Below are 57,671 nucleotides of genomic sequence, written 5' to 3'. Positions count from 1 at the left end.
TGGAGATAGTAAACCTGCAAGAGCCATGGTCGGTGTAAAAGAATTGCCTAAAGGTGCTCTGATTGAAATTGAATCTATTGCAATTCGTTGAGCATATAAAAACAATTACTAGGAGGAAATAATATGACTTATAGCTACGTATCACACTTACACTGTCCGAAATGTGAAAATACTTATGATGTAGATGTAATCGTTCAACTATGCGAATGTGGAGGGCCTTTATTGGTCGCTTACAAGATGGATGAACTGAAGGAAAGCTTCAAGAAAGAAAAACTTGCAGGTCGCAAACCAGATCTATGGCGCTATCATGAGTTGCTTCCAGTCAAAAATGAAGAGAATGTCGTGACGCTCGGAGAAGGTATGACACCTATGCTACATTTGAAGAAAGCAGGAAAAGATATGGGGATTGCAAATCTCTATATGAAAGATGAAGGAATGATTCCTTCTGGTTCATTCAAGTCTAGAGGAGCCGCAGTAGGTGTTTCCAAAGCAAAAGAATTAGGCATCAAAGAATTAGCTATGCCAACAAACGGAAACGCAGGTGCAGCTTGGTCACTGTATAGTGCACAAGCAGATATTACTGCAACCATAGTTATGCCAATAGACGCACCAGAAATTACACGTAAGGAATGTGTAGCAGCAGGAGCTGATTTGTACCTTGTAAACGGCCTGATTGGTGATGCGGGGAAAATCGTAGGACAGGCAGTAAAAGACTATGATCTATTTGACGCTTCCACATTGAAAGAGCCTTACCGTATTGAAGGAAAGAAAACGATGGGACTAGAAATTGCAGAGCAGTTTGGTTGGAAGGTTCCAGACGTTATTCTGTATCCAACGGGTGGAGGCGTGGGTTTAATTGGTATTTATAAAGCACTTCGAGAACTACAGGAACTTGGCTGGATTTCAGAAGATAAAATGCCTCGCCTTGTAGCGGTGCAGTCAACAGGTTGTGCACCGATTGTTAAAGCGTGGGAAGAAGGTAAGACACATGCAGAACCTTGGGAGAATGCTTCCACTGTAGCATTTGGAATCAACGTTGCAAAAGCGTTAGGTGACTTCCTGATCCTTGATGGCATTAAAGAAACAAATGGCTGTGCTATCGCAATCGATGATGAAACGCTGTTGGCAGAATTGAAATTAGTCGCATCTAGTGAAGGTGCTTTCGTTTGTCCAGAAGGGGCAGCGGCATTCGCAGCAGCTAGAAAACTTCGTAAGGACGGTTGGATCAAAGAGAACGACGAGGTAGTAGTTCTTAACACGGGTGCAGGGATTAAATACCCAGACACAATTGAAGTAGATGCTCCAATTTTGCAAAAAGACGAGAAAATCATTAGATGAAATGAAACTATTCGGTACACGATAGGCTTGGATAAGTTATTGTGTACCACTTAGTAAAAACACAAAATGAAAGCGCTGCCAAAATGTACAAAAGTCTAAAGCACGGGAGTGAGATAGATGGAAAAAAGAACTGAGTTATCTAAAGCATTAAAACCACATTGGGTCGTTGCCATTGCATTTGGTTCTGCGATAGGTTGGGGTGCGTTCGTGCTGCCGACAGATTGGATGGGGCAAGCAGGTCCTATAGGCGTTATTTTGGGTATACTAATTGGCGCATTATTGGTAATGGTGATAGCTGTAAGTTATGGATACATGGTAGAGAAGTTCCCTGTTTCAGGAGGAGAATTTGTCTTTACATATCTTGGATTTGGCAGGATTCATGCATATATATGCGGATGGTTTGTAACATTATCGTATGTTACTTCAGTTGCACTGAATGCTTCGGCAATCATAGTATTATTTAAGTTTTTGTATCCGCAAGTTGTTGAGATCGGATATATGTATACGATTGCAGGATGGGATGTATATATCAGCCAAATTGTTATAGCTACAGCTGCTCTTGTTATCTTTGGTATTGCTAATATCAGAGGAATCAGCTTGACGGGAAGAATGCAATTTATATTCAGTGCGGTTCTATTTATCTTAGCTATTACAATTGGTGCAGGAATGACATTTCATCCAGATACTGCATTTGCTAACTTGCGTCCGGCATTTAATATGGAGATTGGTGGTTTATCTTCTATTTTAGTAATTGTTGCTACTGCACCGTTTCTATATTCAGGATTTAACAATATTGCGCAATCCTCAGAGGAGTTCAACTTTTCGTCAAAGCGCGCTTTTAAATTGATGATACTGGCTTTAGGTGCTGGAGGTATTGTCTATTCTGTCATGGTTTATGCAACAGCGATGGCAACTCCTTGGCAAGGACTTGTAGCAGGAACACCTGCATGGGGAACGGGGAACGTAGTAAAAAGCTTATTTGGTAACCTAGGAATGACAATTTTGACAGTTGCTTTATGCATGGGGATCTTTACAGGAATAAATGGTTTCTTAGTTTCTTCCAGCCGAATGCTTCTGGCTATGGGGCGTGCACGTATTTTACCTCAGGCCTTTACAAAGATTCATCCAAAGTATCGTACACCATATGTCGGGATTATTACAGCGGTCGTTGTTTGCTTTATAACTCCTTGGTTCGGTAGACCGGCATTATTATGGATAGTCGACATGACAGCCACAGGCGTCGCTATTGCCTATTTATATACCTGTGCATCAGCGTATAGGTTTTTTGACTGGAAAGTAAGTGCATTCCGAAAGATCATTTCGCTATCTGGTGCAGTAATTAGTTTAATATTCTTGGGATTATTATTTATCCCGGGCTCTCCAGCACTTTTAGCCATGCCTTCTTTGATTGCGATGATCGTATGGATCTTGATTGGTGCCGTGTTCTATATGTTAAACGGTAAGCAGTATAATGCAATTCCAAAAGAAGAGTTGGATGTATTTATATTAGGGGAAGAACTATCAAAAACATTAACTAATGATAATTTTCGACATAGAAATGCAGAAGAAGTGCAAGGACAAACGAGTACACAAGTATAAAATATACATTTTAAAGAAGATTAGGAGTGTGGCGAGATGGCAGAGTATATTAAAAAGAGTTTAAACAAGCTGGAAGAGGATACTGGTGGTATTGCCGAAATCGTAAAAGGCAGCCTAAAAGAAATCCGTACTCGAGGTGAAGTTGCGGTACGTGAATTGTCCCGTAAATTTGATAATTGGGATCCACAAAGTTTCCGCGTTACACAGGAAGAAATCGAAAAAGCCATAAAAATGGTACCTGAAACCGTAAAATATGACACTCAATATTGCCAAACGCAAGTACGTGCATTTGCGGAAGCTCAGCTGGCAACTCTATCTGAGTTTGAAAAGGAGATGCAACCAGGTGTGATTCTTGGGCAAAAACTAATTCCAATTTCCAATGTAGGGGCTTATGTTCCGGGGGGACGCTATCCAATTGTCTCTTCTGTTCAAATGAGTGTGATTCCTCCGAAAGTAGCTGGAGTAGAACGTGTAATAGCTTGTTCACCTACTATGAAAAATGGAGAAGGTATTCATCCAGGTGTCTTGTATGCAATGCATTTAGCGGGAGCAGATGAAATCTATTCGCTTGGTGGTATTCAAGCAATTGGAACAATGGCGTACGGAATTGAAGATGTCAAGCCAGTAGATTTCATTGTAGGACCGGGTAATGCATTTGTAGCGGAAGCTAAGCGTCAAGTATTCGGAAGAGTTGGGATCGATCAGATTGCAGGACCGAGTGAAAACTTGATTATTGCAGACGAAACAGCAGATCCAGTTCTAGTTGCTGCCGATGTATGGGGACAGTGCGAGCATGACTATCGTGCGGTAACAATTTTAATCACGACTTCCCGTAAATTAGCTGAAGACGTACAAGAGGAAATGCGGAAACAAATTGCTGTTCTGGATACAGCAGAAGTAGCATTGGCTTCTTGGGAACAAAATGGTGAAATTATTTTAGTAGCAGATAAGGAAGAGGCAGTTAAGGTAGCAGATGAATATGCAATCGAGCATGTACAAATACAGACTGCAGATTTGGATTTCTATTTGAAGAACTTAAAAAACTACGGCTCTTTGTTCCTGGGTGAAGAGACAACGGTTACTTATGGAGATAAAGGAATTGGAACGAATCATATCCTTCCTACTGAACAGGCAGCGCGTTACACTGGTGGTCTATGGGTAGGGAAGTTCCTCAAGACCGTCACGTATCAAAAGTGTACACCGGAAGCGAGCAAAAAAATTGCTCCCATTATAGCAGGACAATGTCGTTATGAAGGAATGGTCGGACACGCTGTAACAGCAGAAGTACGTTTAAAAAAGTTTTGATAGGTTGAATGAAATTGGGAGGGTACGCGATGAGTGAACAATCAAAAGAAGTACTGATGTTCAAAAAAACATTTACCCGTCAGGAGCCAATCCCCCCTGAGGGGATTAAGCGGGCGACAGAACTTATGCTGACAGGAAAGCTTCATCGCTATAATACAGAGGGAGATGAAGTTGCTGAAACGAGCATATTAGAACAAGAATTTGCGGATTATATCGGTACTTCTTACTGTGCTACATTCAACTCGTGCGGTAGCTCCATCTATGTAGCACTAAAGAGTGTCGGTGTGCAACCTGGAGATAAAGTGCTGTGTAATGCATTTACATTAGCTCCCGTACCTGGGGCTATTAAAAATGCAGAAGCGCAGCCGGTATTTGTAGAAATCACTGAAGACTATTTGATAGATTTAGATGATCTGGAACAAAAAGCAGAAGCGTCAGGAGCATCCTATTTACTGTTATCACATATGAGAGGTCATATTGTCGATATGGATTGTGTTGTGGAGATTTGCGAGCGTTATAATATAACGTTAATTGAGGATTGTGCTCACACGATGGGTGCAAAGTGGAACAGCAAACACACCGGAAGTTTCGGTGCGGCTGGATGTTTCTCCACTCAGACATATAAGCACCTCAATTCGGGCGAAGGTGGTTTGCTCGTTACGGACGATGAGGACGTTGCCGCAAAGGCTATTCTATATTCAGGATCATATATGTTGTATGAAAAACATAAGGCCAGACCATCAATGGAAGTATTTGAACGTTATAAAAAGGTAATACCGAATTTCAGTCTGCGTATGTCCAATTTAGTGGCGGTTTTAATACGTTCACAACTACCTCAACTTGATAAGCAAGGAAAGCGATGGAATGAACGATATCATGCAATAGAAGAGATATTACGTGGGGCGCTACATATATATATCCCGATTCGTGTAGAAAAAGAGCAATATATTGCATCTTCGTTCCAATTTACATTACTCGATGCGACAAAGGAACAGATGGAGCAATTCATTGATACGTGTGCGGAGCGTGGAGTCGAAATTAAGTGGTTCGGTAATTTTGAGCCAAAAGGATTTACAAGTCGACATGAAAGCTGGCAGTACTTATCTGAAGGTGGAGATCTACTAACCACTGCGAAAATTCTGGATTTCCTTTGCGACTTCCGATTGCCACTCACATTTACAGTGGAGGATTGCCAGGTGATTGCGGAAATTATAAAACAAGTTGCTCGGGAAGTTGTGCAATGATCCAAAAAAGACTATCGGATCCGATAGTCTTTTTTGTATGTAAACTTATATTGATGATATAACTAACCAAAAGATATGAACGAAAAGTACTGCTATATAAAGAAATAATGCAGTAGTCATAGTAATCCGTACCCAGAATCCTAATTTACTGATCGTCACGATATATAAAAGTATCAAAGGTAATCCTAGTTTCACTACATAAAACAAAGGAATACTTTGTTCATATAAAAACGACACGAGCAGATTGGCTTCTTCTATAAGACCAAACCGTAAACCATAATCTGTGAAAACGGCATCTAATAAACATAAGCAAACTAATAGAAAGCCCGCATTGATTAATCTATTTTGCTGAATGGGAAAGTCCTTTACTGTATTCATTTCATCCGCTCCTTACATACAGTGTAAATACCTAGGATGTGTAGTAAGTGATCATTTTATTCATCGCTTTACGACATATTTTTTCTGCACTTGCAGTATAATATAAAAACATGTATAGTGCATTACAACAGTAATGCACTGGGTTACATTAAGGTGGTGAAGTTCTTGCTTGAGATGGATGGAGAAAAGCCGATTTATATACAAATTGCAGAGTGGTTAGAGACGGAAATTATTGAAGGTACGTTACAAGCAGACGATAAAGTGTACTCACAGTATCAACTGGCAGATCTTTTCAATATCAATCCTGCAACTGCGGGGAAGGGGCTGACGATTTTGCTGGATGCGGAACTTATTTACAAGAAACGGGGCCTTGGCACGTTTGTATCTGCTGATGCACGTGAGAAACTGCTGACGAAACGTAAAGGCGGTAGGTTAAGTCGTCTGGTGCAGGAGCTGCTTAATGAAGCTGCATTGCTTGGCCTTCAAGAGGAACAGCTCATTGAATTAATTCGAGCAGAGCGAAAGGAGAGGTCATAATGCCAGCAATTACTTTGAAAAACGTGACGAAAAGCTATCGTTCCATTACAGTACTGAATCAGTTAAATTTAGAAATCCGTGAGAATGTCATTACGGGATTGGTAGGACGTAATGGTGTGGGGAAAACAACACTTATGAAGATGGTTGCGGGATTCATAAAAGAGTCGGATGGAGAGCTTCGTGTGTTGGGTGAGCGTCCCTTCAACAGTCTTAAGGTTTCTGCCAACATGATTTTCATAGACGATATGATGGGCTTTCCGGATGCACTCACACTGGGCGATTTATTGACGGAATGTGATCGCTTCTATGAAAATTGGGATCAGGACCTAGCTATGCGTCTGCTCAAGTATTTCAAATTACCGCTGTCGCTGAACCATCGTGTTCTATCAAAAGGCAAACGCAGTACATTCAATGCTGTTGTCGGCATTGCCACACGTTGCCCACTAACCATGTTTGATGAGCCGATTACGGGAATGGATGCTGGAGCGCGTAGGGACTTCTACCGAGCGCTGCTGAAAGATTATCTAGCGCATCCACGAACCATTCTTTTATCAAGTCACCATATGGAGGAAATGGAGGACTTACTGGAGGATATCTTATTGATCGATGGAAAAGATAGTGCATTTCATGGTTCAATAACTGAACTTCAAGAGAAATTTATTTCGTTACAAGGTAAAGAAAATGTATTGAAACAATATGCTAATCGATATGCCGTCATTCATAAGTCTTCTGCTGGTCCATTAACAGAATGGATTGTCGACAATGACCATACAAACTTAGAGCTAACTGAATTAAAGCAAGCAGGAATACGCGTGTCAGCGGTTTCAGCAAGTGAGGCATATCTTGCAATGACAGGTCAGACGAGAGGAGGAGTAGATGATGTATTCGACGCAATGGAGCGTGAATGAACTTGCAAAACGACAGTTTTTTCTTAAATTGAACGCCAATGGGGCGATTTTCACCATGTTGATTGTACTGCAAATTATCGCAACTGTATTTATAAGCGGGGCAGTTACAACTACCTCCATGAATGATTGGGGGGAGCCTATTTCCTTCAATTTCACTTCCATATCGAACGACGCACAGCTAGGGCTGACACTATTCTGGGCATTCATTGTCGGCTTCTTGTTGACATCTGCCGCGCAACGGAATGAATCCTTTTCGTTTGTAACGAATCGTTTGACGTTTCAATTGGCTAATTTCTACTTCTTTTGTACGGCTGCATTGCTCGGTGGGGTGACGACTGTTTTACTTGGTTCAGTGATGAAGATTATCGCGATGTTTAGAGATAATATGATTATTGAAACAGCTGGTTTATTATCTTCACCACTTGATTTCTTGTCACGTATTTTTGTGATGATGGCTTATACGCTGTTGCTCATGCTAATTGGTTATACACTGGGTTCACTTATCCAATGGAGCAAACTGTTCATCGCGCTGTTTGGAGTGATTTGGTATGCATTTACGCAGAGCACATTCGCTGTAGCAGACAATGAGAATAGTGGATTATTGTATTTCTACTATGGAGAAACATCGATTCTACTATTCACGTTGAAGATAGTAGCAACAATTGCTGTTCTGTTTGCTATCAGCTTCTTCGTCACAAATCGCTTGGAGGTGAGGAACCCTTGATGTTTATTACTATTCTGGTTCCAGTCGTTCTGCTTCTTGGGTTGCTGACAATTATTATGGTGACAAAGAATATGGGGCGTGTACGCATAAAAAAATCATTTCATTGGAAGCTGATCACAGGGTACCTTGTGTTACTGTTAATTGGACTTGTCGTAGCGGAAGCGATGGAACAACGAATAGAGGGCGTAAATCCCCCTGAAGTAGGGGCAAATGAAGTCGGATTTGATCTATATAATGCAATTGTAGAAGAGTTACCAATTCCTAAAAACCTAGTATTGGCAAAGCGGTCACATGAGGTAGAAGGGAAATTCACGATCTCTTCTTTCCCAGGTGCATATATTCTGATAAAGCGCACACCTGAAATTAGTGGAACAATAGAAGAAACGGTCTATTCCCCTGAATTGATGACGATGTTTAATGGTGAAGACAGTATGTATTACGATTTATCCGATCAACTCAAAATTAATCTGCCTGTTTGGAATAGCAATTCCATGTCTGTTCCAAAGCAACCAGAAAACCGTCTAGAGTATACGTTTTACCATGATTCAAACATATTGAATCAGTTTACCGGTGAAAAGACGCACGGGAATTCCTCTGGGAGTGTATCAGGAGTCATGACGATTCACTTGTTAATTCCTGATACAATTGAGCTCGATATACCCGATCTGGATCATGAGCAAAATTACTATATAGATATACTCGAATAAAAAAGACCGAAGCGCAATCACCACAACAAAACGTGTGGGATTGGCTTCGGTCTTTCACTTTAACCGCGTTCAACAGGCATCGAACAACATCTGAAAGAACCGCCTGATTTAATGATTTCAGAGAAGTCGACTTCTATGACCTCAAATCCATTTGCGCGTAAGTTTTTATTTACTTGTTTGTTTTGTGGCAAACTGAATACTTTATTGTTACCGATTGAAAGTACATTCGTACCTAGCGAAAACTGTTCATCTTCCGCTACTTCAATCAATTGATACGAGTCAGCAAGTAAGTGGAGTGTTTCCTGATCAAACGCTGCTGGAAAAACTAGCGCTTTTTCGGAAGAAAGGATATTGAACACGCAGTCTAGATGCAAGTATCGTCCGTCAAATGGAATTCGCTTTAGCTGATGGTCGGGAAGCTTTACTTCCAGCTTGTTGACCGCTTCCTCGGACGTACGACTACTGATGCCGATGTAGATAGTATCACGGTCGACAATAATGTCGCCGCCTTCCATTCGATCCGTGGCGGACTGATAAGGAATGTCTTGCGCACTCAGCCATTCTTTTAGCGTGATTTCTTCACCTTTTCGTATATTTGCAGCCAAGTCAGCGATAAATACTTCATTGCCAATCGTAAAGCCGATATCTCGTGTAAAGACTTGTTCAGGATATTTTTCAGAAGTAGGAAGGGTGATCACTTCCACTCCGTTTTCCTTCAATAATTTTTCGAATTCTGCGTGCTGACTCATCGCACGTTGTATATCAATGTTTTCATCTTCATACTTTTTTTGCACTTCGTTAATGACCTCGTCAATTGCCATGAATTCCGGCTGGCATAGGATGACTCGGCGCAGAGTATCATATTCTGTTACACATTTTATCGTATTTGCATTTTGGCTGTTAGCTATCAATGGATAGTACGCCTCCCATTTCATGAAAGTACTTTGTATTATTCCCGTTACCCATTTTTATAAACTTCTTTGATCCTTTGATTCCACTGTTTTAGAATGTTGTTAATCCATTGTGATAGTAAAATTTAAATACGCACAGGAAGATTTTCTCTTAATGGCTGACATCCAAATTGAAAAACAGAAATAGTAAACGCTTTCATATTTTCATTGACAAACAATTTAGAAAACGTTTAAAATAGATTAAACGACTATATAACGACGTGTTTTAATAGGCTGAATTTGAATGGGGGTTGCGTAGTGGATCAGAGGCAAAAAAGAGAAATAGGGTTCTGGTGGTCGATCCTGCCGTTAGTATTAATGATTCTAGTTATGATTATAACTGTAGTAAAGCTTAAAGAGGGACCGCATATGCCACTAATCGTAGGAACTGCCATTGCTTCACTCGTAGCCTGGCGCCATGGATTCTCTTGGAAAGAAATTGAGGAAATGATGTACAAAGGAATTCGTTTAGCTCTTCCAGCAGTCATTATTATTATGCTTGTCGGCTTGGTGATTGGCTCGTGGATGGGTGGGGGAATAGTTGCGACAATGATTTTCTACGGATTGAAGATCATTACACCTTCTTGGTTCCTGGTAGCCATTACACTAATTTGTGCAATTGTTTCATTGGCAATAGGTAGCTCATGGTCGACAATGGCTACGATTGGTGTAGCCGGTATGGGTATTGGACTCAGTATGGGAATCCCTGCTGGTATGGTAGCAGGTGCTGTCATTTCTGGCGCATACTTTGGAGATAAGATGTCACCGTTATCAGATACAACCAATTTAGCTGCAGGACTTACTGGAACAGATTTATTCGATCATATTAAGCATATGCTGTATACGACGATTCCTGGATTACTAATTGCTCTTAGTGTGTTTACATTCCTCGGAAGAAGATTTGGTTCAGGTGAAGCAGAATTAACATCAATTGCAAACACATCTCAGGTCATGCAAGATAGCTTCGTTATATCACCCTGGTTATTGCTTGTTCCTTTGGCTGTCATCGTGATGGTAGCAATGAAGATTCCCGCGGTGCCGGCACTGATTATCGGAATCGTCCTAGGTTTCTTATCTCATGTAACGCTTCAGTCTGGGACGTTTGCGGATGCGCTAGGTGCTCTGCAGAGTGGTTTTGCGATTGAAACAGGTAACCAGCTAGTTGATAAACTTTTTAATGGTGGCGGCCTAGATAGTATGATGTATACCGTCTCTATGACTATTGTGGCCATGACCTTTGGTGGTATTCTTGAGTATTCAGGTATGTTACGGGCAATTATGAAGCAATTGCTGAAAGTTGTGAAGTCCACGTCTACATTAATTATTTCAACGATTGGTGCGTGTGTCATGACCAATGCAACTTGTTCTGAACAATACGTTTCCATTGTTGTACCTTCCAGAATGTTCAGTAAAACTTATAAAGATATGGGATTGAGCTCGAAGAATCTTTCGCGTGCACTAGAAGATGGTGGAACACTTACATCTGTATTTATTCCATGGAATACATGTGGTGTGTTTATATTCGGTACGCTCGGTGTCAGTGTAGTAGAATACGGCCCATACGCTATTCTGAATTTCGCTGTTCCACTCATCTCAATTATCTATGCTCTAACCGGATTTTCTATTGTCAAAATGACGTCTGAAGAAATTGTGGAAATGAATGAGCAGGAAGCGAAGTTGGAACTTGAGGCACAACTCGAATAACTTTAATAGGCAAGGCCGTGATATGTAACGGCCTTGCCTTTTTAGTTGATAGCAATCTTCAATTTGTATAATGCGCGTGGTCTGCCTTGGCTGTAGGTCATTTCTTCGCCAACCGTATCGATATATTGTTGATCCATAAGCTTTTTAATTGTACGTTCAGCAGTTCTTCTGGAAACGGCTAAATATCCTGCTAAATCATTAGCGGTGAACGGCGTAGATTGCCTGAATTGATCAAACTGCTTAAGTTTGGAAATGACCGCCGGGCTCAATGTCGTCCTTTCGCTGATCTTAAGCAAATCAGGGTCGTCCAACCTCATCGCAACTGACGGTTTTGTAGCTGGCAAAGGACCGTGTAGCTTCTTATGTTCATCTAGCATAAAGATTCCTTTGTGGATTTCTTGCTTGCCGAGTTGCAGTGCACTCATCGCATTGTCACTAGCTTCTATCATTGTTTGTCCTAATCCAAAAGATAAAGTGGATACTGGGTGAAGCGATTCACAGAACTGGACGAAGGCCTTTAAGGCTAAAACAAATTCGATGGTGCCTAGAGTAGTGTAGAAAAAGAAGTTGTCCTCTTTTTCTTTCCATTGAGCCTGTAAGTAGTTCGCTAGTGTTTCTATAGTTTCCTGTGGAAGTTCCTCAGGTTGATGAACTTGCAGTACGCCTACAGCAATTTTAGTCGCTTCACTCCTTGCAAAATCTGCTTGTTGAACGGCGTGTTCCATCGCGCGTAAAATATTGCTTGCAGGATCCAGCATCCGGAATGCTGGAATGCCCGCCGCTTGTAATTGATCGTATACGGCATGCACACTGGTCAATGCCATTTTAGACATCCCGTTTCTGAAATGTTCTAAATGAAAGTTTACAACGGCTTGTAAATCACTGTTGGATTGCAGTTCATGTATAGCAGGCTTCTGCATGGAAGAGAGAGGATCAAGATCTTGCAGGATTTGTTCGATATGTGTTCTTTCTTTAATATCTATAGAAATATCATGAATTGCCATATTCTTTTCTGAAGCAAGGTATAATAAAGTGATCGCTATTGTATGTTCATTTTGCTGAATATAAAATGCCGGAATCGAGATCGTTTGAAGAATTTTCTCGGACGCTTCGTAAGGTAAGGACCCAGAGAATAATATGGCGTGACAGGGTTTCAGTACCTCTAGTAGACGAGGGGCTTCGGACGGGCTGTCATATTGATAATAATCAATGCACATATTGTGGGGCAACACTATACTCTCTGCTTGCCGACAAAATTCTTGTGAGCCGACCAATGCAATGGTAACCTTCATAATGGGATCTCCTCTTTTCATTAGCGACTATTTAACGACAATCATACAATACGAATGAAAAGCTGCCAATAGGAAAGGAAGAAAAATAATGAAAATAACTGAAATTGAAATTTTTGCGATTAGATTACCACTTTATGAACCATTTGTAATCAGCTATGCATCCTATGATGATATGCCTTCTATTATTGTAAAACTAACAACGGACACAGGTTATGTGGGTTATGGTGAAGCGGTAGCAGACGACCATGTCACAGGGGAAAGTTGGGAAGGTACATTTGCTGTACTTCGTCATACACTTGCTCCTGCTTTACTTGGAGAAAACCCAAGTCGCTTTGGGAAAATTCATGAAGTGATGGATCAAGCAATTTACGGTGTGCCTACAGCGAAAGCTGCGCTAGACATGGCTTGCTTTGACGCAGTAGGGAAGGCATATGGTATCCCTGCCTATAATTTGCTTGGTGGACGTTATCATGAGAAATTTCCGATTACACATGTGCTAAGTATCGCTTCACCTGAACATATGGCACAAGAGGCTGCTGATCGTGTGGCAGCTGGCTATCGTTCGTTAAAGATGAAAGTCGGTACTAACGTAGCCGTAGACGTCAAGCGAATTCAGGCGGTACGCGAGCGTGTTGGCAAAGATATCGCAATCCGAGTAGATGTTAACCAAGGTTGGATCAACAGTGCGACAACATTGCAGGCAATGAAACAATTGGAGAGTTGTGAACTAGATTGGCTCGAGCAACCAGTTAAAGCGGACGATATCGATGCAATGGTAGAAATCAAATCGAAAATCGCGACGCCTCTAATGGCAGATGAAGGATTGCGTGGAGTACGCGAGATGCGTGAAATTATCGCAAAGCGTGCAGCGGATAAAGTGAACATCAAGCTTATGAAATGCGGTGGTATGTATCCTGCAATGAAGCTTGCACATATGGCGGAGATGGCAGGTATCGAATGTCAGGTTGGATCCATGGTGGAGTCGTCTATTGGATCTGCAGCGGGCTTCCATGTAGCATTCTCACAAAAAGCAATGACAAGTGTAGAATTGACCGGTCCGTTGAAATTCAGTAAAGACGTCGGCAATCTGCACTATGATGTACCGTTTATTGAACTCAATGAAAAGCCTGGACTTGGTATTGACGTAGATGAGCAAGCGCTAGAAGAATTGACGGTGCGTAAAGAAAAGGTGACATTATGACGTTACAAGCATCACTTTCACTTTTAACGGAAGATCAGCTGCCGGAAGTTCTAGCTTTACAACAACGGATCATTGCAGTTCTTGAGCAACCTGATTTTCTTCAACCGTTAACGGAAGAAGAATTTGTGTATATTCTACGCGGCAATGGCATGATGGCAGGGGCTTTTGTCGATAATCATCTTATCGCGTTCCGTGCTATGTTGGATCCTGGTGAAGATGAAGAACATTTAGGAATTGACGCTGGAGTATCACTAAACGAATTATCTAGCGTGCTGTATTCGGAGATTTCGGGTGTGGATCCGGACTATAGAGGACATGGACTGCAAACGATACTCGGGAAGTGGCTAATGGAACATGTTGAGAGAGATCGCTATCGTTATATTTGTACAACCGTTGCGCCCTTTAATATTCCAAGTTTGAAAGATAAGTTTGCACTGGGTTTACGTATTAAAGAACTCAAAATGAAATACGGCAATAAACTGCGCTATATTTTATTCAAGGATCTGCAAGAGCCTTCCCGTGGAACGACGTCAGAACAGCAATTTGTTCTAATGGAGAATACTGAACAGCAGCAAAATTTGCTGAATGAAGGTTGGATTGGGGAATATATCGAGAAAAAGGACGATCGTTGGTATGTACTATACGTAAAATAATACATTTATAACAGCTAAGACTACGCCTTAAAGCGTAGTCTTTTTTTCATTAACCATAAGAATCTCAAGTGCCCAACAGATCTAGAATGCAAACTCTATGGTAAAATTGAGGGACTACAAATTGAAAGGTTGATATCTGTAATGCGAAATTCTTCTGTAAAACTTACTTCATTATCTTCAAAAGGAGGATGCGGTTGTAAAATAGGGCCGGCTGATTTAGCTGAAGTTCTACGAACATTGCCTCCTGGTCTCGCGGATCCTAATTTACTTGTCGGATTGGATACAGGCGACGACGCAGGTGTATATAAGATAAATGATACGACTGCTATCGTGCAGACACTAGATTTCTTCACACCCATTGTCAATGATCCGTATGATTTTGGACAAGTGGCAGCGGCGAATGCGATCAGTGATGTCTATGCAATGGGCGGTAAACCAATTACAGCGTTGAACATCGTCGCATTCCCGATCCATACACTTGACCGCAGTATCTTGACAGAGATCTTGCGCGGGGCTGCTGATAAATTGAAAGAAGCGGGTGCAGTTCTTGTCGGTGGCCACTCCATTGATGATCAGGAACCAAAGTTCGGTATGCAAGTAACTGGAACGGTACATCCTGACAAGATTCGTACAAATGCAGGTGCGAAACCAGGCGATCGCTTGATTCTGACAAAACCGATTGGTGTAGGTATCATGACCACTTCACTGAAAAATGGATTATTGTCTGAAGAAGAAGAAATTCATGTGACAAAGGTGATGACAACACTCAATAAAACAGCGGCTGAAGTGATGGATGATTACAGCATTCATGCATCAACAGACGTAACGGGCTTCGGTTTACTTGGACATGCTTCTGAAATGGCAACAGGTAGTGGCGTATGCTTGCGAATTGATAATGAGAAAGTTCCTGTATTACCACGTACAAGAGAACTAGCAGAAGCTGGTTCGGTTCCAGGCGGTACGAAAAACAATTTTGCACATATAGAAGATATGGTCGAATATCCAGAATCATTGGATCAAATCGGCAGATGGATTTTATGTGACGCAGTTACTTCTGGTGGATTGCTAGTAGCAGTTGCTGGAGATGAAGCAGATCGTTTGCATGCACAGTTACGTGAAGCTGGAGTCGATGCGCATATTATTGGAGAAGTAACCGACGAACATACCGGTCGAATTATCGTGCAGTAAATCAAGGAGATGGAAAATAACATGGTACGAGATATTACATTGACGGACGCACTCGAATTACAGAAAAACCATTCACATACATTAGTCGATGTACGCTCTCCGAAAGAGTTTGAAGAAGCAACTATTCCGGGCAGTATTAACATTCCGATTTTCACGAATGAAGAACGCGCGGAAGTAGGTACGCTTTATAAGCAAGTAGGAAAACAAGCCGCTATGGATCATGGTCTAGCCATTTTCTCTAAAAAACTACCCGATTTCATAGCAGAATTCAGAAAAATTGACACCCAAGTTACTGTGTTTTGCTGGCGTGGCGGTATGCGAAGCAAAACAGCAATGACTGTACTGGAATTGATGGGAATTCGCTCAAGCCGAATCAGTGGCGGTATTCATACATATCGCCAGTGGGTTATTGCGAAACTGCAAGAGCCAATTAAACCTAAATTTCTTGTACTAAACGGCTATACAGGAAGCGGCAAGACGAAGATTCTTCACAAGCTGATGGAAGACGGCTGTCCGGTCATCGATCTAGAAGGTATGGCAGGACATCGAGGTTCCATATTCGGACAAATCGGTGTACAGCCGAACAACCAGAAGAAATTCGAATTGCTAATTGCGGATAAACTGGAAAAGTATGAAAACGAACCATATATCTTCATAGAAGGCGAAAGCAAACGCATAGGGCAAGTACATATGCCGGAACTACTGTTTGAGAAAAAAGGACAGAGTCCGCAGTGGATTGTTAGACTACCGATCAAAGTGCGGGTCGAAGAAATTCTTTCCGAGTACGAACCGGAAAAACAACCAGAACTGTTTCTGGAAGCATTCTCAAGAATTCGCAAACGCATTCACCAACCCATTGCAGCACAAATCCAGGAAGACCTAGAAAATGGACGTTTCGCAGAAGCTGTAGAACAGTTATTGACTCACTACTACGATCCGCAGTACGAACACTCAGTAGCCCGCTTCGCTACAATTAGCCAAGACGTCATCGAGGCTGAAACTGTACAAGAAGCGTATGAAGAATGTTTGAAACGGTATAAAGAGCTAATGAAATAAGCGAAGTTAGACTATCCTATTGGGTAGTCTTTTTTTGTGAACATAAATAAGTCGAATGTAGTCCGCCAGCGTCGATCAAAAATATTCTCACTTCTGGTTATGATTATTCAATTTAGTCCACTAGAAGAGTTTGTAAAACAACTAACGAGGGTATTCTTAAGACTATTAATCAACCAGACATTCAACAAGAAAAACTGACATAGAAAAGAGGAAATGCCATGATCGAACTGAAAACTAATCTACCGGGCAAAAAATCATTATTTGGAGATGCGCGGAACATACTCATAGAACATGATATCCAAATGGGGGGGAATTGGGACTTCGACCGCGGAAATTTCGATACTATCTTGAATCAGGATGGTAGTGATACGATTTACTTACGAATACCTTTTCACGTAGTGGACGGTGAACTCGACGAAGATAGTGCTATGATCGAGTTTGACGTACCATTTATCATCAACCATGTAGTCAATATTGGATTGGATGACGATGACAGCCCCGTATTAGCAGCTGTCGGCCTCGACCAGTTCCAAACGCCTGAAGACAAAGACGGACCTATTGAATACGACGAAAAGTGGGTACATGAAGGGGAAGCGAGAATAGCAAAGTTTTCTGATCATCCTATTTTCATCGCACCGCTAGTATAAAAATCGCGTTATAAGAAGAACAAGCAGGCCTAGTAAAATTAGGCTTGCTAGTTTTTGTGTATGGAAAGGACTTCTCTTTCTAGTTGCTACTGTATGATAAGATGAATAAAGCGTAAAAAATTAATAAATTTATAGATCCATTACATAGTAAGAGAAAAGGTGGGAATTCCATGTCGAGAGGGCAAGATTATTCGTACTACACTAAATCCAAAGAAGCGCAGAAGCAATTGTATAAGCGCTCCTTACTTGTCGTGATCATTTCCCAAATATTTAGTGGTGCCGGACTTGCAGCAGGAATCACAGTAGGGGCGCTATTAATTCAAGACATGACGGGCAATGAAAGCCTGGCGGGCATGCCGATTGCGCTGTCTACTTTTGGTTCCGCATTCTCTGCCTATCTCGTGGGTAGGTTGTCTCAGCGTTACGGTCGTCGTCTCGGTCTCGGTGCAGGATTTATTACAGGTGGTATCGGTGCATTCGGTGTAATCTTTGCAGTGATGACCGGAAGTCTTGCTGTGTTATTCACCTTTCTGTTTATCTATGGTGCAGGCACATCCTCGAATTTACAAGCTCGCTATGCTGGAACAGATCTCGCCAATGAAAAGCAACGGGCTACTGCGGTCAGTGTTGCCCTTGTTTCAACCACAGTGGGTGCGGTAGCGGGACCCAATCTGGTTTTACCGATGGGTTATGTGGCAGATTTCATCGGTATACCTTCATTGACTGGTGTGTTTTTACTGGCAGGTTTCGCCTACGTATTGTCCGGGCTGACATTCTTGCTGTTTTTACGACCAGATCCTTTACTCGTTGCACGTGAGATTGAACTGGCTGAACAAAAAGAACGTGTAGAATCCAACGAAGGGCATGTTGCCCATCAACAAACGGCAAATAGGATGGGGATTTGGGTAGGGGGCATCGTACTCGTACTGTCACATGGTGTCATGGTCGCTATTATGACGATGACCCCTGTCCATATGCAACATCACGGTGCTTCAATATCAGGTATTGGTTTGGTTATCGGCTTACACATCGCAGGTATGTATTTACCTTCCATTTTTACTGGTGTATTAGTAGATCGGATTGGACGGCCAATTATGGTAATTGCTTCGGGTGTGACACTTGCGTTGGCAGGTGTTCTCGCAGCTTACGTAGCAGGGGAATCGATATTCTGGATGTCCGTATCGCTCATATTGCTAGGGATTGGTTGGAACTTTGGATTAATCAGTGGAACGGCTATTATTATCGATTCTACTGATGTGTTGACTCGTGCGAAGATCCAAGGAAGCATCGACGTATTTGTCGCGCTAGCAGGAACAGTAGGTGGACTTGCTTCAGGAATTGTCATGGCGTACTTAGGTTTTTCCATGTTAAGCTTCCTTGGAACCTATATTTCCTTACTACTTATTCCGCTCATTATTTGGATGCGTTATAAACAAAAGAATATTTCATCGCAGGCGGCCTGACAAAAACGGATTATTTCCTCGGAAATAATCCGTTTTTCTTTCGTAAACGACAAACTCAGCTGTGGGGCACTTTTTCATTCTTTCGCATAGAGTAACAACGTAGAATGAAATTGGAGGGATCGTTCATTGAATCAGCAAAGTGAGTATTGGATGAATCACTGGCAACATCCGCAGTATCGTAGGATTACAATGGAACAGGCAAACGAAATTGCCCGACAAAGAGTACCGGGTGAAGTGGTGAAATCAGAATTGGAATTCGATGACGGTATGTTGGTATTTGAAGTAGATATCCGCACAGCAGAAGGGCATAAGTATGAAGTTAAGATAGATGCAGTGACCGGAGAGGTACTGAGAGTGAAATTGGATTGACTTGAAACAACGAATGAAGTTCGATTACTTTTCCAAGTCTGCTATTCTGTGTATGATTACAGTTAGATCTATACACAGAAAGCAGGGAATTAGTATGTACACACCTATTGATTACTCGAATAATCTACAAGAGAAGTACGCGCAACTAGCAATACAGGTGGATGCACTCTTATCAGGAGAGCCAAATGTATACGCAAACTTAAGCAACGCATCCGCATTACTTAATCAATTCTTCGATCGCATCAATTGGGTAGGTTTTTACTTGATGGATGGCGATGAGCTCGTGCTCGGCCCGTTCCAAGGATTACCGGCATGTATTCGTATTCCACTCGGTAGAGGTGTTTGTGGAACAGTTGCGAAGACAAAAGAAGGCTTGGTCGTACCGGACGTCAACGCGTTCCCGGGGCATATAGCATGCGACGCGGCATCCCGTTCCGAAGTGGTTGTACCCCTGATTAAAGATGGAGAAGTCTTTGGCGTACTCGACATCGACAGTCCTGAACTAGATCGCTTTACGGCAGACGACTTGGCGGGATTGACGCATGTAGTGGAAGCGCTTATGAAGCATATCTAGTGGAAAAGAAAGGCTGAAGGTGAGAAAGTCTTTACACTGCGTTCTAGGCGGACGCGTTCTGGAGATAGATAGAGCGGTTGCTAAAGGGGATAGAGCGCTTAAGTGACAGGATAGAGCAATTACCGAGGTTCATAGAGCGATTAAATGAATAGATAGAGCGCTTATGAGGGTTTATTGATCGGATATCGTGGCAGAATGAGCGCCTTCTTTAAAGAAAACTACATTTATTCTCGTAAATGCAAGACGACTTCCAAAGGTTCACTGCTATTTCTCATGAAAATCCGCGATTGTAACGTCGACTAGCACTGATTAGATTATATAAAGCAAAAGCACGCCGGAGTAAAGTTCTCCAGCGTGCTTTTTACATACCTAAAACCCAAGTAAAGAAAATGACGACGATCGCAATAGGTGCGAAATAACGTACAATTACTTTCCATAATGTGTGAAGAGTGGGGCTCATCCCTAACTCTTCTGCTGTATCCTCTTTTGTCAGCACGAAGCCAGCAAATAAAGACACGGCCAATGCCCCGAGCGGCATCGCAATTCTACTCGTCAGCAAATCGGCAAAATCGAAAATGGAATTGCCGAAAATACTCACATCGGACAGCAAACCAAATGATAGTGCACTTGGAATTCCGACTAAAAAGATCAGTCCGCCAAACACCCATGAAGCACGTTTTCTTCTATCATGCTTTTTACGGATGCCTGTAGAAACTACAATTTCAAGCATCGCAATAGCAGAAGTCAGTGTGGCAAACAGCATTAAGAGGAAGAAAATAATTAAAAACACACTGCCAAATGGGATTTCATTGAAAATAGCCGGCAGAATGACGAAAATCAGTCCAGGGCCCGCTTCCGGTGAATGTCCTAATGCGAAAACAGCTGGGAAAATGACAAGTCCTGCTAGAATTGAAATCCCGATGTTTAGGATGGATACATTAAACGCGGACTGTCCAAGCTTCTCCTCTTTCGATAGGTAGGAAGCATAAGTCATCATCGCAGTCACACCGACACTCAGTGAGAAGAATGCCTGACCTAATGCAACAAGGAATGTGGTTCCGTTAAGATAACTCCAATCCGGTACGAATAGGAAACGCACACCTTCCATCGCGCCGTCTAGTGTCAGCGAACGAATTGCCAATACAATGAATGACAAGAATAATAAAGGCATGATCCAGCGGCTAGCTCGTTCAATCCCTCCACGAATACCGCTTTGAACGATGAAGATCGTCAACGCCATAAATAATGCTTGGGCCAATAATACTTCCCATGGATTCGCGATTGTCGTATTAAATAGTTCACTATAATCGAGCCCGCCTAGCGTAAACGTAAAGGCACGCGCTAAATAAGATAAAATCCATCCGCCGACGACGCTATAAAAAGATAAGATGATGAAAGAAGAGGCAAGTCCCATCCATCCAACCCATCCCCAACTGCGTCTGGTTGATAATTTCTTTAATGAAGTGACCGCGTCTGCCTGTCCTCTTCGTCCGATGACAAACTCAGCCAATAAAATCGGTAGACCGATTAATAATGTACAAATGATAAATAACAGCACAAACACGCTGCCGCCGTTCGTTCCGGCCATATAAGGAAACTTCCAGATTGCTCCTAAACCGATGGCACTACCAGCAGCTGCTAAAATAAAACCAATCTTGGATGTCCATTGTTCACGCTGTTTCATAAGAGTCCTCGTTTCTTTTACTAAATTACAAAGTCAATAAATCTTATCATAATTTTAAGAAAGAATCGATAGTTGCAATATTAACTGGGAATTTAAAAAATTCATTTGCTTATACAATTACACAGGTGTAATATTACACCATCGGATATAAATTGTAACTACGGGGTGATCAGGTGAATCAACAACAATTAATAGAATTGATTTCATTAAAGTTGCGGGTGATCCGATTGGAGAAAGAATACTCTCAACAAAAAATGGCGGATGTACTGGGGCTTTCCAAAAAGACGTTGATTCAAATTGAAAAAGCGAGAGCGTTGGCTAGTTGGACAGCTGTTATAGCAGTCTGTGCTTTATTTCGTGAAAGTGAAGTTTTACAAGCTACAGTTGGTGGGGATCCGCTAGAAGTACTGGAGACCATTGCGCATAACGGCATTGACCGCCGAATGGACCAATCGATGGGCGGTAAAGTATGGTGGCGTGAATTGGAAACAAAAGGTCGTTTCCGTTTACAGCAAAACTTGATCAGTCAACACTTTCGTATTTTAGATGAAGAGCATTATCGCTGGTATAGTTCGTTCGATGAAGACGAGGCATGGCACCGACTGGGGGAATTGGGAGGAAAATAAGAGGAGGGACGCATATGGTTGCACCTATAGCATTTGCGGTACTGTTATTCATCGCGTTATTATTTTTCACAGGAATAGGGTTGCTGTATTTATTGTTAATGGGATTGATCCACTATATTCCGTTAGCGCTAAGCGCGGTGATCATTTTATATGTGTGGGTTGTCATGATGATCTTTCATTTCTTTAACACGAAGCAACGAAAGCGATTGTTCGGTATTGTAGCTGGAGTAATTCTACTGGGATCAGCTGTTTGGCCGATGATGCACATTTATAAGGAGAGTATTTCAACAGTGAATGCCGAAGTAGAGGTGCGTTATTATGAACCGTTTACCATTGGACAGGAATCAAAGCTTGCCGTCCTCGATGAAGCGGCTACACTCGAGCTGAAGGATGATTTACCGAGAATAGACGGAGCTACCGCGTTATATCCATTGTATGCAGCGTTTGTTCAAGCAGTTTATCCTAGAAAAGAATATAACCCGTATGATAGTGAGGTAATGGTTAATACAACCCCTGTAGCCTATGAAAATCTATTCGCTGGTAGGGTAGATATGATTTTGGCGGCAGGACCTTCAGACGCCCAAATGAAAGTGGCGAAGAAACTAGGTCTTGAGTTGAAATTAACACCAATTGGTCGAGAAGCATTTGTCTTTTTCGTCAATCAAAAGAATCCTGTTGATCATTTAGAATTAAAACAAATTCAAGATATCTATGCGGGCAAAATCACGAATTGGGAAGAAGTCGGAGGGAAAAGCGAGCCAATCCGTGCATTCCAACGACCGGCAGACAGTGGTAGTCAAACAGGCTTGGAACGACTGATGGGGGATATTCCGATTATGGATGCTCCAAAAGAAAATGTGGCCGAAGGAATGGGGGGTATACTATCAGAGGTCTCAAATTATCGAAATTATAAAAATGCCATCGGCTATACATTTCGCTATTACTCAACGGAAATGGTAGGGAATGATGAGATTAAATTGCTTGCAATCGATGGAGTAGAGCCGACAAAAGAAACCATACGAAGTGATGAATATCCAATTGCATCTGAGTTTTATGTCATTACAGCAGGGACAGATAATCCGAATGTGGAAAAATTCATTGAATGGATAGTTTCACCACAAGGACAGGAGTTAGTAGAGAAGGTCGGCTACGTGCCGGTGAAGAAACCGTGAAAAGGGCAGCCAAGTAGAATGAAAAGAGGATGTACATTATGCAAGGAGAAAAGAAACAACTGGTATTTATCATGCTTGCTTTCATATGTGCGGCAGGTGTATTTTTTCTAAGTGGTTTATTTCAAAGTATGGCCTATTGGGGTAACGGATTGACATGGTATTGGATAGGTGTTGTACTAACTTTCATAACCGGAATGGTAGGAACTGCATTCATTCTTCAGTCGTTAAAAGTTGATGCGCCTGTAGAAAAAAACTGGCTAACCATTTTACTCATATCATTGAGAGCACTCGCAGTTTTAGCTATTGGGCTAGGCTTTTTGTGGACTACTTTTGTAGTCGTTGCAGGTATGTCGGGAATGTGATGGTTCTATAATGGTATTGAACAAAAAGGGCGTTTTTACTGTTAGCTAATTGGAGTGATGAAGTAATGGTGAAACGAAATTGGCACTTAGTGTGGCTCGTAATGAGTTTGATACCAGCACCGTTCCTATTTCACTTCTATGAATATGGTCAGTTTATGAAGCGAGAAGATGCAAAGTATTTAGTAGTAGTATCTGTTTTATATATTGTAATAACAGGCATTTTATCTTGCCCTATCAGGGTCCGTTATATGTTGCTTATTCATGTGATTACAGCCATAGTTTCTCTCGTACTGGCTATGAATTTTATCTCAGATGATGGTGGATGGTTCAAGCCGTTTGGCCGAGACTTTGTCATTTTGTTAACGGCTATCCCATTTTTCATTGGGCAATTATTCATTCGGATGATGGCAAAGCTTATTATAGATCGATAGAAAAAATGGCATGCCGCTAGAATAGAGGCATGCCATTTCTTATTTCTTAAGTGTATGTTTCTTACCTGCTTGATCCGTTACGATTAATTGGGTAGCGGTAACTTCCATATCTTTCGCAAGAACATTGGAGACCTTGTTTGTCTTTTTATCTAATAGATTATACTTATACACACCTGTTTTGTTAAAATAATACATCGTAGAAAGGTCGAACGCTACAGACTTATTGTTTTGACTTACTTGATTGGTTTTCGTAGTAGCTTCCACTCCATCGAAAATAACACGCGCATCAAAGTTCAATAATGTCTTTTTGTTTTTTCCATCCATGGCAACCGAGTATAACGTCAATGGATCATCCAGTGGAGCAGTAGGATCGAATTTGGAATCGAAAACACGGTCTTTGTTCTTTTCGAGTGTATAGTAGATGCGATCGTTCCAAATGAACATATTACGGAACTTTTGATCGATTGGAATACTACCGATCGTGTAACTCCAGTCATTGACATTCAATTTCACTAGATTATAATTTGCAGGCATTTTATTTCCTGGGTTGATCGAGTTCCAATACGGAATGAATATCTCATCATTGTATAGGACCATTTGATAGCCGGACATGAGTAGTACTCGGTTTATTCCGTTATCTGGCATAGTCGCGCTATCTAAGATTGCTGAACGTGTTCCTGCCTTTTTATTCTCTTTAAATAACTTAGTTGATGTTTTATCTTTTGCAATGGTATAAGTAAAGCCATTCTGTTCAACTGTTTTACCTTTAACACTTACATAGGAATGATAATCATTTAGCTTCATAGAGTCGTCTAATGCACGTACTAAAAATGCTGAGAACTGAGAACGTGTAACGGAGTTAGTCGGCATGTATTTCCCTTCTGAACCGCCAGTAATCCCTTTTTTTGCAATCCCATTAATATCAGGGAATGACCATTGGGCCGGTGAAACGTCTACAAATGTCGCTTGATTATCGACAGGTATGTTAAATGAACGACGAATAATCGCAGCCATATGTGCACGTGAAGTATCTTCACCAGGACGCATGAAGCCGTTATCTCCACGCATGATGCCTTTTTCATTCACTGTTGCGAGAATTTGATAATATGGAGACTTTTTCGAGACGTCCTTGAATTGTACTGTAGGATTTTTAACCAATGGAATTTTCAATGCTTTTATAAGCATGGAAGATGCCTGTGCCCGTGTAATGGGATCATTTGGTTTAAAAGTACCGTCCGGAAAACCTCCAATGATATTCCGATCAGCTAAATACATGATTTCCTTCTTTGCCCAATGCGTGTCTACGTCAGAAAATTGTGTGGCCGCCTGCGCTTGAAATGGTGTTGCTGCAAAGACCAATAAAACTGCTAACAACCCGACTAGTTTATTCTTCATATAAGTAGACCTCCTTTAGGTATTCTATTAATTATACAGGATTTCCATTGGAAAAATAAGGTCCTTTAAACATAAAAACCGACAAAAGGAAGAACTCTCTTGTCAGGTTTATGAAACTTACTTTGTACCAAGCTCGTATGTTTTCACAACATCTATACAACCCATCACGGATTGCAACATAGAACAATTTTTTTCCGTCAGCTTCATGACTCTCGGCATTTTTTCGTCTGTAACGTCCGATCCAATAACAGTGAAATGAAGATGAATCTTTAGTAGACGGCTTGCATCATCTTGAGAACGCACAACCTCTTTTACATCAATTGCAATATCTTCTGCTGGCATACGCATTTTATCAAGGACTTTTCGCATGACGCCACCACCACAAACTGCGATCGACGCAACCATTAGCTGATAGGGACGAAACCCTTTTTCTTCATTTGATGAAATGTGTAATGTACCAAATTCTGTTTTGGTTTCAAATCCGTGTTCTGTCATATGAAAATTCATGTGGATCAGCTCCTTTTACAGTTAGTATACGTTGTTTTAGAAAGAAACCCAAAGAACGATAACTGTCTTTCTGTGTTTAATATCAAGAATTTGTGGGAGACTAAAAAATCAGATGGAAAGGAGTGTTGAGACTTGAGTGAAAACAAACCGCCACACAAAACACTGACTGATAAGAATAACGGTCTTTCATCCACACAGGAAGTGTTGTATGCCAAAGAATTCAAACGGGCAGATAAGGCTACAGAGCAAGGCGACAACAAGAAGAAGTAAGATGCGAAAATAGTGAATGAGACGTTCCCTAGTAGTTGCTATCCAACTACTGGGGTTTTTCTCATGAAATAGACCTGCCGTATTCATCGTATTCGCTGTATACTAATAATAAATGCTTAAACTAAGAGAACGAGGATATAGAAATGAAGAGAATTGGATGGAAAAAGGTTATCGTCATACTAGTTGCTTTCTTCATCGTTTTTCAAATAGCGGGAAGTTTTTTCTTTTACAACTTGGCGATTAAACGCGGGCCCAAAGACTTCCTGGCAAGCAATGCAGACTTGAAAGTATCGGCCGAAACCATGGATGTGTTTTTAAATGGAGACTGGCTGGATTGGGTTGACAAACAGAAGTTTGAAGAAATGCATCTGACATCAAGAGATGGTTTAGATTTAATGGGTTATTACCTTCCTGCCAAACAACCTAGCGAAAAATTGGTGATTCTGACACATGGCTACTTAGGACATGCCAAACAAATGGGTTTATACGGCCAATATTATTATGAGGAACTCGGCTATAATATTTTCATGCCAAATGCTAGAGGACATGGAAAAAGTGGCGGTGATTATTATGGATTCGGTTGGCCTGATCGCTTAGATCTGATTGATTGGACGAAGTTGCTAACCGGAAAAACGGGTACTAACACACAAGTAATCTATCACGGTTTGTCTATGGGTGCTGCAACGGTTTTGATGGCAAGCGGTGAAAATCTTCCGAAGCAGGTGAAAGCAATTGTTGCAGATAGTCCGTATCAATCCGTCTATCAGCTTTTTGCCTATCAATTGAATCGAATGTTTCATTTACCAGCCTTCCCTTTACTAGACAATATGAGTTTACTAACAAACACAAAAGCAGGATATTCATTGAAGGAAGCGGATGCGTTGAGCGCAGTACAACGTGCGACTGTACCGATTCTGTATATCCATGGTAATGCAGATACGTTTGTGCCGACAGAAATGACGAAAGAGCTTTATGAGAAGACAAAGAGTGAGGCGGACTTGTTTTTAGTGGATGACGCCAATCACGGCGAAGCATTCGTGATGGATCAGGCAGCATATAAGAGAAAGGTAGATGATTTTCTTAAGACTCATTTACCGACATCGAACCTGTCAATTGACCCCACTCGTTAACCGTCCTATACTATTTTACAAAGTAAGTGAAGCAACATTCCTCATTATAAGGTCGTGACGTATTGGTAAAAGCAACAGTTGAACAACTTTGTAAACAGCATACCGAACTGTCTAGTCGAGATGTGCAGATTCTTCAGGAGATGGCGTTTAGCTTACAGACCTATGCGGACTTGTCAGATTCGTATATGTTCATTGATTGTAAATTAAAACCAAGTAATCAAGCAATTGTCGTTGCAGAAGCTTTTCCAGTTGGTAGTACACCACTTTATAATAACTCAGTTATTGGAAAGATTGTTTTTGAATCTTTTGAGCCAGGTGTATTTTATTCCTATCGCAATGGAAAGAAATCAATCATACGACAGGCTATGACACAAGAAGGCATCTTGGTGGATCAGACCGTAGTGCCCATTAAGAATACAAGCCATCAAGTGATTGGTGTACTGATTTCAGAAAAGCAGGTTACTTCAACGACTTCAACAGACAGTATAAAGAGGTTTTCCGTAATAACAGAAACAGCGGAAGATCAGCTGACAAATTCGGGTTTAGGTGTCGTTTCAGATTTATTAATGGAAATGCTTATTTTGACAGATGAAAGTAATCGGCTAGTATACGCAAATCCTTCAGGCTTAAAACTGATTACTGAAATGAGCGAGCAAGATGATGTCCTAAATCGTGATTTGTTAGAACTTTTACCTTTTTTGCAGACGGTTTATGAGCAGGAAGATGATGTGTTTGTCTTTGAACTAACAATTGAGCGCAAAAATTTAATAGTTAAAAAGATAAGATTGCGTGAGAAAAACAAATCTCAAGAAACTTTATTAATTGTCCAAGACATTACGGAACTTCGGACAAAGGAAAAAGAATTAATGATGAAGTCAGTCGTGATTAAAGAAATTCATCATCGTGTAAAAAATAATTTACAAACGGTGGCAAGCTTGATTAGGCTACAAATGCGCAATGGAATGCCTGCTGAAAGCCGCTCTTCTTTTGAAGAAACACTGAATCGGATATATAGTATTTCGTCTGTGTATGAAATTATTCTTACGAAGGAACATGCGGATGATGATGATGTAAATATTATAAATTTGACAAGGAAAATATGTTCTACTATGGTGCTCAACGAATATAATTTAAAAGTAGACTTGATTATTGAGCCGAATGGCAATAAAATAGTAACAACCTCTAAGAAAGCGGTTTCAATTGCGCTAATCATTAATGAGCTTATTCAAAACTCTTTAAAACATGCATTTACAGGCAAAGAAGAGGGGATTATTGATGTGGAATTTACCGTAGATCATGATTTTGTAGAGCTTCACGTATCCGACAACGGCGTTGGAATGAAGAATCCGCAAACTTCGCTTGGCACGGAAATCATCCACAATTTGGTGGCCAATGATTTGAATGGTGAGTTTCTATATGTGCCTAGGGAAATCGGGACTCATGCAGTAATCAGTTTTCCAGTGGGTGCGGAGGTGGAAACTTTTGATGAGTAAACGAATCTTAATTGCAGAAGATGAATCAATTATTCGCATGGACCTGAAAATGACCTTGCAAGACCATGGCTATGAAGTCGTTGGAGAAGCAGGTGATGGGGACAGGGCGATTGAGCTGGCTTTTTTGCATAAGCCTGATTTAATTCTAATGGATATTAAAATGCCGAAGATGAATGGGCTAAAAGCGAGTCGAATCATTGGAGAGCAACTGGATATACCAATTTTAATCATCACCGCGTACAGTCAAAAGGAATTTGTGGAAAAGGCACAGCAAGACAGTGTGGTCGGCTATTTAGTTAAACCTATTTCTGAAGCTAATTTAATTCCTGCAATTGAAGTCGCGCTTCACCAATCTAGTAAAGCGAAACGGTTGAAGGACACTATTCAGCAAGCGAAGCAGGAAGTGGAAAAGCGGAAAGTCATAGAACGAGCAAAAGGTATTCTAATGAATACAGAGCTCTTAACCGAGCAACAAGCATTTAAAAAAATGCGTGATACAAGTATGTCGCGGCAAATGACAATGGAGTCGCTTGCCTTGGAAATAATAGATTCGCACAAGTAAATAGATCTAAGCAAAGACGCTTAAAGAGCTACATTCTTTAAGCGTCTTTTTGTCTTTTTTTCGCGAGTTATAAACAAGCTAGAGGGTGGTGGCTAGTAAATTATTGCACGACAAAAGAGAACATAAGATGACAATAAGAGGGGGAAACTTATATGGAAATGATTGGAACGGTGATTGTATATATCATCATGGCCTGTGCGGTTGCAGGGGCGTTTGCTTCAATAAAAAATCCAGAAGAGGGATTAGGTAAGGAATTCATGTCTGGATTACACGCAGTTGGACATATCTTCGTTCCAGCGGCAGGAATCATGGCGTCCATACCATATTTGACTTGGTTTATAAGTAAGTTTATTGGGCCAATCTTTAATTCAATCGGAGCAGATCCGGCACTTGCCGCAACTACTATTCTGGCTTCAGATATGGGCGGTTACCAGTTAGCAGAAGCGTTAAAGGTAACAAATGAAGGATGGATCATGGCGCTGATCGTCGGTTTCATGTCCGGAGCAACCATTGTATTCTCTATTCCAATGGGACTTGCAATGCTTGATAAAAGGGACCATAAGTATATGGCGCTTGGTATTATGTCGGGTGTACTAACGATTCCAATCGGTGCTTTTATTGCATCTGTTTTAGTAGTGTTGTTCAATACGGATGTGCGTGATGTAATCAGCACGACTGCTACATCCAATTATGAGTTTGCAATTAGTTATTTACAGATCTTTATAAATTTATTGCCATTATTAATATTTGTTGTTTTGATTGCGGTCGGATTAAAGTTCGTCCCGCGTATTATGATTAACGGGTTTATGATTTTTGGTCGCGTGATGGATGCTGCCATTAAACTAGTTTTAGTGTTCTCTATCGTTGAGGTATTTACAGGTATTTTCACTAAAATCTTTGGTGTTTGGGGCTTCGATCCGATTATGGCAGATAAAGCAGACCAATTCCGTGCACTTGAAACAGCGGGGTACATTGGTATCATGCTAGCGGGTGCATTCCCAATGATTTATTTAATTCGGAAGTATATGGGGAAACCTTTGGAATCTGCAGGGAAGAAAATTGGACTTTCACCTGAAGGGAGCGCAGGACTACTTGCAACGGTTGCAAATATATTGGCGATGTTCTCATTAGTTCGTTACATGAGACCAAAAGATAAAGTTGTCAATATCGCATTCGCGGTCTGTGCTGCATTCTTATTGGGTGATCATTTATCATTCACAGCGAATTTCCAGCCAAATATTATTTTACCGGTTATACTAGGTAAATTAAGCGCAGGTATCATTGCAATTATTATTGCGTACAAGCTTTCTGTACCAACGGCATTAAAGCTAGAGAAGCAAGATCGTGAAGCCGGAATTATTAAAAAAGGTGAGTACGAGAATGAAGACGTTGAACCAGAAGCTCCTGTTGCTAAAGCGTAAAACTATATATAGGGAGTGTGTATAATGAGCGAAGAAAAGAAACGATTTATACAGGAATTTGTTCCGGGAAAACAGCTTACACTCAGTCATTTGATCGCTAACCCCGATCCAGATATGTTTCAGAAGTTAGGTATACAAGAAGCGGGTGCCTTAGGTATCCTTACGTGTACACCGAGTGAAACAGTCATTATCGCGGGAGACTTGGCGACAAAAGCGGCAAATGTTCGAATTGGATTCCTCGATCGATTTACGGGAAGTCTGGTCATTGTGGGCAGTGTCTCAGAAGTCGAGATGGCTATGCTTGAAATCAACCGATTTTTATCGGAGAAGTTAAACTATACGCCAGCTGAAATTACAAAATCATAAGGAGTGAAGACGATGCGAAATAAAGCAATGCTAATCGGTGCGGTACGGGCTGGGAAGTCAACATTGACAAATGCTTTACTAGGCCGAAAAGTAGAAGCTTTCAAAACGCAAACGCTCAGTTATTATGATTGGATTGTTGACACGCCGGGTGAGTATTCGGAAAATCCGATGTTCTATAAAAATATCATGGCCACTGCACTTGAAGTGACGCACGTACTGTATTTACAAGACGCAACGAGTGAAAAGCTTATTTTTCCACCGGGTTTCAGCATGGGGATTCCGAAACTGCCAATTGGTGTCATTACCAAATGTGATCTTCCGGAAGCCGACCTAGAACGTTCACTCGGCATGCTAAAGACCGTCATGAACCAAGGACCAATCGTTATGATTTCATCTGTAACCGGAATGGGAATCGAGCACCTGAGAGAATTAACCAAGCTGAACGACCTTGCCGCCATGCAACAATACGTAGAATCAAAGGCCGATCAACACTTGATCTTTCTCGGCTAATCTTCTTTACAGTTAGTAAGGAATTTGATATAGTAAATTGCATACAAGTGAATAAAAACGGCAAAGGCGCCTTTACATCCCGTGGGAAAATCCATGGGTTTGTAAAGGCGTCTTTTTTATATCAAAAGTGCAGAACGCCGCTTAGCCCCGACAGGCGTTGGAGGTATTGCTGAAAAAGTGTGTACTTTGCACTTTCTCGGCAATACTGAAACGACCCGAGGAGCTGGCGTCCGGAACTAGATACAATCAACAGTGCAGAACGCCGCTTAGCTCCGACAGGCGTTGCAGTAAGTAATCAGAAAGGGGTGTGGGCGTGAGCAATTTCAATAAGCACGAAACAATTATGAGTGCAGGAATTGATATTGGCACAAGCACGACGAAACTGATTATCAGTCGGTTTTCCCTACGTAATGTGGCGGGCGCATCACATGTGCCACGAATAGAAATTACAGACAAAGAAATACTTTATAAAAGTCCAGTATTCCGAACGCCATTGCAAGACGAGGTGACGATTGATGTAGCGGGTGTCCAACAAATCATCCAATCCGAATACGACAAAGCTGGAGTTCAGCCTTCACAAATTGAAACAGGCGCTGTCATTATCACTGGTGAAACCGCTACCAAGCGGAATGCCAGTGAAATGTTACATCAGTTATCTAACGAAGCAGGTGATTTTCTCGTAGCAACCGCAGGACCTGACTTAGAAGGTATTATTGCAGCTAAAGGTTCTGGGAGCTATGAATTATCCGGAAAAAGTGGTCAGGTCATCGCCAATATTGACATCGGCGGAGGAACAGCAAATATCGCTGTGTTCAAGGATAAGCAGCTTCTTGGTACATGTACGATGCATATTGGTGGCCGATTAATCGAGTTTGAAGGCGGTAAAGTTCGTACCATCTCCCCGCCAGTCGAGCGACTATTGCAAGATCAAGGGTACACATTACGGGTAGGTGATCCGCAAAGTTCTTCAACCGTAACGTTCGTAACGACGTATATGGCGGAAGCAATGGGACGAGTTTTAAAAAAAGAAGTCCATGCGCAAGATCAAGTACTACTGCTTGGTCATGAACCGAATTGGTTGCCAACGGTTGATACAATCGTTTTTTCAGGTGGGATTTCGGAGTGCATGTATCATCATGAATCCGGTGAAGTTCAGGAGGCACAATACGATGATATAGGTGTTCAGCTTGCGGAAGCCTTGTTGCGTAACACTTCACTTCAGCATTTCACTTGGCAGGAGCCTATAGAAACTGTACGTGCAACCGTATTAGGTGCAGGAACGCAGACGACTGAAATTAGCGGAGCCACCATTCAAGTTGCACCACATGAGTTGCCATTAAAAAATATCCCTATTTACGAATATGACTTTGAAGCAAATCTCGAAACAGGTTTATCCCATTTTGAAGACGCGGTCGAGCAGGCGGTAACTTTATATGACTCAGCCAAAGAGGGACAAAATTTTGCGCTCTACTTATGCAATCTTCCTTATCTCGGATTTCGCGATGTGCAGAAGCTTGCCAAAGCAGTTGTTCAAGTCATGAACAAGCGACCACGTCCAGAACAACCGATTATTTTGGTCATTCAATCCGATCATGCCAAAGTGATTGGCCAAACACTGGCAGCATTACAAGTGAAACAAAGTATTATTTGCATAGATCAAATCAATGTGGAAACAGGAGATTACATCGATATCGGCAATGCGCTCACTTCGGGTGTAGTACCGGTCGTCGTGAAAACCTTAACTTTCCACACTACGTAAAGGAGGTCTCGTACGTGAATTTATCCACTACATTAGGCGGCGAACGATATGTGTTCCATGATCTGAAAGAAGTACTAGCAAAAGCGAATGAAGAAAAGTCGGGAGATCGCCTCGCGGGAATTGCAGCGGAAACCGTGCAAGAACGAATTGCAGCCAAAACAGTCGTCAGTGAATTGCTTGTAAGCGATATCCGCAACAATCCGCTGATTCCAATTGAAAGCGACGAAGTATCACTCATTATTGAAAACGATATTAACGAGAAGGTCTATGGCGAGATCCAAAACTGGAGTATCGCAGAACTGCGCGAATACATTTTGAGTAATGAAGTAGGCGACCGTGAATTAAAGCGTCTCAGCCGCGGATTGACTTCGGAAGTCATCGCAGCCGTCACAAAGCTGATGTCCAATCTTGACTTGGTACATGCGGCAAATAAAATTGAAATCTTATCAACATGTAATATTACAATCGGCCAAAAAGGCACTTTGTCTTCCCGTTTGCAGCCGAATCATCCGACAGACAATATTGATGGCATCATCACTTCGTTAAAAGAAGGCTTGTCTTACGGTATCGGTGATGCAGTAATTGGGATCAATCCCGTAGACGATTCCGTAGAAAGTGTAAAACGTGTGTTGAACGCAACGAAAGATTTCATCGATGAATGGGAAATCCCGACGCAAAACTGTGTACTCGCACACGTTACGACACAGATGAAAGCAATCGAACAAGGGGCACCTGCCGATATGATTTTCCAAAGTATCGCGGGAACGGAAAAAGCTCACCGTTCATTTGGAATTTCAGCGGAATTAATTGCAGAAGCGAAAGATCTATCACTGAAAATGGGTACGGGTACCGGTCCTCAAACCTTGTATTTTGAAACAGGGCAAGGATCTGAATTATCAGCTGAAGCGCATTACGGCGTGGATCAGGTAACTATGGAAGCGCGTAACTACGGATTTGCTCGGCATTATGACCCGTACATCGTCAATACAGTTGTCGGATTTATTGGGCCGGAATATTTATACAACAGCAAGCAAGTGATTCGTGCAGGCCTTGAAGATCACTTCATGGGCAAGCTACACGGACTGCCGATGGGTGTAGATATTTGTTATACGAACCATATTAAAGCGGATCAAAATGATATTGAAGATTTAAGTATCCTATTATCAGCGGCAGGTGTGAACTTCATCATCGCAGCACCGATGGGCGATGACGTTATGCTGAATTACCAGTCCATGAGCTACCATGACGTGGCGACGGTTCTTCAGACGATGGGCAAAACGCCAGCACCTGAATATTTGAAATGGCTTGAAAAGATGGGGATTTATGAAAACGGCATGCTGAGTAAACATGCCGGAGATCTCACACTCTTCAATCGATAGGAGGTGGATGAACTTGAATGAGGAACTAATTCAGCAGATCACAAAAATGGTGGTAGAGAAGCTAGAAGCTGCAAGCGGCAGTCAAACGGTACAACAGAACTCGAACGAGCAGATAATAGAGTTGTTTTCACAACAGCCTATTGGACATTTGAACGCAGAAACTGTGAAAAAGTCACCTAGTGGATTGGTGACATTCCATAGTACGACGGAAGAGCCAAAGCGGAATATCGCTACGGTGAAACCAAAACCAACGACGGCATACAGTAATCCGAAACCGAAGCTAGCACCTGAAGCAGAGCCTGTAGAAGATAAATGGGCAGAGTATCGCAAAAAGACCCCAGCTAGAGTAGGGGTTGGACGCGCAGGTTCACGTCCTAAAACGAAGACGTGGCTACAGTTTCGACTGGACCACGCGGCGGCTGTTGATGCGGTCTACGGTGAAGTGCCGGATGACTTGCTTGAGCAGCTAGGATTATTCCAAGTGCAATCCAAAGTGGTGGATAAAGAAGAATATATTCGACGTCCGGATCTTGGTAGAAAACTTTCAGATGAAGCGAAGTCTATTATTCAAGAACGCTGTAAAAAATCGCCTGTCGTACAGATCGTCGCGTCAAATGGTCTAAGTGCGAAAGCGATTGAAGAAAATCTGGAAGACGTCTACTTGTCTCTGGAACAATCGTTAAACAACTTGAATATCGAAATGGGAACGACATTTTACGTTGATAAAGGGCGAGTGGCTGTGATGGATGATATCGGTGAGTTATTGCAGCCCGATGTAGTGGTCATGTTGATCGGTGAACGTCCTGGTCTAGTATCTGCAGAGTCACTGAGTGCTTATATGTGCTACAAGCCAAGGCACGGCACGATTGAAGCGGATCGTATGGTGATTTCCAATATCCATAAAGGAGGAATCCCACCTGTTGAAGCCGGGGCATTCCTCGGAACGATCATTCAGAAAATCTTAAAATACGAAGCGAGCGGTGTATCGCTTGTTCAAAAAGAAGGTTGAGGAAGGGGGAGGACGAATGAAAATCCACGCGGACATCTTGTCGATGCAAGTCATTCCAAACGTTAGTCCAGAGCTGGCTGAGAAGTTTGAACTGAAGCCCTATCAACGCAGTCTTGGATTGATGACAACGACAATTGATGACATTGGTTATACAGCAATTGATGCAGCTACGAAGCATAGCGACGTGGAAGTAGTCTACGCGAAAAGTTTTTACGCAGGTGCTGCACATTCTTCCGGACCGCTGTCTGGTGAGTTTATCGGAATCATTGCTGGACCGTCACCGGAAGAAGTGAAAAGTGGTCTTGATTCGATTCGTATCACTATAGAGCACGAAGCGTATTTCGAAGCAATTAATGGAAACCCGGATCATGCGTTATTTGCGCATACCATTTCTAGCTGTGGTAGTTACTTGGCTGACATGGCTAACATACCGGTCGGCCAATCGATTGCATACTTGATTGCACCACCTCTTGAAGCGATTATCGGTTTGGATGCGGCCTTAAAAGCTGCGGATGTCACGTTATGCGAACTCTATGCGCCTCCTTCTGAAACAAACTTCGGTGGCGGTCTGCTCACAGGCAGTCAATCTTCTTGTGAAGCAGCAGCTGACGCGTTTCGTGAAGCCGTACAGAACATGGCGGATCATCCGTTAAGTTATTGATAGAGAAGCATGTAGGAAGGAGTGTTTTGATTTGGTTCAATTAGTGGATAATGATTTATTGGCCTTGCAGCAAATGCGCTTGGCCGTTCAAACTGCAAAAGAAGCACAAGAGAAGTTCATGGGCTATACCCAGCAACAAGTCGATAAGATTGTTAAAGCTGTAGCGGATGCTGCTTTTGAACAATCCGGTCGTCTAGCGCAATTAGCGGTAGATGAAACAGGTATGGGAGTAGCAGCTCATAAGAAAGTAAAGAATGAAGTCGGTTCACGTGATGTGTATGAAAGCATCAAAGATTTGAAAACAGTTGGTGTCATCAAAGAAGATCATTTGAATAAAGTCGTGGAAATCGCTGCCCCATTCGGTGTAGTTGCGGCAATTATTCCAACAACTAACCCGACGTCAACAGCGTTCTTCAAAACATTGATTTCACTGAAGACACGAAATTCCATTGTTGTGAGTCCTCATCCGTATGCAGTGGAATGTACACATGAAGCATTGAAAGTGTGTGATGCAGCGGCTGTTGCAGCAGGTGCACCAGAAGGATTAATCCAGTGCCTAACGTTGGCTTCGATGGAGGCAACACAGCAATTGATGTCGCATAAAGACGTTAATCTCATCATCGCAACAGGTGGTAGTGCACTAGTCAAAGCGGCATATAGCTCTGGGAAACCAGCGTATGGTGTAGGTCCTGGTAATGTTCCGGTCTATATTGAGCGTTCTGCGAAGGTCCAAAAAGCAGTAAAAGATATTGTCGACAGTAAATCATTTGACTATGGTACGATTTGCGCGACGGAGCAAGCGATTGTTGTCGATAAGCATATCGCGGATCTCGTTACGAGCGAATTGAAAAAAAATGGTGCGTATATTTTGTCTGATGAAGAGAAAAAGATCATGGAAGGAGTCATCTCACCGGTACCCGGTAAGGTGAATCCGAAAGTAGTTGGCAAGAGCCCACAGTTCATTGCCAAAATGGCAGGTATTTCATTACCGGAAGGCACGCGCCTGATAGTTGGGATGGAAACAAAAGTCGGCAAAGATGTACCATTTTCATTGGAGAAATTATCACCGATTTTCGCTATGTATATCGTTGATGGTGTGAAGCATTCGAAAGAAGTGTGTCTCGACTTGCTGAACCTAGGTGGACGTGGACACAGTTTGGCACTACACACCGAAATCGATGCAGTTGCACGAGAATTCGCGATGGAAATGCCTGTATCACGTATTTTGGTCAATACAATGGCTTCGATTGGTGCAGTGGGTGGAACTACAGGCTTAATGCCATCGTTCACATTAGGATGCGGAACTTTCGGTGGCAATATTACATCCGACAATGTCACGGCTAAACATTTGCTGAACATTAAGCGGATGGCATACGGTACGAAGGAAGTACAGTTACCGAAGCACTCTGAGCCGGTAGAGAGCTCTAATGATCAACTTGTATCCAGTGTCATGAACAATGTATCAGCCTCAACAAACAGCAACATCGATCCGGTATTAGTACAGAACTTAGTCAGTGAAATTGTTAAGCAACTTTCAAAATAAAACATTATTAGGAGGAAACAATTATGAACAGAGAAGGTACAGCATTAGGAATGGTAGAAACTAAAGGGTTAATCGGTGCAATCGAGGCAGCAGACGCAATGGTGAAAGCGGCAAGTGTAAACTTAGTAGGTAAAGTACATGTTGGCGGCGGAATTGTAACAGTTATGGTACGTGGCGATGTAGGCGCAGTAAAAGCAGCAACAGACGCAGGAGCGGCTTCTGCACAACGTGTGGGCGAATTGCTTTCAGTTCACGTAATCCCAAGACCACATAATGAATTAGAAATGATGTTACCAAAAAGCGAATAATCACTGCTGACACAGTAGAAAGGCGTGAACTAAATGAATCAGCAATTGATTGAGCAGATTGTCGGAGAAATTCTTGGGCAGCTGGGGAAGAGTCCCGTTCAATTGCCGGAACGAGCGGTTCCCATTGCGGTTTCCGCCCGTCACGTACATTTACAGCCTGAACATGTGGAAGTATTGTTTGGTGCAGGGTATGAATTGACACAGCGGTCCGAGCTTTCACAGCCGGGCCAATTCGCCGCCAATGAAACGGTGATGATTGCAGGACCTAAAAGCAGTATTGAACGTGTACGTATTTTAGGACCTGTCCGAAAAGCGACTCAAGTCGAGGTCAGCTTTACGGATGCCATGAAGCTCGGCGTCAAGCCCCCACTTCGGGAATCCGGCAATATTGAAGGATCTGCACCCATTACCTTAATTGGACCAAAAGGTAGTGTGCATATAAACCAAGGTCTGATTATTGCACAAGCGCATATCCATATGGCACCTACAGATGCTACGCGTTTTGGCGTGGAGGACGGGGAATATGTCACGGTGGAAGCGGACGGAGTGCGATCCATTTCATTCCGCAATGTACGTATTCGGGTGAATGAGCGATATCGTCTTGAAATGCATATCGATACTGATGAAGCGAATGCAGGTTTCATTACACAGGGATCGATCGGTCGTCTCGTGAAGTCGAATGATGCGAAAGAAACGAAACCTATGCAAGCAGAGACGGAAACGAAAATAGAAAAAGTGAAGACATCTCACACAGTAAGTGTTCCGAATGCATTAGAATTTACTAAAAAGCTTTTGTCGGCAGAAGACGTAGCAGTGATTTCAGAAAAAGAGATCGTCATCAATAAAGGTACAATTGTTACGGCATTAGCAAGAGATACAGCACGAGAGCTCGGTAAAACGATAACGAGTAGAAAGTAGAAAAAGGTGATTACGCATGCGAATGGGTAGAGTGATTGGTAATGTATGGGCAACCCGTAAAGAGGATGGATTATCAGGACTTAAGTTGTTAATCATCCAGCCGATTGACGCGCACGGCAATAGTATACAGTCGCATATGGTCGCGGCGGATCGTATTGGAGCAGGGGTTGGTGACGAGGTACTCATTACGAGTGGCGGTTCTTCACGCTTTATTTTACCGAAAGAAAACCCGATCCCAATCGACGCGGTCATTATTGGTATTATCGATTCAACAGAAGTAAAGAGAGGTGATATACATGAGTCAAGCGATCGGAATGATTGAGACAAAAGGATTAATCGGGTCGATTGAAGCGGCGGATGCAATGGTGAAGGCATCTAATGTGGAGTTAGTATCACAAGAGATGGTGGATGGCGGAATCGTCACGGTCATCGTCCAAGGCGACGTCGGTGCGGTTCAGGCAGCTGTTGATGCAGGTCGCGACGCAGCAGCGCGTGTAGGTGAATTGCTAGGTGCGCATGTGATACCGCGTCCTGATGATTCAGTATACGGCATGGTGAAACCCCTAGCGCCGACTATTCCAGAAATTCCACAAATAAAGAAATCTACAGAAGCTAAGAAGGCACCGAAGAAAGACTGACGGATGCTTATTAGCATACTTTTCATAATGAAATCTATAGAAAGGAGTGGTTTCCATGGCTTTCAAACGACATAAAATCGCAGTCATCGGAGCTGGTCACACAGGGGCGACTGCCGCATTGATGGCGGCTCAGAAGGAATTAGGCGACATCGTCTTAGTTGATATCCCTGACCTCTCCAATCCGACAAAAGGTAAAGCACTGGATCTTCTTCAGACAAGTCCTGTGCAGCAGTTCAACTCCCGTATTACAGGTACTTCAAATTATGAGGATATTGAAGGTGCTGCAATGGTTATCATTACTGCAGGCATCGCGCGTAAACCAGGCATGAGTCGTGATGATTTAGTTGCGACCAATGCAAAGATTATGCGTTCTGTTTCTGAACAAGTGAAACGCTATGCTCCAGACAGTATCGTGCTAATTTTAAGTAACCCAGTAGATGCGATGACGTATGTTTGCTATAAGACAACTGGCTTTCCTAAAAATCGTGTAATCGGACAATCAGGTGTGCTCGATACTGCACGATTTAATACGTTCATCTCAGAAGAATTGAATATTTCTGTGGAAGATATTTCCGGCTTTGTTCTTGGTGGGCACGGTGATGATATGGTTCCACTTGTGCGTTATTCGTATGCTGGTGGCATTCCGTTGGATAAAATCATTTCGAATGAACGACTAGAAGCAATTGTGGAGCGTACTCGAAAAGGTGGCGGGGAGATCGTCTCTTTGCTAGGTAATGGTAGTGCGTATTATGCACCTGCTGCCGCTTTGGTGGAGATGGCTGAAGCAATTATCAAAGATAAAAAGCGGATTATGCCATCTATCGCTTATTTAGAAGGCGAATATGGATATCAAGATATCTACTTAGGTGTACCTACTGTTCTTGGCGGCAATGGTATTGAGAGTGTGATTGAACTCCCATTAACAGAAGACGAACAAAAAGCGCTTGATCATTCAGCTGACTCTGTCAAAGCAGTCATCGAAATTTGTGAAAAACAAATGTCGTAATAACTACTGATCTCTCTAAGTCGTAAAGTGGACTTAGGGAGATGTTTTTGTATATAAAGAAATTTTTTAGGCGCATTTCAGTCGAAGAATGATAGGGAAGTTATAGGTTGATTTTAAAAACTAACAAAAGTTAATAGGAAATCATCGCTTATTTATTTACAATTATTTATTTACGTGATACAATAAACAGAATTAACTGAATAATAGAGTATGCCTTATTATACTAGCTCGGTAATATATATAGAATTTATTTTTCTTTCGCTCTCTAAATGTAAGCGCTGTCAATCGGCCTTTTATTAATAGAAGCTTAGAAAATGTTCTTTAATTCCCCGACATGGCATATACTATGAAAAATACAAAATCCAGGAGGTAATTATTATGAATAACAACACCTATCAAAGCAATTCATCATTACCAGAGCAAAACGAGACGTTCTATTTGATCACAGGCTACTCGGAGAATGGTTTCATCCACGGGATCACATGGGAAGAAGCATATGTTCAAGGATTGGCGGAGTGTGGCTGTTTATGCGAACAACAACTAATGTAAATAATGACGAAAGCTCGATACAGGGTGCCTAGCAAAAAAACGATTGTGGATGTACGCACAGTAGTTTTCTGCATAGGCACCCTGTTTAGTTATGTCTTCGTTCTCATTGAAAACAAACGCTACCACTCTCTATGTTATCCATGATAAAATGAAGTCAATTAAATAAATGAGTTTGCACGATGCGCTGGTACCTATCAAGGTATAAAAGGGAATCCGTAAACCGGAGCTGTCCCCGCAACTGTACACACGGACGACCGCTAGAATTAGCCACTATGGAGACATGGGAAGGCACTGGCGGAAGGATGAAGTGAAGCCAGGAGACCTGCCACGTATCGTCAAAGCGACACTTTCTTCGGGGGTTGAGGAGTGGAAGCAAAAAAGGTATCTGTATCTATGCATTTTTGTATGGAGTCTATTCAAGTTGCCTGAATTTGTTTCCTCATTCACAACTATTGCAATCATCTTGCCGAAGAGGCGGAATGATTGTTTTTTGTTGTTTACGAAAGGAGACTACGACATGAGAGTATTTGAACAGACAAAGGAACGAATACATGAACATGCGCTACTGCAGGTATTGTATAAACAGGCAGAACAACGGCGTGGTAGACCCGTGTATTCAGGATTTCATCAAGTGGTACGGAAGCTGTTACAAGACGGATTATACGGTCAATGGATCAATAACTATTCGGCAAGTGAAATTAAATGGCTCGGCTTACAGATCGTAGCTGAACGCGACCGATTGATACCTTCTGCACAATTGCAGCAATATATGAATGAATTTGTAACATCCGATCATTATAACCAGCGGATAGGACTGCCGCAGGAACGGCTGATGCTCATTGCAATGGCTGCGATGCAAAATGAAACTGTCCGTCGCTTGCAGAAAGTACAGGAAGCATATTGGATACTGAGCCATGGCTATGTGACTTTACCAGCAGAAATTATGTCGTTCTTTGGTAAGACGTTTTATCAGCGAAAGACGAGAGTACAGCAATATACTATGGATATTGCTGACAATAGAATTGAATCATTTTTATTAAGTAAGGTAAAAGAAAAGCATATACGTATACCTGACTATTTTATGGAACAAGTAAAAGCGTGCGGCTCTTGGCGTTTATTTGATGCTGAACAAGTAGAACGCAGTCTGGGATGTTCCCTTGGAGACTTTAACAGTGAAAGGTATTCTCAAACCATCGGCAGCTCCTCTATTACTCATAAAAAAGTCTCAGCCATTGGTTTGATGAAACGGCTGCTTGGAAGTGAAGGAATTGTAGTACATTTTCCCGATAAAGAGCGACAGGAAAAAGCAGTGTTATACTCGTATATTCAATTACCGTACGTAATGCAGGAAACAGAGTTGGCACGTACTTGTACCATACTTGTACGTTTACTAAACGGCATTGAAAGTATATGGGGGCATACTATAAAAATTGAAGTGGCAGGCTGGGAAGCCGCTATAGCCGACCAGCAAATTGGTTTACATTCAGAGAAGGCCATTCTGTTTATTGAAGAAGTAGCTGCAGAAATTAATCGGTACTTGGAGAACGCATCTAGTCAAAGTGGAATGCAAATACCTTTGCGCAAAGCGGCTTCGGTTATGCATCGTTCGATAAATCAGGCGACAAAACAACAACAAAATGCGATGATTGACCGAATAACTGCAGAACAGCGCCATACCGATCAAGGCGGATCTGTCACGCTAGAGAAGTCTACAACCATTGAAACAGCAGAACTATTGCAGCTGCTCATAAAGGCATGGAGCAGTGGAATTCCGGAAGTCCGACTTAGCTGAATCTCCTCTATTGTAGTGGAAACTGAAGTGGCGTAAACTAAGTATTACTAGCAGTTTCCATCCGAGGTGAGACAGGTGTTTCAATTTGATACATTAGGACATGAAATAGTAACGGAATTATCGAAGCTGATACAGCAACAAGTGATTTTAACGGATCGAAGGGGCTTCATTCAAGCGAGTACAGAACCGGATCGAATCAATCAATTCCATGAAGGTGCACTGTTAAGTACGCGCCAGAAAACGATGCTCCGTATGGGAGACGAAGAAGTAGAGCGTCTGCAAGGTGTCCGTAGGGGAATTGTCTTGCCAATCATTATTGAAGAAGAACCGATTGCCGTACTTGGCGTGACGGGTGATCCAGACGTGATTCATCCGCAGGCTCAACTGATCTTACGCGTAGCGGAACTGTTCATTCAAGATTCACTGAAACGAAAGCAGAAGGATGAAAAAGTACGTGATGTAGAGTTCTTCGTCTTTGACTGGCTAACAGGATCAAAGAAAGATGAACGGTTTATGGAACGAGGGACGCTGCTCGGAATCGACGTGACACTTTACAGTCAAGTGGTGGTTTTGGAAGTGTTAGATTTATTGGAACAGTTCTCCGTTGAGGAAATAGAGACGTTCGCATCGATTCAAAACATCCATCCTTCCATGAAGATGATCCGCTGGGCGCAAAATAAAATCTTGCTATTATTACCTGAAATGAATCAGGAAACAGTGAAAAACGAGTTAGAGTTTCTATTGCTTCATATAAAACGGCGCAAGAAAGTACAAGTCGTCGCAGGTATAGGTGCATCAGCGCGCTATTTCGACTTAGCTAAATCATTCGCGCAGGCAGAACGTGCGGTCAATGCTGCGAAGGAATCTGGGGATATTGTCTTTGAGCATGAACTGCGTCTTGAAATTATTTTGCAAAGTATTCCGGACACGGTTAAGCAGGAATTCCTTAAGCGCACAGTTGCGCCACTAGAAGATCATAAAGACTTGCTGAATAATTTGACGGTATGGTTCGAAGAGAATCAGTCGATGCAAAATACCGCGCAACGTCTGCATATCCATAAAAATACATTGTCTTACCGCCTGCAAAAGGTCGAGCAGTTAACCGGATTATCTGTTTCCAATACGCATGACGTTTTTTTGCTATACTTGTCATTGCGTTTAATGGAAGAGCCGTCGTTTAGCCAGGAATAAGTGATCAATTGCTTCGTTTCCTAGTGTGGAAACGGAGCTTTTCTCATTGGATGTGGAGACAGGTTTTTTTCAATTCCAGGTCTAATTCGTGGTAGGATTAAGCTGTGTCTTATCCTAAGAGTGTCAGGAGGATTGTTTTGAATAGAATCCGAAAAATCACAACATGGCAATGGATCCTGTTTTTGACCGTAGCAATTTGCTGTATTGGTTCCATTGCATTTGTAAATCAAAATCATTCATTTTATGATCGGCCGATCGCTCAGGTGATCGATACAACAATAGAGGAAGAAACCGACGTAACAGATATGCATGGTAATGAAGATAAGCTATTTGTCCAGAAAATCGTAGCTAAGATCATGAACGGAGAAGAAAAAGGTCGAGAAGTCCAGTTGGTCAATGAGTATTCCTCTTCCGGAGCATACGATCAGCAGTACCGTATAGGAAATGAGGTATTTGTCTCCATTGATTCTAATGCTGGTGAACAATTGATGGGAAGTGTCACTGACGTAAAACGTGATAAGTACGTATTGATCGTTGCGTGGATCTTCGTCTTTACACTATTAATTGTCGGTCATAAGCAAGGGCTATTAGCTATAGTAGGTTTTGTGATTAACGTCATGGTACTATCATTCGCTTTAGATATTTATGTGAAATATTATGGGGTCAGTTTACTTGTAGTTTGCGGAATCTGCATTCTGCTATTCACAACGATTTCGCTTCTGCTAGTTAGCGGCCGCACTGAAAAAACCTATGCCGCCATTGTGGCTACGCTAGTCGCAACAGTCGTATCTCTTTCCATCACATCTCTTGTCATCTGGATTACTTCAGGGAATGGTTTGCGTTATGAGGAAATGCAGTTTTTGACGCGTCCTTATCACACCATCTTCATGGCAGGGTTGTTTATTGGATCGCTCGGGGCCATTATGGATGTGGCTATTACGATGTCGTCTTCGATGTTTGCATTATATGAAAGAGATCACACTATATCCGTTAAAGCGCTAAGAGCATCTGGCATAGACATTGGTAAAGACATTATGGGTACCATTACAAGCATTCTGTTTTTCGCATATATAAGTGGATCTATTCCCATGCTGATCCTCTATTTGAAAAACGCTTCTCCTGTAGGATTTGCACTTTCGATGAATCTATCATTGGAATTAGCGCGCGCTTTAGCTGGTGGGATTGGAATCGTCTTGACTATCCCCATAGGACTCTATACAGCCATCTTCTTCATTGAACGAAAGAGGGCGAGAATATGAATGTACTCGTATGGCTTGCGGTTATTTTACTCGTATTGATGATCTGGGTTGGTGGGAAAAGTGGAGCAAGATCATTCATTTCGCTGTTTTTCAATTTTGGTGTGGTCTTCTTCACGATGTTTTTTATGTTGGATCCAAACGCTAATCCTATCTTAATAACATTTATTGCTTGTATCGTGATTGGTTGCGTCAGCTTGTTTTATATTAATGAAGTGAACAGTAAAACGGTAATAGCATTTATCGCAACGATGATTACCATTAGTATATTATTGTTTTTCATTGTAGTAGTATCCCAAAAGCTTATGATTCAAGGATTTGGCGAAGAAGAAGAAGAGGCAATCGCAGGTATGTCTCTCTATATCGGTGTAGACTTCATAAAAATAGGTGCTTCTGTCATTATAATGAGTACCATTGGCGCGATCATGGACGTCGCTATATCAATCGCTACGACCATGCATGAAGTATTTAAGCATACACCTAGCTTAAGCAAGAAGGAATTGTTCAAGTCAGGCGTCAGCATTGGACGAGATATTTTAGGAACCGATACGAATACCTTATTCTTTGCTTTCTTTGGGGGATATTTGGCATTGCTCATTTGGTTCAAGGATTTGCACTATTCCATTGGGGATATCGTCAATTCAAAGATATTCAGTTCGGAAATGATCTTAATACTTTGCGCGGGACTTGGCATAGCGCTAGTGATACCAATTGCATCTTGGATCAATGCGTATTACTTAGTGAGAGCTAGGGAAAAGTTCAATAAAATACAAAAAGAGGAGCAATAAATTGCTCCTCTTTTTCGCGTTCTAATGATTTTAGTATAATAGAAGGTGACAAAAAGAAGCTTTACTATAGAAACTAGACATTGACACAAAAAATAGAAGTGTTTTCCTATATATCATTGTGCTAAAGTCTATATGAATTAAACTGTCAGACTATTAGAATTATATACACTAACAAAATGTTTTGAATAGATACTCTTTTTTAACAATAAGTATCTAGATGACTTTTGAAAAAAACTGGGGGGAACAACAAATGAAAATGAAGAAAAAGAGTGTGTTAAGCGCAATTGGTTTATCTGCCATGCTGATGTTGGCAGCTTGCTCGTCAGACAAAGAAGAAACAACGGACGGGGCGGGAGAGTCAGAAGGAAAATCCTATGATCTGAAAATGTCTGTCACGGTTAATGATTCGTCTACTTGGTTTCAGGCTGCAGACAAGTTAGCGCAGGACTTGAAAGAACAAACGGATGGTCGTATTAATATTGAAGTGTTTCCGAATGAACAATTATCAAATGGCGATCAAGGAAAAGGTGTAGAGCTTCTGACAAAAGGGCAGACCGACTTGAGCCTTCACTCTACTATTATTTACTCGATTTTAGATGATCGCTTTGGTGTAGCGAGTGCGCCATTCCTATTTAAAGATAAAGACGGAGTAGACAAAGTATTTGATGGAGCAGGTGGAGAAGCACTCGCAGAAATCCTTAATGAAAAGAACGTAGAATTACTTGGATTCGGCGAGAATGGTTTCCGTCAGATCACAAACAGTAAAAAGGAAATCAAGTCACCTGCAGATATGAAAGGCCTGAAAATACGTATTCCTGGAATTACGATGTATACAGACTTGTACCGTGCACTAGGTGCAGATCCAACGACAATGGCGTTCTCTGAAGTCTTTACATCTCTACAACAAGGTACGATTGACGGTCAAGAAAATCCGATCGATGTGATTCATTCATCTAAGTTGAATGAAGTCCAAGACTACTTAACGACGTGGAACTATTCCTATGATCCACTCGTATTGGGCATCAATAAGAAGTTGTTTGATTCGATGAGTGAAGAAGACCAAAAGCTTGTGAAGAAGCTAGGTAAAGAAGCGGCTGAGTATCAAGTAGAAATGGCACGTGAAAAGGAAGAGAAACAAATCGCTGAGTTGAAAGATGCGGGTATGCAGTTCTACGCACCAACAGACGAAGAATTAGCGGAGTTTACAGAAGCGGTACAACCGGTTTATGAAAAGTATGAAGATATCTGGGGCAAGGATCTATTAGACAAGTTCCAAGACCAATAAGAACTGGAGGGTGGATGTATGGGAAAGATATTCAATAGGGTAGAAGAATGGATTGTCGTAATTGTACTGTCCATCATGTCCACCATTGCATTCGTCAACGTGCTATCCAGAGGATTTGCCAATTATTCATTTTCTTTCACAGAAGAAATTACAGTTAATTTATTTGTGATGTTAACATTTGTCGGAACAGCCATTGGTGTGCGTAAGTACGCACACCTTGGCTTTACTCTGATTTATGATAAAGGCAATCTGTTGCTGAAGAATATAATTACGATTTTGGTTGGATTGATGATGATGCTATTATTTTTTATTCTTTTATATTTTGGTTTGAAGATGGTGCAGTATCAGATGGATATGGGACAGAAAACACCTTCGCTTGGTTGGCCACAATGGTGGTTCTCGATGTCGATGCCAATTGGTGCACTGTTTTGTTTAATTCGTTCCATCCAAGTAACAATTGTTGAATTCCGACAGCAAAATGGGAAGGGAGAGCAGCCAATATGACAGCAATCATTTTATTCGGCGTATTTTTTATTTTAGTCATGCTTCGAATGCCAATTGCTGTGGCTTTAGCCGTCTCTTCCATTGTGGTGCTATTTACAGGCAGTGGATTGTTTGGTTTGGAATTGGTTGCAGATATCATGTATACGAGCGTAGCGAAATTTACGTTGCTTGCGATTCCGTTCTTCATATTAGCAGGAGTCATAATGGAGCATGCGGGAATTTCAAAAAGACTAATTGATTTTGCCCAGGCGTTAGTTGGGCACCGCAAAAGCGGGATTATTTTTGTAACCGTTATGACGGCAATTTTCTTTGCAGCCATTTCAGGGTCAGGCCCTGCAACAGTTGCTGCGATTGGCGGTATTTTAATTCCGGGTATGGTGAAGAACGGTTACAAGACGGAAACTGCGGCAGGTTTGGTGGCAAGTTCTGGAGCAATCGGTATCATCATTCCACCTAGTATTGCGTTTATTGTCTTTGCTGTAGTGGCGGGTGATCAGATTCCGGTTTCAATCGGAAGGATGTTCATGGCAGGAGTCATTCCTGGATTGCTATTGGGTGTTGGATTTATTGTAGCCGCCATGTTCGTTAGGTATCGACAAGAAAAACGTGAGGGCCCGATATCACAACAGTACATAGTGGAACCTGCAACAAGTGCGGAACGTTTTAAAGCTCTCGGCAATGCAATTTGGGGCTTATTGATTCCTGTTATTATTTTAGGTGGTATTTACGGTGGATTCTTTACACCTACAGAAGCTGCAGTAGTGGCGGTATTCTATAGTCTGTTCATCGGCTTTTTCATCTATCGCGAACTGACATTGAAAAAGCTATACGACATTTTAGTAGCTGCAGGTATTCAGACGGCAGTCGTCATGTTTATCGTCAGTGCGGCGAGTGTCTATGCATACATCATCACGACCGAGCAAATTGCTACGCAGATTTCAGATGTGATGTTAAGTATTTCAGGAAATAAAATCATTATCTTATTGTTGATCAATATTATTCTATTAATTGCGGGCATGTTTATCGATGCAATTTCTGCCTACTATATTTTCATTCCGATCTTATTGCCAATTGTGCTACTGTTCGATGTTGATCCAACTGTATTCGGTGTTTTCATGACAGTCAACTTAGCCATTGGACTTTTCACTCCGCCGGTTGGCCTCAATTTATTCGTAGCCGCGGGCATATCGAATACTTCAATAGGGCAAATATCGAAAGGAGTTTTGCCTTTCGTTGTCTCCTCCGTCATTATTTTGTTACTCATTACGTATATTCCACAGATCTCTACATTTTTACCGAATTTACTAAATATCAAGTAGATTGAGGAGGGTGGCTTATGAAACTGAAAGGACAGACGGCAATCGTCACGGGGGCTGCCAATGGTATTGGTGCCCAGACGGCCCTCCTTCTTTCACAACAAGGAGCCAATGTCGTACTGGTGGATTCAGCGAGCTGTGCGGGGACGTTGCAAGCCATTCAATCATTCAGGGACAAAGCGATTTATTTAGAATGCTTGGGCGAAGTTCGTGATAAAGAATTTGTGAACGCGGCAATCGCTAGAGCATCGGATACCTTCGGGGAACTACATATATTAGTAAACAATATGTGTATATGTGGTATTCATAATGAAAATCAGTCATCTATTGATCAATGGCAACTCGAAGCAGATTTGAAGGCACAAGCAACTTCTCTATTCATTCAAGGAGTATCACCGTATATGGTGGAGCAGAAGTATGGTCGTATCATTAATATTAGTTCGATATCAAGTTGCGACAAAGAACGAACGTTTACAGCTTCTAGGCGTTCAATTAGTAAATTGACGAAGCAGACCGCTAAAGAACTTTGCGAGTATGGAATCACTTGTAATTCGATCGCGCCGATAGCTATGACAAATTTTGACGAGACTAAAATTCATCAAACAGGTACAGATGTTAGTATCGCAGAAGCCGTGCTGTACTTTGCTTCATCTGAATCTAGTTATACGACAGGACAAATACTGAAAGTGGATGGAGGGTTTTGTATTGAATCACCCAATTGAAGCGGTGTATGACGAGACAACGAATCGAATCATCGGTCGTTTGACGAAAGATACCGATCTATTTGAAGGGATTCTTGCAGTGTGTAAGCAACATCAAGTTGAAGCAGCTCACTTTCAATGTATAGGCTCTCTTGCGTTTGCGACCATTGTACAACCCCAGCAAAATCCAGATAAAAGTTTACAGTATTCCGAACGGCTTGTCACAGATACTCCCGTCGAACTGCTTTCAGGTTCAGGATTTGTTGGCTACGATGAACAAGGACAGTTGGACATCCACTTCCACGGTCTATATGTAGACTGCAATAAACAGATGAATGGCGGTCACTTCCTTAGAGGGGAAAATCCTGTGGCGATTACAGTGGAATTCATTATATTCCCGGTCTCTACTACACATGTTCATAGAAAACCAGATGAGTATTCAGGTATTCCCTTATTTCATTTTACGAAAAGGAGTGAGTGACATTGGAGACAATTGGTCAACTGGCAATGAAATCAGCCACAGCTTATCCGGATAAAATAGCGGTGAAAGATGAAAAGCGCTCCCTTACGTTTCATGAACTGTTGCAACGAGCACTTGCGCTGACGGCATACTTTGCGAAAGTCGGACTTCGAAAAGGGGACCGCTTCGCTGTTCTATCATCTAATCGCTTGGAACATATTGAGCTTGACGTGGCAGCAGCAATCTCGGGTGTCATCAAAGTGCCGTTAAACTATCGGCTTCATCCGAAAGAGCATGAATATATGCTGAACGATGCAGATGTTCTGTTGATCATTGGTGAATCCGAGTTAATAAATCCAATCGATACAGTCATCCAAGCACTGACAATCGGTGAGCAGTATGAACAAGCGATTGAACAAAACAAAGGTGCTACATGTACAACAGAGATTATGGAAGAGGATATTTTTGCGATTATGTACACATCCGGTACGACAGGAAATCCAAAAGGTGTGATGCTAAGTCATCGCAATATCATTTCAGGAGCTTTGTCACTAGCGCTTGCTTGTGAGACCAATTATGACGATGTGATAGGACATGTCGCACCATTGACTCACGGTAGTAACTTTCTGTCTCATGTAGCGTGGCTGTATGGATTAACGCAAGTTGTGTTCAATAAGTTTGAGCCTGAAGAATTCGTTCATAATTTAACGAAAGAAAAAGTTACTGTTATTTTTCTTGTACCGACGATGGTTAATTTAATGATCCAGCATCCGAAATTTGATCCGAAGAATTTATCTACAATCAAGACGATTAATATGGCCGGTTCCTCAATTGCCGCAAGTAAACTCGCACAAGCACTCGCTCTGACAGGCCCGATGTTTGCACAGACATTCGGTCAAGTGGAGGCACCGATGTGCATTACGATGATGCCAAAACGCGAACTAGGTGATCATCTGGAGTCCTGTGGGCGTGTCGGACCTTTTGTCGATGTGAAGATTGTCGATGCGCAAGGAGCTGAACTGCCGGCAGGTGAAGTCGGAGAGATTGTTTGTAAAGGCTCTCTTGTCATGAAAGGTTATTGGAATAACGAGCAGGCGACAAATGAAACGTTACGTGACGGTTGGTTGCATACTGGCGATCTCGGTTGGAAAAGTGGGACGGGCTACGTGCATATCGTGGACCGCAAAAAAGACGTCATCATTTCTGGAGGTGTCAATATTTACCCGAGGGAAGTGGAAGAAGTCCTCAATAAGCATGACGGGGTAAAAGAGACATGCGTCATCGGGGTACCTGACGACAAGTGGGGCGAAAGTGTCATTGCGTATGTCATTCCGAATGGTACTAAGCCTGTGATGAAAGAAGAATTACTTCAATTATGTCTAGACCATATGGCGAGCTTCAAAAAACCGAAAGAGATGTATATTGTGGATGAACTACCGAAAAGCTCGTACGGTAAAATCTTGAAACGGGAATTACGCAATCAGCATGTGGAGGTGCAATCTTGACGAATGTCTATATCGAAGGAATTGGCATGACGAAGTTCGGGAAATTTGTCGACAAGTCTATGAAGCAGCTGTTAGTTGAAGCGTCGATAGAAGCACTTGAAGATGCAGGAAATCCGAAAGTTGATGCGGTGTTTGTTGGAAACTTTATGGGTGGCTCGATCGGTAATCAAGAAATTCTCGGTGCCTTAGTTGCCAATGAACTAGGACTTGGCCATATCCCGACGGCCAAAGTAGAAGGCGCTTGTGCATCAGGAGGGATTGCGCTTCGTCAAGGGATCATGGGAATTCTAAGTGGCGAATACGATACTGTCTTAATAGCAGGTGTGGAGAAAATGAAACATGCTTCGACTGCTGACGTTACACAGGCGATCAATGCCGCAATGGATAACGAATCCAATGAAAAGCAAGCAGGTCTCACATTCCCTGGATTTTTTGGCGTCCTCGCGAACCGTTACTTCTATGAAACGGATGCTACGAAAGAGCATTTGGCGATGATTGCATTGAAGAATCGTGAAAATGCTTTACATAATCCATTGGCGCAATTCCAGAAGCCGACGACGATGGAAGAGATTATGGAAGCACGTATTATTACTTCTCCACTAGGCTTATTTGATTGTTCTCCAACAACGGATGGGGCGGCGGCATTGGTCATTACGCGCGAAAAAGGTGCAATCCATATCCGTTCGTCTGCACAAAGTTCAGGGCCTACACAAATGCAAGACGCGGATGATTTACTTTCATTGCCCGCAGTACGAGAATCAGGTCGCTTAGCATATGAGAAAGCAGGCGTAGGTCCGGAAGATATCGACGTCGTGGAAATTCATGACTGTTTCTCGATGACGGAAATGCTTGCAATTGAGGAGTTAGGTTTTTTCAATAAACGAGAAGGCTGGCTAGCGGTGGAGCAAGGTCGAACGAAGGCGACTGGCGATAAACCAGTGAACACGAGTGGGGGATTATTATCACGTGGTCACCCAATCGGCGCAACCGGTGTCGCACAAATGTATCAGCTCGTCCAACAACTTCGAGGTACTGCACCAAATCAAGTAGAAAACGCCCGCCTCGCTTTGGCACAAAACTTGGGTGGAACAGGTTCATACTCCACTGTTCATATTCTGGAAAGGTTGTGAAGAGATGAAAGTCTATCAATGCGATCAGTGTGAATATGCCAGTGTCTCGAATAAATACCGTTGTCCGAGTTGTGGAACAGGCAAGCTGCAAGAGCGAGACGTGTCTTCGAAAGGTACGGTCTATAGTTACACGGATATCCATATTGCACCTGCTGAATTTGCTCATCTAGCTCCTTACACAGTGGCACTTATTCAGTTGGATGAATCCAAAGCGAAGGTTACGGTCAGAACGGATGGAAATGTTCAGATTGGCGATGTGGCGGAATTGGATTATGTAGAGGATGGGGCGTATATCTATCGGAAATGCTGAGTGGGAAGCGAGGTTTTTATGGTGAGCGCTCAAAGATTCATGATAAGCGCTCATAGTTGCGGATCGAGTGCTCTATCGAATGCTTTAACCGCTCATACACGACCTTTGACTGATCATAGTGCTTCGATAAGCGCTCATAGCGACGGTCTAACCGCTCATAGCAAAAACACGCAGACGGACTTCCTCGCAAGGAGGAGAAATAAATGAAAACCATACAAACTCTATCAAAAATCATTTCGAAGTATTTACCACTTTGGATCGTACTCTTATCCATCATCGCCTATATCATTCCGGATGCGTTCATTTCAATCCGGCAATTGACGGGCTTTGGATTAGGGACGATCTTCTTTCTGATGGGCTTGTCACTTTCATCGGAAAAGTTGCTTGAGGTCATTAAAAACCCAAAATATGCTTTACTTGGTGTCATGCTGAAATGGACGATCATGGTGGGAGTATCGATAGGAATTGCCTATGTATTTTTCGGCAATCAAGCAGAGATCGCGACCGGTATTATTTTGGCAGGTACAGTACCAAGCGGAACATCCGCGAACATTTATACATTCATTGCAGGAGGAGAAGTCGCGCTCAGTATTACGATGGCGACACTTGATACATTCATCTCACCTGTGCTGACGCCGGTTTTATTGCAGACATTTGCGGGACGGTTTATACCTATTGAATTCTGGCCTTTATTTCTTAACATTATTTATATCGTGTTCTTCCCTTTGATTGGCGGTTTACTAATTCAGTGGAAGTTTCAGCGTCAAGTGGAGAAGTTCAAACCATATACCGGAGTCTTGTCTCAACTTGCACTATTTCTAGTCATCCTATCGGTCATATCCAATGCCCAGCAAGCCTTGTCTGAGAACTTGTCTGTGCTGCCGCTTGTATTCGTGGCGGTCACATTACAAGTCAGTATACCGATGGGCGCAGGCTATTTTATCTCGAGATGGCTAGGTGTACCAGAGCGTAACGCCCGTGCAATTTTATTTCATACAGGTATTTGCAACACCGCCCTCGCGGCAACACTTGCGATGGAACACTTCGGATCACTCGCGGCCGTTCCAGCTGTTGCCAATATGGTAATGAACTTAACGATAGGTGCTTTAATGGCGAGTTTATTCGAAAACAAATTCCGTCTTGCTGCGGATGGTAACAGCTAATGAAATATAGGACTCAAGATATTTTTTCCGTAAAGCGATAAATTTTTTATCGCTTTTCATATTGGCAAATTTCTTACAATAGATATGATTTTTAAAATGGTAATGATATACTATTGGTATAAATGTGGCTAATTGAAGTGAAGTCAGTGTTCAACAAACGGGCCATTTTGAAAAAGATAAACAGGAAGCAGATGAATTGGAGTTTGATTTTCTGTATTCTTATATTGTTACCTATACCAAGTACATACTGAATATTGAAGAGATTTGCTGCACCTTATCAATTTGCGTGGTGGCGTGATGGATGGTTATGGCGAATTTGATTGTTTTTTGCTCCGTTATTGGACGTTATGTATTACAGGCGGTAAAACGGTTAAAGCGATCAGCGAAAAGGGTACAACTGCCGAAATGATACACTTGTTGCGTTTCTAGGCATTACAAAATAAGATCAAACATCTATGTGGATCTTGATCGATGATGAGGAAATCAAAAGACGTAAGCAACTGCGTGATACGGCGAAGAAACAAAGAAAAAGTGCGGGTAAACACGTTTCGAATGAGCTTTTAAAAGAATGATCATAGCAGTGACAAAAGAGAATCCAGAAACGAAAGCTTATAAAATAGCTAAAATCGTCAAAGAAAAGCTTGGTAAATGCTCTGAACATACGGTTAAAAGGTTTGGAAGGAATGCATATAATCATTTTCGCACTTTTGACCCCCTATATTATTTCTTCTAAGGTATAAGGGGGTTGGTAATTAAAACTAAGAGTAATTTATCTAATCCTGGGGGTGAGCTTTTGGACGTTATCAATATTAGAGAGCGTTATGATGATCTTGGTAAAAGAGATACTATTCTGGCTTATTTGGATGATAGAGATGGGGATTTTTGGGCAGGGTTAAGCTTATTAAATGCTTTAAATGAGGAACCAAAGCATGTTAATGAGGATTTGAAATTTTGGAATGCTCGTTATTTTATTATTGGACGGTTGATTAATAATATAGCTGCTTCATATGAATTGTTAAAAATGGGGCTTGAAGATGAATTTTTAACTATGTATAGACAATCACTTGAAAATGCTTGGTTATTGAAATATTTTATTGAAAATCCTAATAAAATTGACGGTTGGATAAAGAATGGTGTTAGACCGAAGCAAAGAAGGGATGCCGTTGATGGTAATACTGTAAGCAGTAGAATATATGACGAATTATGTGATGTTGTCCATTCAAACCGCAATTCTATATGGGGAGTTTGTATTGGGGGTATGTATAATCCTTGGATTTTAAATAAGCTATTTGGTCATTTGATTGTTTTGGTTTCTAATTCTTTGGATTATTTTTTAGAGGTTATGAGTTTATTTAATATTGATTTAGATAAGGAATTATCAGATTTACTTAATAAAGAGATAAATAGACTTAATTTGTGTTTGTGTGAGACTCAATACTTGGAAGATCCACAGGCAGTTAAAGAAATTTTGAAAAATGGAAATGAAGATGTTATTGAGTATTTGGAATCTCTTTATGAAGTAGTTGAAGACATTCTTTAGGATAGGGGTGTTTTTTATTGGGACAAATTTGATAACAATACTCCTCTCATTTTAAGGGGGTCTGGGTTCCTTGATTGTTTATTATCTTTTCTATTATCAACTTGGGGTAGCGTCAGGAAAAGAGCATATTTACAACGATAAAGATTTTGACACAAGCATTAAGGGACATTGAGAGATGATACAATTAAACAAACGGGCCATTATGTTACTCAAACCAGAAGAAAGAAAAACTATTTTATTGAAAATAGATGAAAGATGGCGATTGGGATTACTTTTAAAGATGAAAAATGTCTACACATTTACGCTCAGGAATTTCCGCACGATGGGGCATTGATTGTAGGAAATAAATTAGCACTATTAGAATTGAGACGAGCGATTGATGAGGCCTTGAAGGAACGCGAATCTAAAGGGCATCTCACTGCGTCTGATGGAGAAGGTTATAGGGCTTACGTATTTAGGATTGAAGATGATGAGAGGGAACTATTTGAGTCTTTAGAAATGCCATATATTACGCAGTATGGTGATGTTAATTCGCATATGTATTTTGTGAATGGTGGAAAAGAAAACAAACCACCTAATCCTATCGGGATTTTGTGGGAAAGGAAATAATAACTATTCCTCAAATGGGGGCGATTGCTGCATAAAATAATCGTGCCCATACCGCATTCGGGCCATTTTGTTGGATAAACAAGAAATATTACGGACTGGAGGGGAATTGTATGTTTAGTTTTCAAACTTTTAAAGATAAACGGTATTGGATTCTGCTCCCTCCATTCATAGTTATCTTTGTAGGTATTTCTGTCTTTGCACCTAATTTTTTTTTAGAGAATCCTATTATGATTCTCATGCTTTTACTGTTAAATGGAATCTTGTTTTGGGTAACATACCATTCGTGGAAGTATATATAGGGGATAAAAAACACAGAGATAATTAAAGTCTTAAGTTCAGTAACAGGGTGCGATTCTTAAATAAGGATCGTGCCCTTTTTCATAAAATGGGCCTTTAAGAAAGGTTGTTGTGATATGGATAAACTAAAAAGGTTTGATGATGTAACAGCGGGTTGTGTTTTGCAAGAAGAAAGTGCATAAGTTTGCAATGAAAAATACACAAGCTTGCCAGCCTTCAATTTAGTTTTTATCTTTGTCGCGATAAAGCGTTTGTAACTCTGAAACTATCTCCAGTGAAATTCAAAAT

At 41.7% G+C, this 57,671-nt stretch carries 61 protein-coding genes and 1 riboswitch (1 of these 62 running past the window's edge); of the genes, 55 read left to right on the top strand and 6 right to left on the bottom strand.

All coding sequences use genetic code 11. The annotated features are described in order from the left end of the window. The 5 genes from CSV64_RS04855 to CSV64_RS04835 all read left to right on the top strand — a co-directional run. A protein-coding gene (locus CSV64_RS04855; RefSeq protein ID WP_099633664.1) for a Rid family detoxifying hydrolase crosses the window boundary here: on the top strand, window positions 1-91 show its end. It extends 284 nt beyond the left edge of the window; 91 of the gene's 375 nt are visible here — the last part of the coding sequence; the start codon falls outside the window, past its left edge; the stop codon is at window positions 89-91. Between the two features lie 32 nt (window positions 92-123). After that, window positions 124-1,338 carry a threonine synthase gene (locus CSV64_RS04850; RefSeq protein ID WP_099633663.1) on the top strand — a complete coding sequence of 405 codons (1,215 nt, stop codon included), beginning with the start codon at window positions 124-126 and terminating at the stop codon, window positions 1,336-1,338. A gap of 117 nt (window positions 1,339-1,455) precedes the next feature. Beyond that, complete coding sequence (locus tag CSV64_RS04845) at window positions 1,456-2,937, top strand: APC family permease (protein WP_099633662.1); 1,482 nt, start codon at window positions 1,456-1,458, stop codon at window positions 2,935-2,937. 36 nt (window positions 2,938-2,973) lie between these two features. Beyond that, complete coding sequence (gene hisD / locus CSV64_RS04840; RefSeq protein WP_099633661.1) at window positions 2,974-4,242, top strand: histidinol dehydrogenase; 1,269 nt, start codon at window positions 2,974-2,976, stop codon at window positions 4,240-4,242. 29 nt (window positions 4,243-4,271) lie between these two features. Next, a complete protein-coding gene (locus tag CSV64_RS04835; RefSeq protein ID WP_099633660.1) occupies window positions 4,272-5,486 on the top strand; it encodes a DegT/DnrJ/EryC1/StrS family aminotransferase in 1,215 nt (404 codons plus the stop codon). A 45-nt stretch (window positions 5,487-5,531) separates the two neighbouring features. Here the strand turns inward: CSV64_RS04835 and CSV64_RS04830 are convergent, their stop codons facing one another. Next, complete coding sequence (locus CSV64_RS04830) at window positions 5,532-5,864, bottom strand: DUF5658 family protein (protein ID WP_099633659.1); 333 nt, start codon at window positions 5,862-5,864, stop codon at window positions 5,532-5,534. Between the two features lie 174 nt (window positions 5,865-6,038). Between CSV64_RS04830 and CSV64_RS04825 the strand changes: the two genes are divergently transcribed. From CSV64_RS04825 to CSV64_RS04810, 4 genes are read left to right on the top strand one after another with little or no spacing between them, the layout of a single operon-like run. Further along, window positions 6,039-6,401 (top strand): GntR family transcriptional regulator, encoded by a 363-nt coding sequence (locus CSV64_RS04825; RefSeq protein WP_199168425.1) that lies wholly within the window; start codon window positions 6,039-6,041, stop codon window positions 6,399-6,401. Next, window positions 6,401-7,309 carry an ATP-binding cassette domain-containing protein gene (locus CSV64_RS04820; protein WP_199168409.1) on the top strand — a complete coding sequence of 303 codons (909 nt, stop codon included), beginning with the start codon at window positions 6,401-6,403 and terminating at the stop codon, window positions 7,307-7,309. The genes CSV64_RS04825 and CSV64_RS04820 overlap by 1 nt, the downstream gene beginning before the upstream one ends. Continuing rightward, window positions 7,281-8,033: a hypothetical protein gene (locus CSV64_RS04815; RefSeq protein WP_099633656.1), complete on the top strand. Its 753-nt coding sequence runs from the start codon at window positions 7,281-7,283 to the stop codon at window positions 8,031-8,033. The genes CSV64_RS04820 and CSV64_RS04815 overlap by 29 nt, the downstream gene beginning before the upstream one ends. Continuing rightward, the gene (locus CSV64_RS04810) at window positions 8,033-8,740 is read left to right on the top strand and encodes a hypothetical protein (RefSeq protein ID WP_099633655.1); all 708 of its coding nucleotides are present in this window, start codon (window positions 8,033-8,035) and stop codon (window positions 8,738-8,740) included. Before CSV64_RS04815 ends, CSV64_RS04810 begins: the two co-directional genes overlap by 1 nt. Before the next feature lie 59 nt (window positions 8,741-8,799). On the opposite strand, the gene CSV64_RS04805 is transcribed toward CSV64_RS04810, so the two are convergent. Continuing rightward, entirely contained in the window at window positions 8,800-9,651 is an 852-nt protein-coding gene (locus CSV64_RS04805) for a dimethylarginine dimethylaminohydrolase family protein (RefSeq protein ID WP_369823494.1), read from the bottom strand. A gap of 297 nt (window positions 9,652-9,948) precedes the next feature. On the opposite strand from CSV64_RS04805, the gene nhaC reads away from it, so the two are divergent. Then, window positions 9,949-11,394 carry a Na+/H+ antiporter NhaC gene (gene nhaC / locus CSV64_RS04800; protein ID WP_255397617.1) on the top strand — a complete coding sequence of 482 codons (1,446 nt, stop codon included), beginning with the start codon at window positions 9,949-9,951 and terminating at the stop codon, window positions 11,392-11,394. A gap of 41 nt (window positions 11,395-11,435) precedes the next feature. Here the strand turns inward: nhaC and CSV64_RS04795 are convergent, their stop codons facing one another. Beyond that, complete coding sequence (locus CSV64_RS04795; RefSeq protein ID WP_099633653.1) at window positions 11,436-12,686, bottom strand: HTH domain-containing protein; 1,251 nt, start codon at window positions 12,684-12,686, stop codon at window positions 11,436-11,438. A gap of 88 nt (window positions 12,687-12,774) precedes the next feature. On the opposite strand from CSV64_RS04795, the gene CSV64_RS04790 reads away from it, so the two are divergent. The 8 genes from CSV64_RS04790 to CSV64_RS04755 all read left to right on the top strand — a co-directional run bounded on the left by CSV64_RS04790 (window position 12,775) and on the right by CSV64_RS04755 (window position 19,837). Beyond that, window positions 12,775-13,887, top strand: a complete 1,113-nt coding sequence (locus CSV64_RS04790; protein WP_099633652.1) for a mandelate racemase/muconate lactonizing enzyme family protein — start codon at window positions 12,775-12,777, stop codon at window positions 13,885-13,887. After that, window positions 13,884-14,540 (top strand): GNAT family protein, encoded by a 657-nt coding sequence (locus CSV64_RS04785; protein ID WP_099633651.1) that lies wholly within the window; start codon window positions 13,884-13,886, stop codon window positions 14,538-14,540. Before CSV64_RS04790 ends, CSV64_RS04785 begins: the two co-directional genes overlap by 4 nt. A 141-nt stretch (window positions 14,541-14,681) precedes the next feature. Then, complete coding sequence (gene selD, locus CSV64_RS04780; protein ID WP_099633650.1) at window positions 14,682-15,728, top strand: selenide, water dikinase SelD; 1,047 nt, start codon at window positions 14,682-14,684, stop codon at window positions 15,726-15,728. Between the two features lie 21 nt (window positions 15,729-15,749). Continuing rightward, complete coding sequence (mnmH, locus tag CSV64_RS04775) at window positions 15,750-16,784, top strand: tRNA 2-selenouridine(34) synthase MnmH (protein WP_099633649.1); 1,035 nt, start codon at window positions 15,750-15,752, stop codon at window positions 16,782-16,784. Window positions 16,785-17,002: 218 nt separating this feature from the next. Next, window positions 17,003-17,431 (top strand): YugN family protein, encoded by a 429-nt coding sequence (locus CSV64_RS04770; protein ID WP_099633648.1) that lies wholly within the window; start codon window positions 17,003-17,005, stop codon window positions 17,429-17,431. A 170-nt stretch (window positions 17,432-17,601) separates the two neighbouring features. After that, entirely contained in the window at window positions 17,602-18,894 is a 1,293-nt protein-coding gene (locus CSV64_RS04765; RefSeq protein WP_099633647.1) for an MFS transporter, read from the top strand. Between the two features lie 126 nt (window positions 18,895-19,020). Then, window positions 19,021-19,263, top strand: coding sequence for a PepSY domain-containing protein (locus tag CSV64_RS04760; RefSeq protein WP_199168407.1), 243 nt, complete (start codon window positions 19,021-19,023; stop codon window positions 19,261-19,263). A gap of 94 nt (window positions 19,264-19,357) precedes the next feature. After that, window positions 19,358-19,837: a GAF domain-containing protein gene (locus CSV64_RS04755; protein WP_099633646.1), complete on the top strand. Its 480-nt coding sequence runs from the start codon at window positions 19,358-19,360 to the stop codon at window positions 19,835-19,837. A 361-nt stretch (window positions 19,838-20,198) separates the two neighbouring features. Here CSV64_RS04755 and CSV64_RS04750 read toward each other — a convergent pair whose 3' ends face one another. Continuing rightward, entirely contained in the window at window positions 20,199-21,521 is a 1,323-nt protein-coding gene (locus CSV64_RS04750; protein ID WP_099633645.1) for a sodium-dependent transporter, read from the bottom strand. Window positions 21,522-21,694: 173 nt separating this feature from the next. Here CSV64_RS04750 and CSV64_RS04745 point away from each other — a divergent pair, with 173 nt between their 5' ends. The 4 genes from CSV64_RS04745 (at window position 21,695) to CSV64_RS04730 (ending at window position 24,112) form a co-directional block, all read left to right on the top strand. Then, complete coding sequence (locus CSV64_RS04745; protein WP_099633644.1) at window positions 21,695-22,147, top strand: helix-turn-helix transcriptional regulator; 453 nt, start codon at window positions 21,695-21,697, stop codon at window positions 22,145-22,147. 14 nt (window positions 22,148-22,161) lie between these two features. Then, complete coding sequence (locus tag CSV64_RS04740) at window positions 22,162-23,319, top strand: PstS family phosphate ABC transporter substrate-binding protein (RefSeq protein WP_099633643.1); 1,158 nt, start codon at window positions 22,162-22,164, stop codon at window positions 23,317-23,319. 38 nt (window positions 23,320-23,357) lie between these two features. Then, window positions 23,358-23,681 carry a hypothetical protein gene (locus CSV64_RS04735; protein WP_099633642.1) on the top strand — a complete coding sequence of 108 codons (324 nt, stop codon included), beginning with the start codon at window positions 23,358-23,360 and terminating at the stop codon, window positions 23,679-23,681. A gap of 65 nt (window positions 23,682-23,746) precedes the next feature. Beyond that, the gene (locus tag CSV64_RS04730; protein WP_099633641.1) at window positions 23,747-24,112 is read left to right on the top strand and encodes a hypothetical protein; all 366 of its coding nucleotides are present in this window, start codon (window positions 23,747-23,749) and stop codon (window positions 24,110-24,112) included. A 39-nt stretch (window positions 24,113-24,151) separates the two neighbouring features. Here CSV64_RS04730 and CSV64_RS04725 read toward each other — a convergent pair whose 3' ends face one another. Both CSV64_RS04725 and CSV64_RS04720 read right to left on the bottom strand, forming a co-directional pair. Then, window positions 24,152-25,507, bottom strand: a complete 1,356-nt coding sequence (locus tag CSV64_RS04725; protein ID WP_099633640.1) for an S-layer homology domain-containing protein — start codon at window positions 25,505-25,507, stop codon at window positions 24,152-24,154. 117 nt (window positions 25,508-25,624) lie between these two features. After that, the gene (locus tag CSV64_RS04720; protein ID WP_099633639.1) at window positions 25,625-26,014 is read right to left on the bottom strand and encodes an OsmC family protein; all 390 of its coding nucleotides are present in this window, start codon (window positions 26,012-26,014) and stop codon (window positions 25,625-25,627) included. 132 nt (window positions 26,015-26,146) lie between these two features. Here CSV64_RS04720 and CSV64_RS04715 point away from each other — a divergent pair, with 132 nt between their 5' ends. The 33 genes from CSV64_RS04715 (at window position 26,147) to CSV64_RS04560 (ending at window position 57,086) form a co-directional block, all read left to right on the top strand. Next, on the top strand, window positions 26,147-26,284 hold the full coding sequence (locus tag CSV64_RS04715) for a YfhE family protein (protein ID WP_099633638.1): 138 nt from the start codon (window positions 26,147-26,149) through the stop codon (window positions 26,282-26,284). A 143-nt stretch (window positions 26,285-26,427) separates the two neighbouring features. Beyond that, window positions 26,428-27,414: an alpha/beta hydrolase gene (locus tag CSV64_RS04710; protein WP_199168405.1), complete on the top strand. Its 987-nt coding sequence runs from the start codon at window positions 26,428-26,430 to the stop codon at window positions 27,412-27,414. A gap of 62 nt (window positions 27,415-27,476) precedes the next feature. Next, window positions 27,477-28,907 carry a sensor histidine kinase gene (locus CSV64_RS04705; RefSeq protein WP_099633636.1) on the top strand — a complete coding sequence of 477 codons (1,431 nt, stop codon included), beginning with the start codon at window positions 27,477-27,479 and terminating at the stop codon, window positions 28,905-28,907. Continuing rightward, entirely contained in the window at window positions 28,900-29,469 is a 570-nt protein-coding gene (locus CSV64_RS04700; protein WP_099633635.1) for an ANTAR domain-containing response regulator, read from the top strand. Before CSV64_RS04705 ends, CSV64_RS04700 begins: the two co-directional genes overlap by 8 nt. Window positions 29,470-29,621: 152 nt before the next feature. Further along, entirely contained in the window at window positions 29,622-30,890 is a 1,269-nt protein-coding gene (eutH, locus tag CSV64_RS04695; protein ID WP_099633634.1) for an ethanolamine utilization protein EutH, read from the top strand. 24 nt (window positions 30,891-30,914) lie between these two features. Next, window positions 30,915-31,256: an ethanolamine utilization microcompartment protein EutS gene (gene eutS / locus CSV64_RS04690; protein WP_085427588.1), complete on the top strand. Its 342-nt coding sequence runs from the start codon at window positions 30,915-30,917 to the stop codon at window positions 31,254-31,256. Window positions 31,257-31,268: 12 nt separating this feature from the next. Beyond that, complete coding sequence (locus tag CSV64_RS04685; RefSeq protein ID WP_099633633.1) at window positions 31,269-31,766, top strand: EutP/PduV family microcompartment system protein; 498 nt, start codon at window positions 31,269-31,271, stop codon at window positions 31,764-31,766. Between the two features lie 343 nt (window positions 31,767-32,109). Further along, entirely contained in the window at window positions 32,110-33,525 is a 1,416-nt protein-coding gene (locus CSV64_RS04680) for an ethanolamine ammonia-lyase reactivating factor EutA (RefSeq protein WP_099633761.1), read from the top strand. 14 nt (window positions 33,526-33,539) lie between these two features. After that, entirely contained in the window at window positions 33,540-34,904 is a 1,365-nt protein-coding gene (locus CSV64_RS04675) for an ethanolamine ammonia-lyase subunit EutB (protein WP_099633632.1), read from the top strand. A gap of 7 nt (window positions 34,905-34,911) precedes the next feature. Further along, complete coding sequence (gene eutC / locus CSV64_RS04670; RefSeq protein WP_369823493.1) at window positions 34,912-35,913, top strand: ethanolamine ammonia-lyase subunit EutC; 1,002 nt, start codon at window positions 34,912-34,914, stop codon at window positions 35,911-35,913. Between the two features lie 16 nt (window positions 35,914-35,929). Then, the gene (eutL, locus tag CSV64_RS04665) at window positions 35,930-36,574 is read left to right on the top strand and encodes an ethanolamine utilization microcompartment protein EutL (RefSeq protein WP_099633630.1); all 645 of its coding nucleotides are present in this window, start codon (window positions 35,930-35,932) and stop codon (window positions 36,572-36,574) included. A gap of 73 nt (window positions 36,575-36,647) precedes the next feature. Next, window positions 36,648-38,117 carry an aldehyde dehydrogenase family protein gene (locus CSV64_RS04660; protein ID WP_233190407.1) on the top strand — a complete coding sequence of 490 codons (1,470 nt, stop codon included), beginning with the start codon at window positions 36,648-36,650 and terminating at the stop codon, window positions 38,115-38,117. A 23-nt stretch (window positions 38,118-38,140) separates the two neighbouring features. Then, on the top strand, window positions 38,141-38,425 hold the full coding sequence (locus CSV64_RS04655) for a BMC domain-containing protein (protein WP_085132129.1): 285 nt from the start codon (window positions 38,141-38,143) through the stop codon (window positions 38,423-38,425). A gap of 33 nt (window positions 38,426-38,458) precedes the next feature. Next, window positions 38,459-39,343 carry a phosphate propanoyltransferase gene (gene pduL / locus CSV64_RS04650; protein ID WP_099633628.1) on the top strand — a complete coding sequence of 295 codons (885 nt, stop codon included), beginning with the start codon at window positions 38,459-38,461 and terminating at the stop codon, window positions 39,341-39,343. Window positions 39,344-39,359: 16 nt separating this feature from the next. Further along, window positions 39,360-39,665 carry a EutN/CcmL family microcompartment protein gene (locus CSV64_RS04645; protein ID WP_085427580.1) on the top strand — a complete coding sequence of 102 codons (306 nt, stop codon included), beginning with the start codon at window positions 39,360-39,362 and terminating at the stop codon, window positions 39,663-39,665. Continuing rightward, on the top strand, window positions 39,640-39,981 hold the full coding sequence (locus CSV64_RS04640; protein WP_099633627.1) for a BMC domain-containing protein: 342 nt from the start codon (window positions 39,640-39,642) through the stop codon (window positions 39,979-39,981). Before CSV64_RS04645 ends, CSV64_RS04640 begins: the two co-directional genes overlap by 26 nt. A gap of 55 nt (window positions 39,982-40,036) precedes the next feature. Then, on the top strand, window positions 40,037-40,987 hold the full coding sequence (gene mdh, locus CSV64_RS04635) for a malate dehydrogenase (protein WP_099633626.1): 951 nt from the start codon (window positions 40,037-40,039) through the stop codon (window positions 40,985-40,987). 378 nt (window positions 40,988-41,365) lie between these two features. Then, a complete protein-coding gene (locus tag CSV64_RS16615; protein WP_158232187.1) occupies window positions 41,366-41,536 on the top strand; it encodes a hypothetical protein in 171 nt (56 codons plus the stop codon). Between the two features lie 167 nt (window positions 41,537-41,703). Next, a riboswitch (cobalamin riboswitch) is annotated at window positions 41,704-41,880 on the top strand. A 173-nt stretch (window positions 41,881-42,053) separates the two neighbouring features. Further along, the gene (locus CSV64_RS04630; protein WP_099633625.1) at window positions 42,054-43,328 is read left to right on the top strand and encodes a hypothetical protein; all 1,275 of its coding nucleotides are present in this window, start codon (window positions 42,054-42,056) and stop codon (window positions 43,326-43,328) included. Between the two features lie 75 nt (window positions 43,329-43,403). Further along, window positions 43,404-44,519: a CdaR family transcriptional regulator gene (locus CSV64_RS04625; protein WP_158233004.1), complete on the top strand. Its 1,116-nt coding sequence runs from the start codon at window positions 43,404-43,406 to the stop codon at window positions 44,517-44,519. Window positions 44,520-44,650: 131 nt separating this feature from the next. Next, entirely contained in the window at window positions 44,651-45,778 is a 1,128-nt protein-coding gene (locus CSV64_RS04620; RefSeq protein WP_483315626.1) for a YibE/F family protein, read from the top strand. Beyond that, window positions 45,775-46,563 (top strand): YibE/F family protein, encoded by a 789-nt coding sequence (locus CSV64_RS04615; protein WP_099633622.1) that lies wholly within the window; start codon window positions 45,775-45,777, stop codon window positions 46,561-46,563. Before CSV64_RS04620 ends, CSV64_RS04615 begins: the two co-directional genes overlap by 4 nt. Window positions 46,564-46,813: 250 nt before the next feature. Beyond that, on the top strand, window positions 46,814-47,848 hold the full coding sequence (locus tag CSV64_RS04610; protein WP_099633621.1) for a DctP family TRAP transporter solute-binding subunit: 1,035 nt from the start codon (window positions 46,814-46,816) through the stop codon (window positions 47,846-47,848). Window positions 47,849-47,866: 18 nt separating this feature from the next. Next, window positions 47,867-48,352: a TRAP transporter small permease gene (locus CSV64_RS04605; RefSeq protein WP_099633620.1), complete on the top strand. Its 486-nt coding sequence runs from the start codon at window positions 47,867-47,869 to the stop codon at window positions 48,350-48,352. After that, entirely contained in the window at window positions 48,349-49,671 is a 1,323-nt protein-coding gene (locus CSV64_RS04600) for a TRAP transporter large permease (RefSeq protein WP_099633619.1), read from the top strand. Before CSV64_RS04605 ends, CSV64_RS04600 begins: the two co-directional genes overlap by 4 nt. 17 nt (window positions 49,672-49,688) lie before the next feature. Then, window positions 49,689-50,390 carry an SDR family NAD(P)-dependent oxidoreductase gene (locus tag CSV64_RS04595; protein WP_099633618.1) on the top strand — a complete coding sequence of 234 codons (702 nt, stop codon included), beginning with the start codon at window positions 49,689-49,691 and terminating at the stop codon, window positions 50,388-50,390. Beyond that, entirely contained in the window at window positions 50,374-50,850 is a 477-nt protein-coding gene (locus tag CSV64_RS04590; protein WP_099633617.1) for a PPC domain-containing DNA-binding protein, read from the top strand. The genes CSV64_RS04595 and CSV64_RS04590 overlap by 17 nt, the downstream gene beginning before the upstream one ends. A 2-nt stretch (window positions 50,851-50,852) precedes the next feature. Next, a complete protein-coding gene (locus CSV64_RS04585; protein ID WP_099633616.1) occupies window positions 50,853-52,334 on the top strand; it encodes a class I adenylate-forming enzyme family protein in 1,482 nt (493 codons plus the stop codon). Beyond that, window positions 52,331-53,464 (top strand): thiolase domain-containing protein, encoded by a 1,134-nt coding sequence (locus tag CSV64_RS04580; RefSeq protein WP_099633615.1) that lies wholly within the window; start codon window positions 52,331-52,333, stop codon window positions 53,462-53,464. Before CSV64_RS04585 ends, CSV64_RS04580 begins: the two co-directional genes overlap by 4 nt. 4 nt (window positions 53,465-53,468) lie before the next feature. Continuing rightward, entirely contained in the window at window positions 53,469-53,774 is a 306-nt protein-coding gene (locus CSV64_RS04575; RefSeq protein ID WP_099633614.1) for a Zn-ribbon domain-containing OB-fold protein, read from the top strand. A gap of 203 nt (window positions 53,775-53,977) precedes the next feature. Beyond that, window positions 53,978-54,937: a bile acid:sodium symporter family protein gene (locus CSV64_RS04570; protein ID WP_099633613.1), complete on the top strand. Its 960-nt coding sequence runs from the start codon at window positions 53,978-53,980 to the stop codon at window positions 54,935-54,937. 745 nt (window positions 54,938-55,682) lie between these two features. After that, window positions 55,683-56,477 carry a hypothetical protein gene (locus CSV64_RS04565; protein ID WP_143565192.1) on the top strand — a complete coding sequence of 265 codons (795 nt, stop codon included), beginning with the start codon at window positions 55,683-55,685 and terminating at the stop codon, window positions 56,475-56,477. 255 nt (window positions 56,478-56,732) lie between these two features. Further along, complete coding sequence (locus tag CSV64_RS04560; RefSeq protein ID WP_099633611.1) at window positions 56,733-57,086, top strand: hypothetical protein; 354 nt, start codon at window positions 56,733-56,735, stop codon at window positions 57,084-57,086. Window positions 57,087-57,671 lie beyond the last annotated feature (585 nt).

The sequence above is a fragment of the Sporosarcina sp. P32b genome (genome assembly GCF_002743335.1).
Taxonomy (GTDB): Bacteria; Bacillota; Bacilli; order Bacillales_A; family Planococcaceae; genus Sporosarcina.
Note: the sequence above shows the minus strand (reverse complement) of the source record. Positions and strands in the feature narration are given on the sequence as shown.

What these genes read in the sequence shown, in the direction of transcription:
- CSV64_RS04850 (WP_099633663.1), top strand. Translation starts at nt 124, where the DNA reads ATGACTTATAGCTACGTATCACACTTACACTGTCCGAAATGTGAAAAT.
- CSV64_RS04845 (WP_099633662.1), top strand. Translation starts at nt 1,456, where the DNA reads ATGGAAAAAAGAACTGAGTTATCTAAAGCATTAAAACCACATTGGGTC.
- hisD (WP_099633661.1), top strand. Translation starts at nt 2,974, where the DNA reads ATGGCAGAGTATATTAAAAAGAGTTTAAACAAGCTGGAAGAGGATACT.
- CSV64_RS04835 (WP_099633660.1), top strand. Translation starts at nt 4,272, where the DNA reads ATGAGTGAACAATCAAAAGAAGTACTGATGTTCAAAAAAACATTTACC.
- CSV64_RS04830 (WP_099633659.1), bottom strand. Translation starts at nt 5,864, where the DNA reads ATGAATACAGTAAAGGACTTTCCCATTCAGCAAAATAGATTAATCAAT.
- CSV64_RS04825 (WP_199168425.1), top strand. Translation starts at nt 6,039, where the DNA reads ATGGATGGAGAAAAGCCGATTTATATACAAATTGCAGAGTGGTTAGAG.
- CSV64_RS04820 (WP_199168409.1), top strand. Translation starts at nt 6,401, where the DNA reads ATGCCAGCAATTACTTTGAAAAACGTGACGAAAAGCTATCGTTCCATT.
- CSV64_RS04815 (WP_099633656.1), top strand. Translation starts at nt 7,281, where the DNA reads ATGTATTCGACGCAATGGAGCGTGAATGAACTTGCAAAACGACAGTTT.
- CSV64_RS04810 (WP_099633655.1), top strand. Translation starts at nt 8,033, where the DNA reads ATGTTTATTACTATTCTGGTTCCAGTCGTTCTGCTTCTTGGGTTGCTG.
- CSV64_RS04795 (WP_099633653.1), bottom strand. Translation starts at nt 12,686, where the DNA reads ATGAAGGTTACCATTGCATTGGTCGGCTCACAAGAATTTTGTCGGCAA.
- CSV64_RS04790 (WP_099633652.1), top strand. Translation starts at nt 12,775, where the DNA reads ATGAAAATAACTGAAATTGAAATTTTTGCGATTAGATTACCACTTTAT.
- CSV64_RS04785 (WP_099633651.1), top strand. Translation starts at nt 13,884, where the DNA reads ATGACGTTACAAGCATCACTTTCACTTTTAACGGAAGATCAGCTGCCG.
- selD (WP_099633650.1), top strand. Translation starts at nt 14,682, where the DNA reads ATGCGAAATTCTTCTGTAAAACTTACTTCATTATCTTCAAAAGGAGGA.
- mnmH (WP_099633649.1), top strand. Translation starts at nt 15,750, where the DNA reads ATGGTACGAGATATTACATTGACGGACGCACTCGAATTACAGAAAAAC.
- CSV64_RS04770 (WP_099633648.1), top strand. Translation starts at nt 17,003, where the DNA reads ATGATCGAACTGAAAACTAATCTACCGGGCAAAAAATCATTATTTGGA.
- CSV64_RS04765 (WP_099633647.1), top strand. Translation starts at nt 17,602, where the DNA reads ATGTCGAGAGGGCAAGATTATTCGTACTACACTAAATCCAAAGAAGCG.
- CSV64_RS04755 (WP_099633646.1), top strand. Translation starts at nt 19,358, where the DNA reads ATGTACACACCTATTGATTACTCGAATAATCTACAAGAGAAGTACGCG.
- CSV64_RS04750 (WP_099633645.1), bottom strand. Translation starts at nt 21,521, where the DNA reads ATGAAACAGCGTGAACAATGGACATCCAAGATTGGTTTTATTTTAGCA.
- CSV64_RS04740 (WP_099633643.1), top strand. Translation starts at nt 22,162, where the DNA reads ATGGTTGCACCTATAGCATTTGCGGTACTGTTATTCATCGCGTTATTA.
- CSV64_RS04735 (WP_099633642.1), top strand. Translation starts at nt 23,358, where the DNA reads ATGCAAGGAGAAAAGAAACAACTGGTATTTATCATGCTTGCTTTCATA.
- CSV64_RS04730 (WP_099633641.1), top strand. Translation starts at nt 23,747, where the DNA reads ATGGTGAAACGAAATTGGCACTTAGTGTGGCTCGTAATGAGTTTGATA.
- CSV64_RS04725 (WP_099633640.1), bottom strand. Translation starts at nt 25,507, where the DNA reads ATGAAGAATAAACTAGTCGGGTTGTTAGCAGTTTTATTGGTCTTTGCA.
- CSV64_RS04720 (WP_099633639.1), bottom strand. Translation starts at nt 26,014, where the DNA reads ATGAATTTTCATATGACAGAACACGGATTTGAAACCAAAACAGAATTT.
- CSV64_RS04710 (WP_199168405.1), top strand. Translation starts at nt 26,428, where the DNA reads ATGAAGAGAATTGGATGGAAAAAGGTTATCGTCATACTAGTTGCTTTC.
- CSV64_RS04700 (WP_099633635.1), top strand. Translation starts at nt 28,900, where the DNA reads ATGAGTAAACGAATCTTAATTGCAGAAGATGAATCAATTATTCGCATG.
- eutH (WP_099633634.1), top strand. Translation starts at nt 29,622, where the DNA reads ATGGAAATGATTGGAACGGTGATTGTATATATCATCATGGCCTGTGCG.
- eutS (WP_085427588.1), top strand. Translation starts at nt 30,915, where the DNA reads ATGAGCGAAGAAAAGAAACGATTTATACAGGAATTTGTTCCGGGAAAA.
- CSV64_RS04685 (WP_099633633.1), top strand. Translation starts at nt 31,269, where the DNA reads ATGCGAAATAAAGCAATGCTAATCGGTGCGGTACGGGCTGGGAAGTCA.
- CSV64_RS04680 (WP_099633761.1), top strand. Translation starts at nt 32,110, where the DNA reads ATGAGTGCAGGAATTGATATTGGCACAAGCACGACGAAACTGATTATC.
- eutC (WP_369823493.1), top strand. Translation starts at nt 34,912, where the DNA reads ATGAACTTGAATGAGGAACTAATTCAGCAGATCACAAAAATGGTGGTA.
- eutL (WP_099633630.1), top strand. Translation starts at nt 35,930, where the DNA reads ATGAAAATCCACGCGGACATCTTGTCGATGCAAGTCATTCCAAACGTT.
- CSV64_RS04660 (WP_233190407.1), top strand. Translation starts at nt 36,648, where the DNA reads ATGCGCTTGGCCGTTCAAACTGCAAAAGAAGCACAAGAGAAGTTCATG.
- CSV64_RS04655 (WP_085132129.1), top strand. Translation starts at nt 38,141, where the DNA reads ATGAACAGAGAAGGTACAGCATTAGGAATGGTAGAAACTAAAGGGTTA.
- pduL (WP_099633628.1), top strand. Translation starts at nt 38,459, where the DNA reads ATGAATCAGCAATTGATTGAGCAGATTGTCGGAGAAATTCTTGGGCAG.
- CSV64_RS04645 (WP_085427580.1), top strand. Translation starts at nt 39,360, where the DNA reads ATGCGAATGGGTAGAGTGATTGGTAATGTATGGGCAACCCGTAAAGAG.
- CSV64_RS04640 (WP_099633627.1), top strand. Translation starts at nt 39,640, where the DNA reads ATGAGTCAAGCGATCGGAATGATTGAGACAAAAGGATTAATCGGGTCG.
- mdh (WP_099633626.1), top strand. Translation starts at nt 40,037, where the DNA reads ATGGCTTTCAAACGACATAAAATCGCAGTCATCGGAGCTGGTCACACA.
- CSV64_RS16615 (WP_158232187.1), top strand. Translation starts at nt 41,366, where the DNA reads ATGAATAACAACACCTATCAAAGCAATTCATCATTACCAGAGCAAAAC.
- CSV64_RS04630 (WP_099633625.1), top strand. Translation starts at nt 42,054, where the DNA reads ATGAGAGTATTTGAACAGACAAAGGAACGAATACATGAACATGCGCTA.
- CSV64_RS04615 (WP_099633622.1), top strand. Translation starts at nt 45,775, where the DNA reads ATGAATGTACTCGTATGGCTTGCGGTTATTTTACTCGTATTGATGATC.
- CSV64_RS04610 (WP_099633621.1), top strand. Translation starts at nt 46,814, where the DNA reads ATGAAAATGAAGAAAAAGAGTGTGTTAAGCGCAATTGGTTTATCTGCC.
- CSV64_RS04605 (WP_099633620.1), top strand. Translation starts at nt 47,867, where the DNA reads ATGGGAAAGATATTCAATAGGGTAGAAGAATGGATTGTCGTAATTGTA.
- CSV64_RS04600 (WP_099633619.1), top strand. Translation starts at nt 48,349, where the DNA reads ATGACAGCAATCATTTTATTCGGCGTATTTTTTATTTTAGTCATGCTT.
- CSV64_RS04595 (WP_099633618.1), top strand. Translation starts at nt 49,689, where the DNA reads ATGAAACTGAAAGGACAGACGGCAATCGTCACGGGGGCTGCCAATGGT.
- CSV64_RS04575 (WP_099633614.1), top strand. Translation starts at nt 53,469, where the DNA reads ATGAAAGTCTATCAATGCGATCAGTGTGAATATGCCAGTGTCTCGAAT.
- CSV64_RS04570 (WP_099633613.1), top strand. Translation starts at nt 53,978, where the DNA reads ATGAAAACCATACAAACTCTATCAAAAATCATTTCGAAGTATTTACCA.
- CSV64_RS04560 (WP_099633611.1), top strand. Translation starts at nt 56,733, where the DNA reads ATGGCGATTGGGATTACTTTTAAAGATGAAAAATGTCTACACATTTAC.